This window comes from Mycobacterium dioxanotrophicus, assembly GCF_002157835.1.
GTDB lineage: Bacteria > Actinomycetota > Actinomycetes > Mycobacteriales > Mycobacteriaceae > Mycobacterium > Mycobacterium dioxanotrophicus.
This window is the reverse complement of sequence record NZ_CP020809.1, coordinates 5192035-5249705: the sequence shown is the minus strand read 5'-3', so window position 1 is coordinate 5249705 and position 57671 is coordinate 5192035. Positions and strand designations below refer to the sequence as shown.

52 protein-coding genes, 1 tRNA gene and 1 pseudogene (2 of these 54 only partly in view) are annotated in these 57671 nt (G+C 67.0%); 29 read left to right on the top strand and 25 right to left on the bottom strand.

All coding sequences use genetic code 11. The annotated features are described in order from the left end of the window. Together BTO20_RS25570 and BTO20_RS25565 are read right to left on the bottom strand one after the other, a co-directional pair. Positions 1-487, bottom strand: the 5' portion of a protein-coding gene (locus BTO20_RS25570; RefSeq protein WP_198344065.1) for an isochorismate synthase. 617 nt of this gene lie to the left of the window's left edge; the window shows 487 of its 1104 coding nt (coding positions 1-487); the start codon lies at positions 485-487; its stop codon lies off the left edge, out of view. Beyond that, a complete protein-coding gene (locus BTO20_RS25565; protein ID WP_087078829.1) occupies positions 469-1083 on the bottom strand; it encodes an acid phosphatase in 615 nt (204 codons plus the stop codon). Before BTO20_RS25565 ends, BTO20_RS25570 begins: the two co-directional genes overlap by 19 nt. Before the next feature lie 49 nt (positions 1084-1132). On the opposite strand from BTO20_RS25565, the gene BTO20_RS25560 reads away from it, so the two are divergent. Next, positions 1133-1939: a ParA family protein gene (locus tag BTO20_RS25560; RefSeq protein ID WP_198344064.1), complete on the top strand. Its 807-nt coding sequence runs from the start codon at positions 1133-1135 to the stop codon at positions 1937-1939. Between the two features lie 9 nt (positions 1940-1948). Then, positions 1949-2650 (top strand): PP2C family protein-serine/threonine phosphatase, encoded by a 702-nt coding sequence (locus BTO20_RS25555; protein ID WP_087078828.1) that lies wholly within the window; start codon positions 1949-1951, stop codon positions 2648-2650. 15 nt (positions 2651-2665) lie between these two features. Here BTO20_RS25555 and BTO20_RS25550 read toward each other — a convergent pair whose 3' ends face one another. Together BTO20_RS25550 and BTO20_RS25545 are read right to left on the bottom strand one after the other, a co-directional pair. Beyond that, on the bottom strand, positions 2666-3883 hold the full coding sequence (locus tag BTO20_RS25550; protein ID WP_087078827.1) for an Rv3212 family protein: 1218 nt from the start codon (positions 3881-3883) through the stop codon (positions 2666-2668). A gap of 16 nt (positions 3884-3899) precedes the next feature. Next, positions 3900-5429 carry a DEAD/DEAH box helicase gene (locus BTO20_RS25545; RefSeq protein WP_087078826.1) on the bottom strand — a complete coding sequence of 510 codons (1530 nt, stop codon included), beginning with the start codon at positions 5427-5429 and terminating at the stop codon, positions 3900-3902. A 297-nt stretch (positions 5430-5726) separates the two neighbouring features. Between BTO20_RS25545 and BTO20_RS25540 the strand changes: the two genes are divergently transcribed. Continuing rightward, entirely contained in the window at positions 5727-6425 is a 699-nt protein-coding gene (locus BTO20_RS25540) for a ferritin-like fold-containing protein (RefSeq protein ID WP_087078825.1), read from the top strand. 6 nt (positions 6426-6431) lie between these two features. Here BTO20_RS25540 and BTO20_RS25535 read toward each other — a convergent pair whose 3' ends face one another. Next, on the bottom strand, positions 6432-7247 hold the full coding sequence (locus BTO20_RS25535) for an MmpS family transport accessory protein (protein ID WP_087078824.1): 816 nt from the start codon (positions 7245-7247) through the stop codon (positions 6432-6434). Between the two features lie 267 nt (positions 7248-7514). Between BTO20_RS25535 and BTO20_RS25530 the strand changes: the two genes are divergently transcribed. Continuing rightward, on the top strand, positions 7515-7754 hold the full coding sequence (locus tag BTO20_RS25530) for a DUF3107 domain-containing protein (RefSeq protein WP_029373584.1): 240 nt from the start codon (positions 7515-7517) through the stop codon (positions 7752-7754). An 11-nt stretch (positions 7755-7765) separates the two neighbouring features. Here the strand turns inward: BTO20_RS25530 and BTO20_RS25525 are convergent, their stop codons facing one another. After that, the gene (locus tag BTO20_RS25525) at positions 7766-8416 is read right to left on the bottom strand and encodes a TetR/AcrR family transcriptional regulator (protein ID WP_087082656.1); all 651 of its coding nucleotides are present in this window, start codon (positions 8414-8416) and stop codon (positions 7766-7768) included. A 184-nt stretch (positions 8417-8600) separates the two neighbouring features. Between BTO20_RS25525 and BTO20_RS25520 the strand changes: the two genes are divergently transcribed. The 3 genes from BTO20_RS25520 to BTO20_RS25510 all read left to right on the top strand — a co-directional run bounded on the left by BTO20_RS25520 (position 8601) and on the right by BTO20_RS25510 (position 11840). Beyond that, on the top strand, positions 8601-9635 hold the full coding sequence (locus tag BTO20_RS25520; protein ID WP_087078823.1) for a DUF3152 domain-containing protein: 1035 nt from the start codon (positions 8601-8603) through the stop codon (positions 9633-9635). A gap of 120 nt (positions 9636-9755) precedes the next feature. Further along, a complete protein-coding gene (moeZ, locus tag BTO20_RS25515; protein WP_198344569.1) occupies positions 9756-10949 on the top strand; it encodes an adenylyltransferase/sulfurtransferase MoeZ in 1194 nt (397 codons plus the stop codon). 36 nt (positions 10950-10985) lie between these two features. Then, a complete protein-coding gene (locus BTO20_RS25510) occupies positions 10986-11840 on the top strand; it encodes a TIGR02569 family protein (protein WP_087078821.1) in 855 nt (284 codons plus the stop codon). Positions 11841-11934: 94 nt separating this feature from the next. Here BTO20_RS25510 and BTO20_RS25505 read toward each other — a convergent pair whose 3' ends face one another. After that, entirely contained in the window at positions 11935-12231 is a 297-nt protein-coding gene (locus BTO20_RS25505; protein ID WP_087078820.1) for an MGMT family protein, read from the bottom strand. Between the two features lie 2 nt (positions 12232-12233). Continuing rightward, complete coding sequence (locus BTO20_RS25500; RefSeq protein ID WP_087078819.1) at positions 12234-13004, bottom strand: alpha/beta fold hydrolase; 771 nt, start codon at positions 13002-13004, stop codon at positions 12234-12236. Positions 13005-13169: 165 nt separating this feature from the next. On the opposite strand from BTO20_RS25500, the gene BTO20_RS25495 reads away from it, so the two are divergent. Together BTO20_RS25495 and BTO20_RS25490 are read left to right on the top strand one after the other, a co-directional pair. Then, a complete protein-coding gene (locus BTO20_RS25495; protein ID WP_087078818.1) occupies positions 13170-16331 on the top strand; it encodes an ATP-dependent helicase in 3162 nt (1053 codons plus the stop codon). 8 nt (positions 16332-16339) lie between these two features. Beyond that, on the top strand, positions 16340-19612 hold the full coding sequence (locus BTO20_RS25490) for an ATP-dependent helicase (RefSeq protein ID WP_087082654.1): 3273 nt from the start codon (positions 16340-16342) through the stop codon (positions 19610-19612). On the opposite strand, the gene BTO20_RS25485 is transcribed toward BTO20_RS25490, so the two are convergent. The 3 genes from BTO20_RS25485 to BTO20_RS25475 form a co-directional block, all read right to left on the bottom strand. Then, complete coding sequence (locus tag BTO20_RS25485) at positions 19609-20100, bottom strand: DUF2231 domain-containing protein (protein ID WP_087078817.1); 492 nt, start codon at positions 20098-20100, stop codon at positions 19609-19611. The two genes, BTO20_RS25490 and BTO20_RS25485, sit on opposite strands and share 4 nt — an antisense overlap. Before the next feature lie 31 nt (positions 20101-20131). After that, positions 20132-20845 carry a VIT1/CCC1 transporter family protein gene (locus tag BTO20_RS25480; RefSeq protein ID WP_087078816.1) on the bottom strand — a complete coding sequence of 238 codons (714 nt, stop codon included), beginning with the start codon at positions 20843-20845 and terminating at the stop codon, positions 20132-20134. A 73-nt stretch (positions 20846-20918) separates the two neighbouring features. Next, on the bottom strand, positions 20919-21308 hold the full coding sequence (locus tag BTO20_RS25475) for a DoxX family protein (RefSeq protein ID WP_087082652.1): 390 nt from the start codon (positions 21306-21308) through the stop codon (positions 20919-20921). A gap of 53 nt (positions 21309-21361) precedes the next feature. On the opposite strand from BTO20_RS25475, the gene BTO20_RS25470 reads away from it, so the two are divergent. The 3 genes from BTO20_RS25470 (at position 21362) to BTO20_RS25460 (ending at position 24646) form a co-directional block, all read left to right on the top strand. Next, positions 21362-22456: a potassium channel family protein gene (locus BTO20_RS25470; protein WP_087078815.1), complete on the top strand. Its 1095-nt coding sequence runs from the start codon at positions 21362-21364 to the stop codon at positions 22454-22456. Between the two features lie 61 nt (positions 22457-22517). Beyond that, on the top strand, positions 22518-23444 hold the full coding sequence (nudC, locus tag BTO20_RS25465) for an NAD(+) diphosphatase (RefSeq protein WP_087078814.1): 927 nt from the start codon (positions 22518-22520) through the stop codon (positions 23442-23444). 212 nt (positions 23445-23656) lie between these two features. Continuing rightward, the gene (locus BTO20_RS25460) at positions 23657-24646 is read left to right on the top strand and encodes an IS481 family transposase (RefSeq protein WP_087078813.1); all 990 of its coding nucleotides are present in this window, start codon (positions 23657-23659) and stop codon (positions 24644-24646) included. Here BTO20_RS25460 and mrx1 read toward each other — a convergent pair. Next, positions 24643-24891, bottom strand: coding sequence for a mycoredoxin Mrx1 (gene mrx1, locus BTO20_RS25455; protein ID WP_087078812.1), 249 nt, complete (start codon positions 24889-24891; stop codon positions 24643-24645). The genes BTO20_RS25460 and mrx1 overlap by 4 nt on opposite strands. Before the next feature lie 106 nt (positions 24892-24997). Here mrx1 and BTO20_RS25450 point away from each other — a divergent pair, with 106 nt between their 5' ends. From BTO20_RS25450 to BTO20_RS25425, 6 genes are all read left to right on the top strand, one after another. Then, positions 24998-26161: an acyl-CoA dehydrogenase family protein gene (locus BTO20_RS25450; protein WP_087078811.1), complete on the top strand. Its 1164-nt coding sequence runs from the start codon at positions 24998-25000 to the stop codon at positions 26159-26161. 23 nt (positions 26162-26184) lie between these two features. Next, positions 26185-27231: an acyl-CoA dehydrogenase family protein gene (locus tag BTO20_RS25445; protein WP_087082650.1), complete on the top strand. Its 1047-nt coding sequence runs from the start codon at positions 26185-26187 to the stop codon at positions 27229-27231. A gap of 1 nt (position 27232) precedes the next feature. After that, the gene (locus BTO20_RS25440) at positions 27233-28096 is read left to right on the top strand and encodes a MaoC/PaaZ C-terminal domain-containing protein (RefSeq protein ID WP_087078810.1); all 864 of its coding nucleotides are present in this window, start codon (positions 27233-27235) and stop codon (positions 28094-28096) included. 87 nt (positions 28097-28183) lie between these two features. Then, complete coding sequence (locus BTO20_RS25435) at positions 28184-30298, top strand: ATP-dependent DNA helicase UvrD2 (RefSeq protein WP_198344063.1); 2115 nt, start codon at positions 28184-28186, stop codon at positions 30296-30298. A 107-nt stretch (positions 30299-30405) separates the two neighbouring features. Beyond that, positions 30406-30711 (top strand): hypothetical protein, encoded by a 306-nt coding sequence (locus tag BTO20_RS25430; protein ID WP_157680323.1) that lies wholly within the window; start codon positions 30406-30408, stop codon positions 30709-30711. A 146-nt stretch (positions 30712-30857) separates the two neighbouring features. Beyond that, the gene (locus tag BTO20_RS25425) at positions 30858-31175 is read left to right on the top strand and encodes a WhiB family transcriptional regulator (RefSeq protein ID WP_083166667.1); all 318 of its coding nucleotides are present in this window, start codon (positions 30858-30860) and stop codon (positions 31173-31175) included. A gap of 84 nt (positions 31176-31259) precedes the next feature. Here BTO20_RS25425 and BTO20_RS25420 read toward each other — a convergent pair whose 3' ends face one another. From BTO20_RS25420 to BTO20_RS25410, 3 genes are read right to left on the bottom strand one after another with little or no spacing between them, the layout of a single operon-like run. After that, on the bottom strand, positions 31260-32594 hold the full coding sequence (locus BTO20_RS25420; RefSeq protein ID WP_198344062.1) for a macrolide-binding ATPase MABP-1: 1335 nt from the start codon (positions 32592-32594) through the stop codon (positions 31260-31262). A 42-nt stretch (positions 32595-32636) separates the two neighbouring features. Continuing rightward, the gene (locus BTO20_RS25415) at positions 32637-33479 is read right to left on the bottom strand and encodes a cyclodehydratase (protein WP_087078807.1); all 843 of its coding nucleotides are present in this window, start codon (positions 33477-33479) and stop codon (positions 32637-32639) included. A gap of 52 nt (positions 33480-33531) precedes the next feature. After that, positions 33532-34944 carry a zinc-dependent metalloprotease gene (locus BTO20_RS25410; RefSeq protein ID WP_408632127.1) on the bottom strand — a complete coding sequence of 471 codons (1413 nt, stop codon included), beginning with the start codon at positions 34942-34944 and terminating at the stop codon, positions 33532-33534. Between the two features lie 73 nt (positions 34945-35017). Here BTO20_RS25410 and BTO20_RS25405 point away from each other — a divergent pair, with 73 nt between their 5' ends. The 4 genes from BTO20_RS25405 to BTO20_RS25390 all read left to right on the top strand — a co-directional run bounded on the left by BTO20_RS25405 (position 35018) and on the right by BTO20_RS25390 (position 40881). Further along, positions 35018-36046 (top strand): YlbL family protein, encoded by a 1029-nt coding sequence (locus tag BTO20_RS25405; RefSeq protein ID WP_087078805.1) that lies wholly within the window; start codon positions 35018-35020, stop codon positions 36044-36046. Between the two features lie 96 nt (positions 36047-36142). Next, positions 36143-39130, top strand: a complete 2988-nt coding sequence (locus BTO20_RS25400) for a UPF0182 family protein (protein ID WP_087078804.1) — start codon at positions 36143-36145, stop codon at positions 39128-39130. Positions 39131-39326: 196 nt separating this feature from the next. Continuing rightward, positions 39327-40721, top strand: a complete 1395-nt coding sequence (locus tag BTO20_RS25395; RefSeq protein ID WP_087078803.1) for an FAD-binding oxidoreductase — start codon at positions 39327-39329, stop codon at positions 40719-40721. A gap of 86 nt (positions 40722-40807) precedes the next feature. Then, positions 40808-40881 (top strand) — tRNA-Met (locus BTO20_RS25390). Between the two features lie 119 nt (positions 40882-41000). On the opposite strand, the gene BTO20_RS25385 is transcribed toward BTO20_RS25390, so the two are convergent. The 3 genes from BTO20_RS25385 to BTO20_RS25375 are packed head-to-tail and all read right to left on the bottom strand — an operon-like array spanning position 41001 to position 44498. Continuing rightward, the gene (locus BTO20_RS25385; protein ID WP_157680322.1) at positions 41001-42404 is read right to left on the bottom strand and encodes an MFS transporter; all 1404 of its coding nucleotides are present in this window, start codon (positions 42402-42404) and stop codon (positions 41001-41003) included. A 46-nt stretch (positions 42405-42450) separates the two neighbouring features. Beyond that, positions 42451-43749 carry a flavin-containing monooxygenase gene (locus tag BTO20_RS25380; protein ID WP_087078801.1) on the bottom strand — a complete coding sequence of 433 codons (1299 nt, stop codon included), beginning with the start codon at positions 43747-43749 and terminating at the stop codon, positions 42451-42453. A 35-nt stretch (positions 43750-43784) separates the two neighbouring features. Continuing rightward, positions 43785-44498, bottom strand: coding sequence for an SDR family NAD(P)-dependent oxidoreductase (locus tag BTO20_RS25375; protein ID WP_087078800.1), 714 nt, complete (start codon positions 44496-44498; stop codon positions 43785-43787). Positions 44499-44694: 196 nt separating this feature from the next. On the opposite strand from BTO20_RS25375, the gene BTO20_RS25370 reads away from it, so the two are divergent. Together BTO20_RS25370 and BTO20_RS25365 are read left to right on the top strand one after the other, a co-directional pair. Beyond that, positions 44695-45744, top strand: coding sequence for a LysR family transcriptional regulator (locus BTO20_RS25370; protein WP_087078799.1), 1050 nt, complete (start codon positions 44695-44697; stop codon positions 45742-45744). A 377-nt stretch (positions 45745-46121) separates the two neighbouring features. Continuing rightward, positions 46122-46382, top strand: coding sequence for a hypothetical protein (locus tag BTO20_RS25365; RefSeq protein WP_087078798.1), 261 nt, complete (start codon positions 46122-46124; stop codon positions 46380-46382). Between the two features lie 57 nt (positions 46383-46439). On the opposite strand, the gene BTO20_RS25360 is transcribed toward BTO20_RS25365, so the two are convergent. The 5 genes and pseudogenes from BTO20_RS25360 to BTO20_RS25340 form a co-directional block, all read right to left on the bottom strand. Beyond that, complete coding sequence (locus BTO20_RS25360; protein ID WP_087078797.1) at positions 46440-47525, bottom strand: IS630 family transposase; 1086 nt, start codon at positions 47523-47525, stop codon at positions 46440-46442. A 59-nt stretch (positions 47526-47584) separates the two neighbouring features. Further along, positions 47585-47992: a cupin domain-containing protein gene (locus BTO20_RS25355; RefSeq protein ID WP_232490848.1), complete on the bottom strand. Its 408-nt coding sequence runs from the start codon at positions 47990-47992 to the stop codon at positions 47585-47587. A gap of 370 nt (positions 47993-48362) precedes the next feature. Then, positions 48363-49846, bottom strand: a pseudogene (locus BTO20_RS25350) (NAD(P)-binding domain-containing protein). 193 nt (positions 49847-50039) lie between these two features. Further along, positions 50040-50339 (bottom strand): cupin domain-containing protein, encoded by a 300-nt coding sequence (locus BTO20_RS25345; RefSeq protein ID WP_232490847.1) that lies wholly within the window; start codon positions 50337-50339, stop codon positions 50040-50042. Positions 50340-50975: 636 nt separating this feature from the next. After that, positions 50976-51509: an Lrp/AsnC family transcriptional regulator gene (locus BTO20_RS25340; protein ID WP_157680321.1), complete on the bottom strand. Its 534-nt coding sequence runs from the start codon at positions 51507-51509 to the stop codon at positions 50976-50978. A gap of 230 nt (positions 51510-51739) precedes the next feature. Here BTO20_RS25340 and BTO20_RS25335 point away from each other — a divergent pair, with 230 nt between their 5' ends. The 4 genes from BTO20_RS25335 (at position 51740) to BTO20_RS25320 (ending at position 56445) form a co-directional block, all read left to right on the top strand. Continuing rightward, entirely contained in the window at positions 51740-52852 is a 1113-nt protein-coding gene (locus BTO20_RS25335) for an aromatic ring-hydroxylating oxygenase subunit alpha (protein ID WP_198344061.1), read from the top strand. Between the two features lie 39 nt (positions 52853-52891). Next, positions 52892-53836 (top strand): PDR/VanB family oxidoreductase, encoded by a 945-nt coding sequence (locus BTO20_RS25330; protein WP_232490846.1) that lies wholly within the window; start codon positions 52892-52894, stop codon positions 53834-53836. A gap of 440 nt (positions 53837-54276) precedes the next feature. Beyond that, positions 54277-55881, top strand: a complete 1605-nt coding sequence (locus BTO20_RS25325; protein ID WP_087078792.1) for an APC family permease — start codon at positions 54277-54279, stop codon at positions 55879-55881. A 282-nt stretch (positions 55882-56163) separates the two neighbouring features. Further along, positions 56164-56445, top strand: a complete 282-nt coding sequence (locus BTO20_RS25320) for a hypothetical protein (RefSeq protein ID WP_087078791.1) — start codon at positions 56164-56166, stop codon at positions 56443-56445. 42 nt (positions 56446-56487) lie between these two features. Here the strand turns inward: BTO20_RS25320 and BTO20_RS25315 are convergent, their stop codons facing one another. Then, positions 56488-56718, bottom strand: coding sequence for a deoxyribodipyrimidine photolyase (locus BTO20_RS25315; protein ID WP_087078790.1), 231 nt, complete (start codon positions 56716-56718; stop codon positions 56488-56490). A gap of 256 nt (positions 56719-56974) precedes the next feature. Between BTO20_RS25315 and BTO20_RS25310 the strand changes: the two genes are divergently transcribed. After that, entirely contained in the window at positions 56975-57232 is a 258-nt protein-coding gene (locus BTO20_RS25310; protein WP_087078789.1) for a hypothetical protein, read from the top strand. Position 57233: 1 nt separating this feature from the next. Here the strand turns inward: BTO20_RS25310 and BTO20_RS25305 are convergent, their stop codons facing one another. Continuing rightward, positions 57234-57671 carry the final stretch of an SGNH/GDSL hydrolase family protein gene (locus tag BTO20_RS25305; RefSeq protein ID WP_087078788.1) on the bottom strand. The gene runs 957 nt beyond the window's last position, so 438 of the gene's 1395 nt are visible here — the last part of the coding sequence; its start codon lies off the right edge, out of view; the stop codon is at positions 57234-57236.

Genomic DNA, 57671 nt, shown 5'->3' with positions numbered 1-57671 from the left:
TTCCGGTGTATCGCGGGCCGGCGGGCGACAGGTCCGCGAGGTACACCGTGGCGGCCGGATCGGCGTCGGCCAACCTGCGCAGCACGGCGCGCGGGTCCCATGCGCCGTCCGCGGTGAGCCGCAGCGCCCGGGCCAGCACCACCTTGTCCAGCGCAGTGTCCGGATCCCGCAGGCGCGCCACCGCCTCGGCCACCCGGTCGCGGTGCACCCCACTGGCGGGCAGGGTCTCGCGCGACGTCACCGAAGGCGTCGGCCCGGCCGGCCAGTCGGGCAGTGCCTCGGCGCGGTGGACCGTCATCGGTTCCTGCAGAGCGGCCGGTTGTGTGGTGTCAAAGGGCAACGCGCCCACAATGATTGACGCCGCACCGGAGCGCAGTGCCGATTGCGCGTCGGGAATCCGCGAATAACCGGTCCGCACGCCCTCGGTGACCAGCGCCCCCGACGGCCCGGCCAGCACGAACCCCGGGTTCAGTGCGACGGCAGGCACGGATTGGTGCGGCCGCTGAGACCGAGCGCATTGAGCTGCCGCCTACCGTCTTTGAAACCGCATACCGCGACCGAGGCCGTGTCCATCATGAAGCGGATACCCTCGGCTATCGGCAGCTCGACCCAGCGGACCAGCACCGACCGGGAGAAATGACCGTGCCCGACGAAGACGACGTCCCGGGTTTCGAGGTATCCCAACGCCAGCTCGATCGCCTGGTCCGCGCGGGCAGTGACGTCGGCCGGGCTTTCCCCACCGGGGCCGCCATGCGTCCACACCGTCCAGTCCGGCACCATCGCATGGATCTGCTGCGGAGTCAGGCCCTCGTACTCGCCGTAATCCCATTCGGCGAGCAGTCCAGACACCTCGTCGATGGTCAGGCCGGCCAATTCGGCCGTCTCCAGCGCGCGACGCCGCGGGCTGCAGATCACGACCGGGTCCTGCAACTGCAGATCGGCCAGCACCGCGGCTGCCGACTTGGCCTGCTCTCGTCCGGTATCGGTGAGATCGAGATCGGTGCGGCCGGTGTGTTGACCTGATTTGGACCATTCGGTCTCGCCGTGACGGAGCAGCATAAGTCGGTGCTGTGGGGCGGTCATACGGCGATTCTGCCGCACGTCCGACGGCACCCGCCGGGAGCGTGCTTGGATGGAAGGCGTGACGCGGGTACTAGCGGTCGCCAATCAAAAGGGTGGGGTAGCGAAGACGACGACGGTGGCGTCGTTGGGAGCGGCGATGGTCGAACTCGGTCAGCGCGTGCTGCTGGTCGACCTGGACCCGCAGGGATGTTTGACGTTCTCGCTTGGCCAGGATCCCGACAAGCTTCCGGTGTCGGTGCACGAGGTGCTGCTCGGGGAGGTCGAGCCGGACGCGGCGCTGGTGCAGACCGACGAAGGCATGACGCTGTTGCCCGCCAACATCGACCTGGCGGGCGCCGAGGCCATGCTGTTGATGCGAGCCGGCCGCGAATATGCGCTCAAACGGGCCCTGGCCAAGGTGGCCGAGCAGTTTGATGTGGTGATCATCGACTGCCCGCCGTCGCTGGGCGTGCTGACCCTCAACGGGCTGACCGCTGCCGACGAGGTGATCGTTCCGCTGCAGTGCGAGACGCTGGCGCACCGCGGTGTCGGGCAGTTCCTGCGCACCATCACCGATGTCCAGCAGATCACCAACTCCGATCTGACCCTGCTGGGCGCCCTGCCCACGCTCTACGATTCGCGCACCACCCACAGCCGCGACGTGCTCCTCGACGTGGCCGACCGCTACCAGTTGCCGGTACTGGCGCCGCCGATTCCGCGCACCGTGCGGTTCGCCGAGGCGACCGCGTCGGGTGCCTCAGTGCTGGCCGGCCGTAAGAACAAGGGCGCCGAGGCCTATCGGGAGTTGGCCGAGGCGCTGCGCAAGTACTGGAAGTCCGGGAAAGCGATGGCCACCTTCACTCCCGAGGTGGTGTAGCCGGTCCTCATGGCGAGAGTGCTCGCGGCCGCGACGGCCACCGATCAGGGCCCGGTCCGGGTCAGTAACCAGGACGCGGTGCTGGTCGAGGGAGCGCTCTACGCGATCGCCGACGGCTTCGGCGTGGTCGGCGACCAGGCCAGCAGGCTGGCCCTCGACACCCTGCGGGCCGGTTTCCTGGCCGCACCCCACCGCGACGGGCTGCTGGCCGCGGTGCGCCGGGCCAACGAGCAGGTGTGCACGCATGTCACGTCGGACGGTGCCAGCTCGGGATGCACGCTGACCGCGGTCGCGATGTTCGACGACGAACAGGGCGGACCGATGGTCGTCAACATCGGCGACTCACCGCTGTACCGCATCCGCGACGGCCGCATGGAACAGCTCACAGCCGATCACAGTGTGGCCGGTGAGTTGGTGCAGGCCGGGGAGATCACCCGCGAGGAAGCCCGGTTCCACCCTCAGCGCCATCTGCTGACCCGTGCGCTGGGCATCGGGTCGGTGATCCGCGTCGACGTCGCCGACCTCGATTGCCGGCCCGGCGATCGCCTGCTGATCAGCAGTGACGGGCTGTTCGCCGCGGCGGACGAGTCCGCCATCGCCGATGCGGCCACCGCGACGGAGCCCGAGACGGCGGTCCGGCAGCTGATCGAGGTGGCCAACAACGCCGGGGGCAGCGACAACACCAGCGTCATCGTCATCGACCTCGGTTGACCGGCGGCCGCTTCGTTACGCCGGGCCGAGCGCGACGAGTTCGTCGCCGCGCTGCTCCAGCAAGGTCGACCCGGCCACCGCGGGTACCACCGGCAGGGGACTCGGTTGGCGGACCAGCGCGATGTGTCGTTCCCCGGCACCGGTGACGGGATCGAAGACGTCGTAACCGTCGCTGACCGGGACCAGCAGGCGCCCGGCCATCTCCGTGGCAGGTCCGACCGGGTTGGCTGCGCCCGCGGGGCTGACGGTGTATTTGTAGCGCAGCCCGTTGGCGTCGAACACCAACACCGAATTGCCCGTCCACCAGGTGACCAGGTCCCCGGTGCGACTGGCGGTGGCCTGCGGGCTCGGCGGGCCGGGGAGCAGCGTGCTGGCGATCGTGGCGCCGTTGCGGTCGACGATGTTGACGGTCGGCTTCGGCGTCGGCACGTAGATCGCCGTGGTGGTGTCCGCCACGGCGATCACCTGGGCACCCGAATCGTCGGCGACGCCCGGCAGCTCCACGTTCCTGATGTCGGGCTGGTCCTCCTCGTCGGCGGGCCGCAGCAGCGTCAGCCGCAGATCGGCCCGCTTGGGGCAGGATTCGAGCACCGACACCGCCGATGAACTGGCCGCCGCCGACACCAACCGGCATACCGGCGACGCGGGCACATCGGGTTTGATGCGGGCGTCGAGCGACCCGTAGGACAACATCCGGACCATGTCCGAGCGCCACATCTCCAGACGGCTGTCCCCGGCCGAGAGCACCGTGGTGCCGTCGGAGGACAGGCGCACCTCGGGATCGGAGTAGCTGCTGCGGGCGGGTCCACGGCGGCCGGTCTTGCCGTCGATGGTGCTGACCTGCCCGCAGCCGCGGCTGTCCGGGTATACGGCGACCGCGTACTGATACACCGAGGTCACGCCGCACAGTTCGAGGTCACGGGCGTAGCTCCACAGCGTTGCGCCGCTGACCGGGTCACGCCCGGTGACGGTGTGCCCGTCCCCGGTCACCACAGACCCGCCGGCGATCACCGGCACCGTGGTCTTGGGACTCGGCGCGGTCCACAGCTGCTGCAGCCCGGCCGGTACCTCGCGGGCCGAGGTGAGATAGGGGACCGGCGATGCGGCGGGACGACTGACCGTCGCCCGCTCGTCGCTGGTCCACCAGATCAGGGCGGCGACGACGGCGATGACCGCAACGATTGCGGCAGCCGCCACCATGTCGCCACGAGTGCGACGTTCCGGTTTGACCATAGGTGGCGCGTGTCAGCTAGCCGGCGCTGGCGGCTTCGGTCTTGCGGGGGCGACGCCGGCGGCGACGCCGTGCGGCAGCCGGGGCATCGCCGTTGTCGGATTCCGACACCGGCGCGTCGGCCTCGGCCGTCTCGGCCGCGGTGGTCACCCCCTCGGGATGCCCGGTCGCCGGCTTACCGGCGCGGGTCCGGCGCCGGGTGCGGGTCCTGGCGGGCCGCTCCGAGGTGGAGTCGGCCGACGAGATGCGCTTCTCCGACTTGTCGGCCTTCTCGCCCTTGTCGCCGCGCTTGGCGGCCGAGCGCCGCGGGCTGCCGACCGTGCCGGTGGCATCGGTCGGGATGCCCAGTTCCTCATAGATGTGCGGCGAGCTGGAATAGGTCTCGGCAGGATCGGGGCAGCCCAGGTTCAGCGCCTTGTCGATCATTCCCCAGCGCTCCAGCTCGTCCCAGTCCACCAGCGTGATCGCGACACCGGTTTTGCCTGCGCGGCCGGTGCGCCCGATGCGGTGCACGTAGGCCTGCTCGTCCTCGGGGCACTGGTAGTTGATGACGTGGGTGACGTCGTCGATGTCGATCCCGCGCGCTGCCACGTCGGTGGCCACCAGCACGTCGACGGCGCCGGTGCGGAACGACTTCAGGGCCTTCTCCCGCGCGCCCTGGCCCAGGTCGCCGTGCACGGCGTCGACCTTGAACCCACGCTCGGCGAGTTCGTCGGACACCTTCTGCGCGGTGCGCTTGGTGCGGGTGAAGATCATCGTCGCGCCGCGGCCTGCGGACTGCAGGATGCGGCTGACCAGTTCCGACTTGTCCAGGGCGTGCGCCCGGTAGGCGAACTGTTCGGTGGTGTCGTGCGTTGCCGCCGAATGCGGGGCCTCGGCACGGATGTGGGTCGGCTGGTTCATGAACGTGCGGGCCAGCGTGATGATCGGATCAGGCATGGTCGCCGAGAACAGCATCGACTGGCGATCGTCGGGCGTCAGCCGCAGAATGCGCTCGATGTCGGGCAGGAAGCCCAGGTCGAGCATTTCGTCGGCCTCGTCGAGGACCAGCACCGACAGGCCGCCGAGCTGCAGGTGACCCTGCTGAGCCAGGTCGAGCAGCCGGCCCGGCGTGCCGACGACCACGTCGACGCCCTTGCGCAGCGCCTCGATCTGCGGTTCGTAGGGACGCCCGCCGTAGATGGACGTCACGGAGAACGGGCGCTCGGAGGCCGTCCCGGTATCCGCGGTCAAGTACTTCGACGCGGCGGCCAGGTCGTCGTAGACCTGCAGGCACAGCTCGCGGGTGGGCACGACGACCAGGGCGCGCGGCGCGCCGGTCAGCGGGCGGCTCTCGTCGCCCGCCACCCGGTGCAGCAGCGGCACGCCGAACGCGAACGTCTTGCCCATGCCGGTACGGGCCTGGCCGATCAGATCGCTGCCTGCGAGCGCCAGCGGCAGGGTGAGTTCCTGGATGGCAAACGGATGAACGATGCCGTTCTCGGCGAGAGCGCGCACGATTTCGTCGCGCACGCCGAGTTCGGCAAATGTTTTATTGAGATGCGTCATGGTTGGTGGAGGTAGCCTTTCGCTGTCAAACCTCATGGGGCGTCCACGCGCGCACGAGTTTCGACAATGACACGGCCGGTTCGCCCGATACAGGCGGCGGTGCCGATCCGCGGGGCCCAGCGCTACGGGGCGGGCCAACTGCGTGCACGCACATTTCTTCGGTAGCGGCCTGGGCGGCTCGCAAGCGGGCTCGAAGCCGCTGCAGATCCTGTTACCAGAAGCCATTGTAGCTGGTCGGAGTCGCAGGGCCGATTTGCCGGGAAGTCGGCAGGCCCGGCGGAGTCTAAAGTTGGCCCCATGACATCGCCGCAACCCGCCGCAGAACAGATCGCCGAACCGGCCGCCCCTGCCGTGTCGGCCGACCATCCAGGGGTCGATGAACTGTTCGCGGTGCTGGCCTACGGCGAGGTCGCCGCGTTCTACCGGCTCACCGAAGAGGCGCGGATGGCACCCGATCTGCGTGGCCGCATCAACATGGCCAGCATGGCCGCCGCGGAGATGGGGCACTACGAAACCCTGCGGGATGCGTTGGAGCGCAGGGGAGTTGACGTTGTCGCGGCGATGACGAAGTACGCCTCGGCGCTGGAGAACTACCACCGCATGACCACACCGAGCACCTGGCTGGAAGCTCTGGTGAAGACCTATATCGGCGATGCGCTCGCCGCCGACTTCTACCTGGAGATCGCCCATTCGCTACCGGAGGAGATCGCCTCGGTCGTGCGTTCGGTGCTCTCGGAGACCGGGCACTCGCAGTTCGTCGTCGCCGAGGTGCGGGCCGCGGTGACGGCCAGCGTTCGGCAGCGGCACCGGCTCGCGCTGTGGGCGCGTCGGCTGCTGGGTGAGGCCGTCACCCAGGCCCAGTTCGTGCTGGCCGACCACGACGAGCTGGTCGACCTGGTGATGTCCAGCGGGGAAGGCCTGACCCAGCTCGCCGAGTTCTTCAACCGGCTGCAGCACACGCATCACTCCCGCATGCAGGAGCTGGGCCTGGCCTGACCGCCGCTACTGCGTGCAGGTCGAGATCATCGTGTTGTTGGCCTGCTGGACCAGCACGGCGCCGTTGGCATCGGTGATCGTGCAGTTGAGCTGACCGGTCAGGCTGGTCGCCGTCACCGACTTGAGCTCGACCCCTGGGTTGAGCGTCACGGTCTTGTTCCACGGCAGCGCCACGTTGAATTCGGTCTGCAGGGCGCCCTGCTGGTCGGTGTAGACGATGGTGACCAGGTCGAGCAACGGCCGGGTGCCGGTCACCGTGTAGGTGACGGTGCGGGGGCTGACTTCTGCTGCCGGCGGGGCGGCCTCGGCCGGTGCTGGTTCGGCAGTCGGCTCGGCGGTCGCCCGCGGGCTCGGCGTCACGGTCGTCACCGTCTCGGGCGACATGGCCGTGGGCGGCGGGACCTTGGGCTTTGCCGTCGCGTCCTGTGCCGGGGTGGTCGGGGACTGGCTGGTCGTGGGCGCCGCCGGGGAGGTCGTGGTGACCGAAACCGAGCCGCTGTCGCCGCCTCCCAGGATGATCACCGTGCAGATGACGGCCACCAGCAGGATCACGCCCGCTACCGAGGCGACCCACATCCACCGCTTGTCGACGGGTTCGTAGTACTCGTAGATGTCGTCGTCGGAGTCGTCGTGGCTGTCGCCGACGTAGGCGTCGTAGTCCTCGTAGGCCGCGCCTTCGTCACCGCTGCGATAGCTGCTGTCGTAGCTCGTGCGGTAGCGGCTGCGGAAACTGCTGTCCGGATCGTATTGCCCGGGCTGCGGCGAATCGTCACCGAAGCGCTCGGCGGACTTCGTGTCATACGGCGAATAAGGCCTGGTCATGCGGCTTCCCAGTCGTCTCGTCCAATGTCGCTGCTGATGCTATCGAGGCAGCTGTGACTGGTGAGGTTCGATGGTCAGCGTGTCGGTCACGGTCCGGACTCGGTTCGGTCGCCGAAGATCTCCGCGCATCGGGTGACTGCTCTTCGGCGTCGTCCGCACGCTTCGCGCACGGCGAACTCACAATGGCCGACGCTGGCGGCGTCGGCGCCACGATGTCCACTAGCCTGCTGAGGGACACGGACAGTAGCGAAAGAAAAGGGGTCCAGCGTGGAGGTCAAGATCGGCGTCACGGACAGTCCGCGGGAGCTGAGTTTCAACAGCGCGCAGACGCCAAGTGAGGTGGAGCAGCAGGTCACCGACGCGCTCAGCAAGGACTCGGGCGTGCTGGCGCTGACCGACGAGAAGGGTCGCCGGTTCCTGGTGCAGAACAGCAAGATCGCCTACGTCGAGATCGGCGCCGCCGATGTGCGCCGCGTCGGCTTCGGCGTCGGGGCCGAGTCCGCCTGAGTGCAGGTCGGTCAGATGCGGGTGAGTGGCACGTGTGACAGTCCGCCCCAGGCGAACTGCACCGTGCCCTCCACCGCGGAGTCCTTGTCGATCGGCCGCTCGTTGTTGAGCCAGTAGCGCGCCGAGTCGACGCTGATCGCGACCAGGCCGACCGCGATCATCCTGGCGCGATGCGCCTCAAGGCCCGAATCGCGGCTGATCAAGTCGAACACCGCGTCGGTGCACGCCTCGGTGGCGACCTTCACCTGGGCCGCCACCTGCGGCTCGGTGACGTAGTCGTTCTCGAAGATCAGCCGGTAGCCCTGACCGTCGTGTTCGATGAAGTCGAAGAACGCCTCCACCGCGGCCCGCAACCGCTGGCGGTTGTCGGTGGTGGTGCGCAGCGCCTGACGGACGCCGGACACCAGATTGTCGACGTGGCGCTGCAACACCGCGAGATACAGCTCCAGCTTCGACGAGAAGTGTTGGTAGAGAACCGGTTTACTGACACCGGCGCGTTCGGCGATCTCGTCCATGCCCGCGGCGTGATATCCGCGGTCGACAAAAACCTCGCTGGCGGCTGCCATGAGCTGACCCCGTCGCTCGTCGCGCGGCATGCGGTTTCCCCGTCGACCGGTTGTCCGCTTGTCGGCTCTCCTCTCGGTGTTGGCGACGTCGCTCATGCAGTCCTCAATCTGGATTCCTCTGGCGCGCTTGGTCATGGTCGGCCAAGCTGCTCATCGCACGACAGTACTACCGACGCCGTACCGGGTGCGAAACGTCCGAGGATTGCGAATTGGTGGCAGCGTGGTCACGGAGCAGACGCACGGGCGTCGTATTCACAGCGGCCTGTGCCATTCTGGATCGGTGACCTACGACCCGGGGCCCCGCGCGGGCAGCCGCGTCCCGGCACTGCGTGACGAATGGCGGGAGCCGCTGCGCGCCCAACGGGATCCGCTGGCGGTCGAAACGGGGCGGCCCCGGGTCAATCGGGACGAACGGAGCCAGTGGCGCAAGCAGACCTGGCTCGGCCGATTCGTCTCCACCTACGGCTGGCGGGCCTACGCGCTGCCGGTGCTCATTGTGCTGACCGTCGTGGTGCTGTACCAGACGGTGACCGGCACCACCAGCCCGCACAACGGGCACGCCGACGACGGACCGGTCCAGGGGTCACCGACCATCGACCATGCCGCCACCGCCATCATCGGCGCACCCCCCAAGGGCCTCACCGAGTTCGACGCCAACCTGCCCACCGGCATCCTGCCCGCGGGCGGGCAGTTCACCGAGGCCGGCGCCAAGACCTGGCACATCGTGCCCGGCACCACCGAGAAGGTCGGCAAGGGCACCACCAAGTCGTTCACCTACACCGTCGAGGTGGAGGACGGTGTGGACACCACCCCCTTCGGCGGCGACGACGGCTTCGCCCGCATGGTCAGCGAAACCCTCGCCAACCCCAAGAGCTGGACCCACGACGGGATGTTCGGGTTCACCCGCATCGACGCCGCCAGCGGAATCGAGCCGGACTTCCGGGTGTCGCTGACCTCTCCGATCACCGTGCGGGAGGGCTGCGGCTACGACATCCAGCTGGAAGCGTCCTGCTACAACCCGTCCTACGACGGCCAGGCCCGGGTCTTCGTCAACGAGGCCCGCTGGGTGCGTGGCGCGGTGCCGTTCCAGGGCGACATCGGGTCATACCGGCAGTACCTGATCAACCACGAGGTCGGCCACGCCATCGGCTACCAGCGTCACGAGGCATGCCGCGATGACGGCGCCCTGGCGCCGATCATGATGCAGCAGACCTTCTCCACCGCCAACAACGACGACGCGAAGTTCGACCCGGAGACCGTCAAGGCGGACGGGAAAACCTGCCGGTTCAACCCTTGGCCGTATCCCATCGCCTAGTCAGCGGATCCGGTCCGGCCGCCGAATAGCGGCTACCGCGGCGCGGGAAGCATGTCCGTCGGATTACCGTTGTGCCTACGTACGGTCCATGACTTGAGGAGACATGCGGTGTCCGCGAATTTGGGTGTGACGTTACCGCCGCTGGTTGAACCGGCTGCCGAGCTCACCCGCGAAGAGGTGACGCGCTACAGCCGCCACCTGATCATCCCCGACGTGGGTGTGGTTGGGCAGAAACGGCTCAAGAACGCCAAGGTGCTGGTGCTCGGTGCCGGCGGGCTCGGTTCACCGACCCTGCTGTACCTGGCCGCGGCCGGAGTGGGAACCATCGGCATCGTGGAGTTCGACGTCGTCGACGAATCGAACCTGCAGCGCCAGATCATCCATGGCCAGGCCGACATCGGGAAGTCCAAGGCGCTCAGCGCCAAGGAATCGATCCTGGCGATCAACCCGCTGGTGACGGTCGACCTGCACGAGTTCCGGCTGGAACCCGACAACGCCGTCGAGCTCTTCAGCCAGTACGACCTGATCCTCGACGGCACGGACAACTTCGCCACCCGGTACCTGGTCAACGACGCCGCGGCGCTCGCGGGCAAGCCGTACGTCTGGGGTTCGATCTACCGGTTCGAGGGCCAGGTGTCGGTGTTCTGGGAGGACGCTCCCGACGGGCCCGACGGCGAGAAGCAGGGCCTGAACTACCGCGACCTGTACCCCGAGCCGCCACCACCGGGGATGGTGCCGTCGTGTGCCGAGGGCGGCGTGCTGGGCATCCTGTGCGCGTCCATCGCCGCGATCATGGGCACCGAGGCCATCAAGCTGATCACCGGTATCGGCGAGCCGCTGCTGGGCCGGCTGATGGTCTACGACGCGCTCGACATGACCTATCGGACCATCCGGATCCGCAAGGACCCGTCGACACCGAAGATCACCGAGCTCATCGACTACGAGGAATTCTGCGGCGCGGTCTCCGACGAGGCCACCGCGGCTGCACAGGGCTCCACCATCACCCCGCAGGAACTGCGGGAGCTGCTGGACTCCGGTAAGCCGTTGGCGCTCATCGATGTCCGCGAGCCGGTGGAATGGGAGATCAATCACATTCAGGGTGCCGAGCTGATCCCGAAGCCGACCTTCGAGTCGGGCGATGCCCTCGCCAAGCTCCAGGTGGACCGCACACCCGTTCTGTACTGCAAGACCGGGGTGCGCTCGGCCGAGGTGCTGGCCATCGTGAAGCAGGCTGGGTTCTCCGACGCGATGCATCTGCAGGGCGGCATTGTGGCGTGGGCACGCCAGCTCGATCCCGACATGGTGATGTACTGACGGCAAGTTTGCGGGTCCACACCTTAGGCTGAGGTTGTGACTGTCGAGCGGCCGCCGGAACATGTGCTGGCGGCGTTCGGGCTGTCCGGGGTCCGCCCCGTCCCACTGGGTTCGAGCTGGGAGGGTGGTTGGCGCTGCGGCGAAGTCGTGCTGTCCGTGGTCGCCGAACACGCCCGTGCGGCGTGGTCGGCCAAGGTGCGCGAGACACTGTTCGTCGACGGCGTTCGGCTGGCCCGCCCGGTGCGGTCGACCGACGGGCGCTACGTGGTGGCCGGCTGGCGCGCCGACACCTTCGTCGCAGGAACCCCGGAGCCCCGGCACGACGAGGTGGTCTCGGCGGCGGTGCGCCTACACGAGGCCACCGCGACGCTGGAGCGGCCCCGGTTTCTCACTCAACCGCCGGTCGCGCCGTGGGCCGATGTCGACGTGTTCATCGCCGCGGACCGCGCGGCCTGGGAGGACCGGCCACTGCATTCGCTCCCGACCGGGGCCAGGGTCGCGCCGGGTTCCACCGACGGGCAGCGTTCGGTCGAGCTGATCAACCAGCTGGCCACATTGCGCAAGCCGACGCGCAGCGCCAACCAGCTCGTGCACGGCGACCTCTACGGCACAGTGCTTTTCGCCGGCGCGGCGGCTCCCGGGATCACCGACATCACCCCGTACTGGCGTCCGGCGTCGTGGGCGGCCGGCGTCGTGGTGGTCGACGCGCTGTCGTGGGGCGACGCCGACGACGGCCTCATCGAGCGCTGGGACACCCTGCCCGAGTGGCCGCAGATGTTGTTGCGGGCGTTGATGTTCCGGCTGGCGGTACATGCCCTGCACCCGCGGTCCACCGCTGCGGCGTTCCCCGGCCTGGCCCGCACCGCCTCCCTGGTGCGCCTGGTCCTTTAGCTTTCACTCGCGAGCAGTCCCCCGCAAGCGGGCGGTGCCCCCAGCTGCGGTACCCCGACACGCCGGTGTTCCGGTGCGCAAGTGTCTGCTCGGCTCAGAACTCGTGGCGGCACTCCCGCAGCGCTATCCGGCCGTCGACGGAAAGCACGCCCTCGGCGCGCAACAGTTCCAGCTGGCGGGTGCTCAGATGGGGTGCGGGCCGGCCCGAGGCACGGATCACGCGGTGCCATGGCAGGTCCGATGAGTCGGTGCGCATGATCCATCCGACGATCCGCGGACTGGAAAGGCCTGCGGCATCGGCGATATCGCCATACGTCGACACCCGGCCCGCGGGAATGGCGGCGACCAGTGCGCGGACCTTCTCCACCTGCTCCTCGGTCACCGCCGCCATGGCTATCCCAGCCGTTCGGCGATCAACGCCGCAGTCTCGGCGGGCCGGGCCTGAGCGACCATGTGATTGCAATCCCAGTCCAGCAGCGTGAAATCGGATCCGAGCCGCTCGGCAAGCGCGTCGATCAGCTCATCCGTGGCATACGGCGGGCTGGTCTTGGTGGCCCGCACCAGTGTGGTCGGTGTTCCGGTGCGCGGTAAGGCAACTGGCCGGGCGAGCTCGCTCCAGTACGCCATCATCGCGGGCATGCAGACCCGCCACCCGTACCGGCCGTTGGATAGTTCGGTCAGGTGCTCGGCGAGCTCACGGTCCAGTTCCGCGGCGTCGACCTCACCCCAGGAACCCTTCATCTTCTCCGCGCGAGCTTCGGCCGCATCGGTGTAGTCCGGCGACGCCATCATGTTCTCGGCGATCTCCTGCATCCACTCACCGTCTAGACCCACCGCGGGGTCCAGCAACACCAGCTCAGACACCAGGTCCGGGTAGGTGGCAGCGAGGGTGAGGGCCACCGCGCCGCCGAACGAGTGCCCGACCACCAGCGTCGGGCCGTCCAGCAGCGCCGCCAGGGCGTCGACGTTGGCCGCCAGCGTCCACGGCGCTGCCCACGACGACCTGCCGTGCCCGAGCAGATCGGGCGCCAGAATCGACACCCCGGGCAGCTGCGAGGCCAGGGTCTGCCAGCGCTGACCGTGCCCGGTCACACCGTGGATCAACAGCAGCTCGGCCGGGGCCTGCGGGCCGTACCGGAGGACGTTCAAGATATCGGGGGACACCCCCGTGATGCTGCCAGGGCGCGGCCGGACAGATTGGGGGACCCCTCGCTCCAATCCGCTCCGCTACTTGTCGGGCTGCTCGCTCCAATCCGCTCCGCTACTTGTCGGGCTGCTCGCTCCAATCCGCTCCGCTACTTGTCGGTCCCTTCTGGTGTCATGCCTTCCATGACTGCACATGTCGAACCGGCACTGGCGGGTACCGAGCTGCTGGCCCCGGGGAGCACGGGCGTGGTGCGGCTGCTCGGGGGACCCGGAACCGGCAAGAGCTCGCTGCTGGTCAACACGGCCGTCGAGCACATCGCCGCGGGCACCGACCCCGAATCGGTTCTGCTGCTGACCGGTTCAGCGCGCCTGCGGGCGGCCGCCCGGGCCGCGGTCACCGCGCGGCTGCTGGGTGCGGGGGAGCGGCACGTCGTGCGTGAGCCACTGGTGCGAACGGTGCACTCGTATGCTTTCGCGGTGTTGCGGTTGGCCGCCCAGCGCAACGGTGACCCGCCGCCGCGGCTGATCACCAGCGCCGAACAGGACGGCATCATCCGTGAACTGCTTGCCGGCAACCTGGAGGACGGGCCCAACTCGGGTGTCTCCTGGCCCGAACAGTTGTGGCCGGCGTTGAGCACCGCGGGTTTCGCCAGTGAACTTCGCGACCTGATGGCGCGCTGCACCGAGCGTGGTGTGGATCCGCTTGCGTTGCAACGGCTCGGGCGGTCGGCGCGGCGTCCCGAGTGGCTGGCCGCCGGGCAGTTCGCGCAGGCCTACGAGCAGATCATGCTGCTGCGCTCGGCGGTGGGCATGGCCGCTCCGCAGGCCACTGTGCCCGCACTGGGAGCGGCCGAACTGGTCGGCGCGGCGTTGGAGGCTCTCGCGACCGACGCCGACCTGCTGGCCGCCGAACGCGGCCGGATCAGCTTGCTGCTGGTCGACGACGCACAGCACCTCGACCCGCAGGCCGCCCTGTTGGTGCGGGTGCTGGGGGCCGGCGCCGGATTGACCGTGATCGCCGGGGACCCTGACCAGGCGGTGTTCGGTTACCGCGGCGCCGATCCGGTGCTGTTGCGCGACGCGGGCGACGCCGACGACGCGACCATCGTGCTGACCGAGTCGCACCGGTGCGCCCCGGAGGTCGCGACCGCCCTCGCCGGTATCGGACGACGGCTTCCAGGCGTCGGCCCCACCCGCGAGATGCTGGGCAACGCCACGGCTGAGGGCGCCGTCACCATGCGGCTGGCCGCATCGACCCATGCCGAGTCCACGCTGATCGCCGACGCGTTGCGGCGTGCCCACCTCGTCGACGGGGTGCCGTGGTCGCAGATGGCCGTGATCGTCCGCTCGGTACCGCGGGCCGGGACCGCGTTGGCCCGGGCCCTGACCAGTGCCGGGGTACCGGTCGAGTCGGTCGGGGAGGTGCCACCAGTGGCCCAGCAGCCCGCAGTCGCCGCGCTGCTCACGGTGCTCGACGCCGCCGCCACCGGCCGCCTGACCGGCGAGAGTGTGCTGGCTCTGCTCACCGGGCCGATCGGACGCGTCGACCCGGTCAGCCTGCGGCAACTGCGGCGTGCGCTGCGCCGCGCCGACGGTTCGGCACCGCCACGGGAATTCGGCGATCTCGTCGTCGCGGCCGTGGACACCGAACCCCGAGGGCTGGCGGTCGAACAGCTGCGCCCGCTGCGGCGGCTGCGTGCGGTGCTGACCGCAGCTCACCGCAGTGTGGCCGCCGGAGCCGATCCGCGGCACACGCTGTGGGATGTTTGGCATGCCTGCGGGCTGCAGCGCCGGTGGCTGACGGCCAGCGAGCGCGGCGGAACCCTTGGTGCGCAGGCAGATCGGGACCTGGATGCGGTGACGACGCTGTTCGACATCGCCGACGGATACGTCAACCGGACGGCGGGTGCTTCGCTGCGCGGTCTCATCGATCACGTCATGGCGCTCGGGGCACCGGCCGCACCCACCGACCCGCGTCGGCAGCCCGACGCCGTCGCTGTCCTGAGCGCCCATGCCGCGCTGGGCCGGGAGTGGGAGTTCGTCGTCATCGCCGGTGTGCAGGAAGGCTTGTGGCCCAACACTGTTCCCCGCGGCGGCGTGCTCGGAACCCAGCATCTGGTGGACGTGCTCGACGGCGTCTCCGCGCCGGCCGACGCCGCGGTGTCGACCCGGGCGCCGCTGCTGGCCGAGGAACGCCGGCTGCTGATGGCCGCGATGGGCCGTGCCCGCACCCGGCTGCTGGTGACCGCGGTGGACAGCGATGCCGGTGACGGCTCACTGCTGCCGTCGCCGTTCTGCACCGAGCTCGCGGCCCTGGCCACCGACGCACCGGTGCTGCCGCCGCTGGCGGCACCCCGGGTGCTCGCCCCCTCGGCGCTGGTAGGTCGGCTGCGCGCGGTGGTGTGCGCTCCCGAGGGAGCGGTCGACGAGGAATCCCGTGCTTGTGCGGCAACGCAATTGGCCCGGCTGGCCGAAGCCGGGGTGCCAGGCGCCGATCCGGCAGACTGGTACGCCATGACCCCGCTGTCGACCGACGAACCGCTGTGGTCCGGCGCCGACCAGGCGGTGACGCTGTCCCCTTCGACGCTGCAGATGCTCAGCGACTGCCCACTGCGCTGGCTTTTGGAACGCCATGGCGGCGGCACGGGCCGCGATGTGCGCTCCACCGTCGGATCGCTGCTGCACGCCCTGGCCGCCGAGTCGGGACGCACCGAGAGTCAACTCGTCAATGAGCTCGAAAAGGTCTGGGACCAACTGCCTTTCGAGGCGAAATGGTATTCGGACAACGAGCTGGAACGGCACCGCGCGATGCTGGAGACGTTCACCCGGTGGCGGGCCGACACGCGCTGCCAGCTCACCGAGGTGGGCACCGAGGTCGATGTCGAGGGGGTCATCCGGCCCGCCGATCCCGACTCCGGGGATCAGGCGCCCGAGGTGCGGGTACGCGGCCGCCTCGACCGGCTGGAGCGTGACGAGGCCGGTCGCCTGGTGGTCGTCGACCTCAAGACCGGCAAGAGCCCGGTCACCAAAGAGAACGCAAAGAACCACGCCCAGCTGGCCATGTACCAGTTGGCCGTCGCCGCAGGCTTGTTGACCGACGGAGCTGACGGTGACCCGGACGAGCCCGGCGGAGGTCGGCTGGTTTACCTCGGCAAGGCCGGTGCGGCGGGTGCCACCGTGCGCGAACAGGATCCGATGACACCTCAGACCCGTGCCGATTGGTTGACGGCGGTCGGTGACGCGGCCGCTGCTACCGCGGGACCGCAATTCCTCGCAAGGGTCAACGACGGCTGCTCGAACTGCCCGGTGCGCTCGGCCTGCCCGGCACAGGCGCCGCGGTCATGACACCGGCCGTGACGGCCCGCTACAGCCCGGCCGAACTGTCCTCCGCCCTCGGCCTTTTCGCGCCGACCGACGAGCAGGCCGCGGTGATCGCCGCGCCACCCGGCCCGCTCGTCGTGATCGCAGGTGCGGGTGCGGGGAAGACCGAGACCATGGCCGCTCGGGTGGTGTGGCTGGTGGCCAATGGCTACGCCACACCCTCACAGGTGCTGGGGCTGACCTTCACCCGCAAGGCCGCCGGGCAGCTGCTGCGCCGGGTCCGCACCCGGCTGGCGCGGCTGGCCGGTGCGGGTCTCGCGCTGTCCCTGGGCGCCGACGAAGCCGCCACCGTCAGCACCTACCACGCATTCGCCGGCACACTGCTGCGCGAGCATGGCCTGTTGCTGCCCGTCGAGCCGGACACCCGGCTGCTCAGCGAAACCGAGCTGTGGCAGTTGGCTTTTGACGTGGTGTGCGCACACCCGGGCCGGCTCGACACCGACAAGACCCCGGCCGCGGTCACCGCGATGGTGCTGCGTCTCTCGGGGGCGCTCGCCGAGCATCTCGTCGACACCGATCAGCTGCGCGACACCCACACCGAACTCGAGCGGCTGGTCCACACCCTTCCGGCCGGGCCGTATCAGCGTGACCGCGGGCCGAGCCAATGGCTGCTGCGCATGCTGGCCACCCAGACCGAACGCACCGAGCTGGTGCCGCTGATCGATGCGCTGCATCACCGGCTGCGCACCGACAAGGTGATGGACTTCGGCATGCAGATGGCCGCCGCAGCCCGGTTGGCGGCCGGTTTCCCGCAGGTCGGTGAGCAGTTGCGGCAACGCTTCCGCGTCGTGCTGCTCGATGAATACCAGGACACCGGGCATTCCCAGCGGGTTGCGTTGTCGGCGTTGTTCGGTCGCGGAGCCGACGACGGGCTGGCGCTGACGGCCGTCGGTGATCCGATCCAGTCCATCTACGGCTGGCGGGGCGCCTCGGCCACCAACCTGCCGCGGTTCACCACCGATTTCCCGTTGGCAGACGGCACGCCGGCGCCGAGCCTGGAGTTGCGGACCAGCTGGCGTAATCCGCCCAGCACCTTGCACGTCGCCAATGCCATCTCGGCTGAGGCGCGCCGCCGTTCGGTCTCGGTGCGCGAATTGCTGCCCCGGCCCGGTGCCGATCCGGGCACCATCCGCTGTGCACTGTTGACCGATGTTGCGGCCGAACGGGCTTGGGTGGCCGATCAGATAGCCGGCAGGTACCACGGGGCTCGCGAAGGCGGGACGACGGCACCGACGGCTGCGGTTCTGGTCCGGCGCAACGCCGATGCCGCTCCGATGGCCGAAGCGCTGGAGGCCCGCGGGGTCCCGGTCGAGGTGGTGGGAGTGGCGGGGCTGCTGGCGGTGCCCGAGGTGGCCGATCTGGTGGCGATGCTGCGGCTGGTCGCCGACCCCACCGCCGGGCCTGCGGTCATGCGCATCCTCACCGGGCCGCGGTGGCGGTTCGGCGCCAGCGACCTCGCGGCGTTGTGGCGCCGAGCGGTCGAGCTGGACGACCGCCCGCACGGGGAGCCCGGACCGGCCGACATCGTCGCTGCGGCAGCTCCCGACGCCGACGCCGCGTGCCTGGCCGACGCCATCTGCGATCCCGGTGCGGCCGAGCACTATTCGGCCGCTGGCTACCAGCGGATCGTGGCGTTGGGCCGGGAACTGACGATGCTGCGGGCCCATCTGAGCCACCCGCTGCCCGAGCTGGTCGCCGAGGTCCGGCGGGTGGCAGGCCTGGACGCCGAGGCGCGGGCAGCCCGGCCCGTGACCTCGGGCTGGGCCGGCACCGAGCACCTCGACGCGTTCTGCGACCTGGTGGCCGACTACGCCGGCCGCTCGGGTGCGGACCACGTCGGGCGCCCCGGCTCCATGGTCGAGGGATTGCTGGCCTACCTCGACGCCGCGACAGTGGTCGAAAACGGGCTGGCTCCTGCCGAATTGGCGGTCTCACACGACCGGGTGCAGATCCTCACCGTGCACGCCGCCAAGGGCCTGGAATGGCAGGTCGTCGCGGTTCCGCATCTGAGTGCGCGGGTGTTCCCGTCGACGGCGTCGGCGCGTACCTGGCTCACCGACGCCGCGGACCTGCCGCCGCTGCTGCGCGGTGACCGCGCCACCGTGTCCGAGATCGGCGTGCCGGTGTTGGACACCTCGGATGTCAACGATCGAAAGATCCTGTCGGACAAGATTGCCGACCACAAGAGCAAACTTGAGCAGCGGCGGGTCGACGAGGAACGCCGGTTGCTCTACGTCGCCGTCACCCGCGCCGAGGACACCTTGCTGATCTCCGGCCATCACTGGGGTGCCACCGAGAGCAAGCCGCGGGGGCCGTCGGAATTCCTGTGTGAAATCAAGGCCATCCTGGAGGACGCCGCGGCCCAGGGGCGTCCGTGCGGCGACACCGAGCAGTGGGCACCCGAGCCCGCCGCAGGTGAGCAGAACCCGTTGCGGAACAAGGCAGTCGAAGCCATCTGGCCCGCCGAGGCCGGTGCGGACGGCGATGTACTCCGCGGTGCCGAGCTCATCGGCCGGGCGATGGCAGGCAAGCTCGACGCGGGGACCGACACCGACGGCTGGGCCGCTGACGTGGACGCGCTGCTGGCCGAACGCAACCGAGAGCCGCAGGCGGCTCCGGCCGAACTGCCCGGACAGGTATCGGTCAGCACGCTCGTCGAACTCAGCCGGGATCCGCGAGCCGCGCTGCAACGGCTGCATCGCCGACTACCGCAACGTCCGGATCCACATGCCCTGCTGGGCACCGCATTCCACGAGTGGGTGCAGCGGTTCTTTCACGCCGAGCGGTTGTTCGACCTGGACGATCTGCCGGGCGCGGTGGACAGTGAAGTCGGCCGGGGCTGCGCCGAGGAACTGGCCGAGCTGCAGGACGCGTTCGTGATGTCGCCGTGGGCCGCCCGCACGCCGATCGAAGTGGAAGTGCCCTTCGACATGGTGATCGGCAAAACCGTTGTGCGCGGCCGCATCGACGCGGTGTTCGCCGACACCGACGGCACCACCACGGTCGTGGACTGGAAGACCGGTGAGCCGCCGGACACTCCGGAGGCCAAGGAGCAGGCCGCGATCCAGCTCGCGGTTTACCGGCTGGCCTGGGCGGCGCTGCGCGGCTGCCCGCCGGAATCGGTCAGCGCGGCCTTTCACTACGTGCGGTCGGGGCACACGGTCAGGCCGGAAATCCTGCCCGGCGCCGAAGAACTGGCTGCGCTGCTGGCCGGCCCAGGGCCAGACCCAGACCCAGACGCCTAGCGTTGATTGGCCGAGGTGAGATGCGCGATCTCTTTGCTCCACACCGACTGGGCCCCGGCGTCCCCGATGCGATAGACCTGCACGATCGACGCGACACCGACCAGGATCGCCACCACCGCGACGATGGCGTTGTACAACACCCGGCGGGTGTCGTCGCGCCGCTCGGCGTACCGCAGCGCCACCAGGGCCAGCGCCACCACCAGCAACGCGACCGAGAAATAGATCATGGTGTCGCCCAGCTCGGCGTGCTCCTGCAGGACGGCGTCGGGGCTGCGGCGCAGGTCGTAGAGCCAGTTGCCGGCCTGGATCGTGATGGGCGTCAAAACCGTTGTGATCACGGCAAGAACGAGGGTGACCCACACCAGCTGACCCCTGCGGGCGCCCGCCCACAACGCGCAGATGATCTCCAGCACCGCGGTAAGCGGTGCGAGGATCACGATGGCGTGCACGAACAGCACGTGCGCCGGCAGGCCGTTGATAACTGTCATGGGACTCCTTGGCTGATGGGAGATATCGGGCTCAGGTGATCGCGGCGCCGACCAGATGGCCGATCGCATAGGTGATCGCCAACGCCAGGCCGCCACCGATCACGTTGCGCAACACCGCACGGCCTTTGGGTGCGCCGCCCAGGCCCGCCGACACGACGCCGGTGAGCATCAAGGCCAGCAGCACAGCGACCACGGTGACGGGGATGCGCCACGTCGTCGGGGGCAGCAGGATCGCGAGCAACGGCAGCAGCGCGCCGACGGTGAACGACAGCGCTGAGGACAGCGCCGCTTCCCAGGGATTGGTGAGTTCGTCGGGGTCGATGCCCAACTCGACTTCGGCGTGCGCGGCGAAGGCGTCGTGGTCTGTCAGCTCCTCGGCCACGGTCCGTGCCGTCGCCGCCGACAGTCCTTTGGCCTCGTAGAGGCTGGCGAGTTCGTCCAATTCGGCTGCGGGGTCTGCCCGTAGCTCGCGGCGTTCCTTGGTGAGCAGCGCCTGTTCGGTGTCGCGTTGCGTGCTCACCGAGACGTATTCGCCCAGCGCCATCGACACCGCGCCCGCGGCAAGGCCCGCGATGCCTGCGGTCAGGATCGGCCCGCGTTCCACGGTGGCGGCGGCCACACCGACGACGATGCCTGCGGTGGAGACGATTCCGTCATTGGCGCCCAGCACACCGGCGCGCAGCCAGTTCAGCTTCGACGAGAGGGACCCCACGTGAGGTTCGGCCGGGTGGGTGGGACTCGACACGGCTGCGACGATATACGCCGAAACTGTGTGCTGCCAGCAACGATAGCCTTGCCAAACTCGTTCGGCGGCGTGACTAGGAGTTGCGGTACACCTTCAGCGCCGTGGTGACCATCGGGACCTGTAGCGGCAGGCGGGCTATCGCGACGATCCGCATGGGCCACGGCTTGTCCCACCACAGTCGCACCATGTTGAGGTTGCCGGGGAACACCGCGACGAACAGCGCCACGGCCGCGAGCGCGCCCAGCCGCCGGGTGCGCGGGGCGGCGAGCATCGCGCCGGTCGCCAACTCGCCGACACCTGAGGCATAGGTGTAGAAGCGGGGCGTGCCGGGCAGCTCCGCGGGGATGATCGTGTCGAACGGTTTGGGGGCGACGAAATGCAATGTGCCCATGCCGAGCAGCATGACGGCGAGTCGCCGGGCGGTGCGGGCGGCGGCGGTTCGCTGAGGTGTGGCCGTGGTCATGGTTTCATTGTGGCGTGCGTCCGCTCCGATCGATCCCCGCATGACCGGTACTCGTGGCTAAAGGCAGACTGCGGCGCAGGCTCGCCGCCATTGACGAGAACCTGACCTCGCGGCCGGATGCCGCGCTCGTCGACGTGCTGCGGATCCCGGAGCCGTTCGTCAGCCCGGGCCGCAAGATCGCCATGCGCGTGGTGTACGCGTTGGCCGCCCTGATGGCGGCGGTACTCATCGTCTACGCCGATCGGTACGGCTACCGTGACGTGGACAGCCTTCCGGATCCGAACCATCCGCTGTCCTTCCTGGATTGCCTGTACTACGCGACGGTGTCGCTGTCGACGACGGGCTACGGCGACATCACGCCTTATACGGATTCGGCGCGGCTGGTCAACGTCCTGGTCATCACGCCGCTGCGGGTGGCGTTCCTGATCGTTCTCATCGGTACCACCGTGGAAACCCTGACCACGCAGTCCCGGCAGGCGCTGAAGATTCAGCGATGGAGGAGCAGAGTGCGTAACCACACCGTCGTGATCGGATACGGCACCAAGGGCCGCACGGCCGTGGCGGCCATGGTGGGTGACGAGGTTGCCCCGGCCGACATCGTCGTCGTCGACGAGAACGCCACCGCGTTGGAACGCGCGAAGAGCGCCGGGCTGGTGACCGTCCATGGCGACGCCACCAAGTCCGACATTCTGCGGCTGGCCAGCGCGCATCACGCCAAATCGATTGTCGTTGCGACCGACAACGACGCCAGCGCGGTGCTGGTGACCCTGACGGCGCGCGAGCTGGCCCCCAACGCCAAGATCATCGCGGCCGCGCGGGAAGCCGAGAACCAGCATCTGCTGCGCCAATCCGGCGCGGACTCGACGGTGGTGTCCGCGGAGACCGCGGGCCGGCTGTTGGGTATCGCCACGCAGACCCCCAGCGTGGTGGAGATGGTCGAAGATCTGCTGACGCCTGACGCGGGCTTCGCGATCGCCGAGCGGGAAGTCGAACCCAAGGAGGAGGGCGGCTCGCCGCGGCACCTGCACGACATCGTGCTCGGCGTGGTGCGCGGCGGCCGCCTCGTGCGCGTCGACGACCCCGAGGTGGACGCGTTGGAGTCCGGCGACCGGCTGCTGTACATCCGCAGCGCGGACGCCGAGCGATGACCAACGCGAGCGAAGCGACGCGGAACAATCAGCGGGGCGGGCGCCGCGGCGGGGGAAGTTGATGAACTTCGAACTACGCAACATCCCTCTGCTGTCCCGGGTCGGTGCCGACCGTGCCGACATGGTGCGCACCGACATCGACGCCGCGATCGCCGGCTGGGCCGACGCCCTGCTGCTGCGGGTCGACCGCCGCAACCAGGTGCTGATCTCCCAGGGCAAGGTGGTGCTCGGCAAGGCCTCGGCGATCGGGGACAGACCCCCGGACAACGCCGTGTTCCTGGGGCGCCTCTATGACGGCAGGCATGTGTGGGCGGTGCGGGGCGCGCTCGAGGGACCCGAGGATCCCGATGCCGAAACCGAGGTGCTGGACCTGCGCCGGGCCGGTTCGGTGTTCGACGACACCAGCGCGCAACTGGTGGCCACCGCGACGGCGCTGCTGAACTGGCATGACCAGGCGAGGTTCAGCGCGATCGACGGGGCGGCGACCAAATCGGTCAAGGCGGGCTGGGCTCGGGTCAACGCGGCCAACGGTCACGAGGAGTACCCCCGCATCGACCCGGCGGTGATCTGCCTGGTGCACGACGGCCACGACCGGGCCGTGCTGGCCCGGCAGGCGGTGTGGCCCGAGCGGTTGTTCTCGATCCTCGCCGGGTTCGTCGAAGCGGGGGAGTCCTTCGAGAGTTGCGTGGTGCGCGAGATCGCCGAGGAGGTCGGGCTGACCGTCACCAACGTGCAGTACCTGGGCAGCCAACCCTGGCCGTTCCCGCGGTCGCTGATGGTCGGCTTCCACGCGATCGGCGATCCCGAGCAGCCGTTCGCGTTCAACGACGGCGAGATCGCCGAGGCCGCTTGGTTCACCCGGGCCGAGATCCGGCACGCGCTCGAGCACGGCGACTGGAGTTCGGTCGAATCGTCGTCGCGGCTGCTGCTGCCGGGTTCGATCTCCATCGCGCGCGAGATCATCGAATCCTGGGCCGCGCTCGACTGACCTTCTCACCGCGAACAGACATCGCGGTACCGGAAAACCGGCGTGTCGCGGACCGCACTGTCTGCTCGCGTGGAGTGGTGACAGCTCGCGGGGAGTGGTGACTAGCTGTACTGACCACGGACGTTAGGTACGGCGTGGCGTGGTGACATGAAGAAGACCTCCGAGTGAAGTGCGAGCTGTCTAGGAACGCACCAACCCTCTCGGAGGTCTTCGTGTCACACCGTAATGCCCCGCTGTCAGAAACTGGTCGTCTGCGCTTGGCCCGTTGTGTCGTCGATGACGGCTGGTCGCTGCGCCGCGCGGCCGAGCGATTCCAGGTCGCGGTTACCACAGCGGCACGCTGGGCAGGCCGCTACCGCGAGCAGGGTGAGGCCGGCATGGTCGACCGCAGCTCACGCCCACGCCACAGCCCCAACCGCACGCCCACTCGTATCGAGCGGCGGATCATCAAAGTTCGCGTACTGCGTCGCTGGGGACCTGCACGCATCGCATACCTGTTAGGACTCAACGTTTCCACGGTGCACCGGGTCTTGACTCGTTACGGCCTGGCCAAATTGCGTTGGCTCGACCGCCCCACGGGACGGGTCATCCGCCGGATGGAATCGGCTGCCTGCGGCGACATGGTCCACGTTGACGTCAAGAAACTGGGCAAGATCCCCGCCGGCGGCGGCTGGCGGATGCTGGGAAAGTCAGTCGGCAAACGCAACAAACAAGCCGATAAGAGTTCGGGGCAGCAGACCAAGCACCACAATCCAGTGCGCGGCTATCACTTCCTGCACAGCGCGATCGACGCGCATTCGCGTTTGGCCTACTCCGAGCTGCTCTCTGATGAGCGCAAGGACACCGCCGCCGCTTTCTGGCTGCGAGCCAACGCCTGGTTCACCCGGCACGGCATCACCGTACGAAAAGTATTGACCGACAACGGTTCCTGCTACCGATCACACGCATTCGGCGAGGCACTGGGCGGCATCGAGCATCGCCGCACTCGGCCGTATCGACCGCAGACTAACGGCAAAGTGGAGCGTTTCCACCGCACTCTGGCTGACGAGTGGGCCTACGCGCGTCTCTACACCAGCGACGCCGAACGCTGCGCCGAATATCCCCGCTGGCTGCACACCTACAATCACCACCGCGGCCACACCGCACTCGGCGGCCAACCACCCGCCAGCCGCGTACCTAACCTCTCAGGTCAGTACAACTAGCCCAGCTTGGCTTTGATCTGCTTGACGCTCGGGTTGGTCAGCGTCGACCCGTCGGCGAACTTCACCGTCGGCACCACATGGTTGCCGCCGTTGACCGAACCCACGAACTCTGCTGCGGCGGGGTCGCCCTCGATGTCGACCTCGGTCCAGCCGATGCCTTCGGCGCGCAGGGCTGTCTTCAGCCGCCGGCAATAGCCGCACCAGCTGGTCGTGTACATGGTCAGACCGGAGGACGTAGCAGTCATAGTTCACACAACGTAGCCGACCCGCCGCGACATACCCGCAGTGACGTGGGTCTCCGCCGGGGCGGTTTCCCGCTCAGCGGTAAGTTGCAAACCGCATGGGACGGAGTTGAACATGACCAGGTTGGTGCCGCCGGTGGCAGGCGACCCGCATGGGCTCGACGACGTGCGGTTACAGGTCCGGCAGTTCGTCGCCGAACAGCAGCAGGCGGGCCGGATCGGACGGTCCGCCGACTGCTGGTTGACGGGCTGGGACGAGGACTTCACCCGGGCGTTGGCGGCCAGAGGCTGGCTCGGGATGACGGTTCCCGTCGAATACGGCGGGCACGGCCGCAGCCATCAGGAACGGTTCGTGGTCACCGAGGAATTGTTGGCCGCAGGCGCGCCCGTCGGAGCCCACTGGATCGCCGACCGCCAGATCGTGCCGTCACTGCTGAAGTACGGCACCGAGTCGCAGAAGCGAAAGTTCTTGCCTGCCATCGCCAAAGGGGAGTGCTACTTCGCGATCGGCATGAGCGAGCCGGACTCCGGCTCGGATTTGGCCAGCGTGCGGACCAAGGCCGAACCCGTCGACGGCGGTTGGCGCATCACCGGAGCAAAGGTGTGGACGTCGGGCGCTCATCTCGCGCACGCCTTCATCTGTCTGGCCCGTACCGCCCCGCTCGATCCGGCGCACCGGCATGACGGCCTGAGCCAGTTCATCGTCGATCTGCGCACACCCGGTGTCGACATTCGGCCGATCATCTCGATGAACGGCAAGCACCATTTCAACGAGGTCATCCTCGACGAGGTGTTCGTGCCGGACGGCCCCGACGGCATGGTGTTCGGAACCATCGGCGCAGGCTGGCAACAGGTGACCTCCGAGCTGAGCTTCGAACGCAGTGGCCCCGAACGGTTTCTGTCCACCTTCCCGCTCTTGGCTGACGTCGCCGGACACATGAGCGCTCGGACGCTGCCTCGGCACACCGACCTCGGTCGCTACGTCGCCCGCATCGCCGGGCTGCACCAGATGTCGACCGCGGTCGCGGGCGCGCTGCAACGCCATGAACCGGCCGACACGGCGGCCGCGGTAGTCAAGGTGCTGGGCACCACGACCGAGGGCGATATCGCCGACTTCGCCGATGTGCTCGGCATTCCCGACGAGATCGATGACGACGACCCGTACCGCACCATGCTCGCGGACGCCGTGGTGCAGCGCGCCGGATTCACCTTGCGCGGCGGCACCAACGAGGTGCTGCGCGGTGTCATCGCCCGGGGATTGGGGATGCGGTGAGCGCCGACCCTGATCTGGTCGAGATGATGTCGGCGGTGTTCGCCGCGCACCGCGAACATCACGGCCCCACCGAGGGGCTGGACGAATTGTGGTCCCAGCTCGGCGAACTCGGCCTCGTGCGGCTCACCGGCTCCGAGACGTCCGGCGGCAGCGGGGCGGGCTGGGCCGAAGCAGCCGAACTGCTGCGTGCCGCGGCCTGGCACGCGACGAGTGTGCCTGTGGCAGAACATGATCTGCTCGCCTGCTGGCTGCTGGAGGCCGCCGGGCTCGAGGTGGGCGACACCCGGCGCACCGCCGCGTTGCTCGACGAGTCCGGTACCGCCCGGGCGGTGCCGTGGGCCGCGACGTCGGAGCGCATCGTCGTCCTCTGGCCCGACGGCCCGGCTTTCCGAGTGGCCGACATCGATGCGACGTCTGTAAGACTGACTGCGGGCCGCAACGGCGCCGGCGAACCACGTGACACGGTCGTCGTCGACACCGGCACGCTGACCGGAACGCCGGTACCCGCCACCCTCGTCGCGCAGTGGCGGCGCCGCGCCGCCCTCATTCGTGCCATCCAGGTGTGCGCCGCGCTCGACCGCATCCTGGCACTGACGGTGACGCACGCCCGCGAACGTATCCAGTTCGGCAGGCCGCTGGCCAAATTCCAGGCGGTGCAACACCTTGTGGCCGATATCGCCGCCGAAGCGGCTCTGGCCCGCGCCGCCACCGACGGCGCGCTGGCCGAGGTGATGAGCACGGACTGGGCCGCGGAGCCAATTTTGTCCTCCTCGCGTGCGGAGCCAATTTTGTCCTCCTCACGTGCGGGCCGCCTGGATTTCCTTGTCGCCGTGGCACGTTCGTGTGCCGGGCACGCCGCGTCCGTGGTGGTCCGTAACGCCCACCAGGTGCACGGCGCCATCGGCACCACCCGCGAGCACCGCCTGCACGAGTTCACCGCCCGCGCGCTGGCCTGGCGTTCGGAATACGGCTCGGTGCAGGCGTGGGACGACGCGCTGACCGATCACGCCATCACAGCGGGCACCCGCGGGTTGTGGGCATTGATCACCACGACAGATTCGAGGACATGACATGCCCGAGACCGCAGACACCTTGGCGCGCCACATCGCCGACTGGGCTCCCGAACCGGTCGAATCGTCGGATCCGTTGATCCCGCAGTGCGCGACGGACCTGGCCGCAACGCTCGACCTCGACGCGACGTTCTCCGCAGGCTCCGCGCTGCCGCCGCTGTGGCAGTGGATCTACTTCGCCGAATGGCCGCGAACAGCCGAACTCGGAGCCGACGGGCATCCCCGCGACGGCCACTTCCTGCCGCCGATCCCGAACCGCAGACGCATGTTCGCCGGGGGCCGTATGACGATCAGCTCGCCGTTGGTGCTCGGGGAACCTGCCGTGCGTCGCTCCGAGATCGCCGGGACCACCGTCAAGCACGGCAGGACCGGTGAACTGTTGTTCGTCACCGTGCGCAGCACCTACCGCCAGGGTGAGAACCTGAGGCTGGTCGAGGAGCAGGATCTGGTCTACCGCAGTGACGACGGCACTGCCACGGCGTTCACCCGCGCGACCGAACCGCTTGCCGCGCAATCGACTCCGTGGTCGGCAGAACCGACTACCAACCCTGCGTTGCTGTTCCGGTTCAGCGCACTGACGGCCAACGCGCATCGCATCCACTACGACGAGGCGTACACCACCGGCACCGAGGGTTTCCCGGCGCTGGTCGTCCACGGTCCGCTGCTGGCGATCTACATGGCCGAGCTGTTGCGTGCGCAGGATCCCCAGCACCGCGTCGCACGGTTCGATTTCCGGCTGCGGCGCCCGGTGTTCCTGGGTGACCGGGTCCGGGTGCAGGGTGAACCGGCCGACGACGCGGTGAACCTTAGCGTGGTGTCGGGCTCCGGTGTCACCCACGCCACCGCCACGGCGACCTATGGATAGCTGATTCGCGCTGGTCCTGCGCCGAAATGTCCCGTGCCGGGGACCGGATCCCCGACGGTGTCACCGGGGGCTGCCATCATGGACCCCATGTCGTCGCAGGCCCCCGTCGCAGCCCTGGACGATCTCGACGATGAGCAGCGCGAGGCCGTGCTCGCCGCCCGCGGCCCGGTGTGCGTGCTCGCCGGTGCGGGCACGGGCAAGACCCGCACCATCACCCGCCGGATCGCGCATCTGGTGGCGGCCGGGCATGTCGCGGCCAGCCAGGTGCTCGCGGTGACGTTCACCGCACGGGCCGCGGGGGAGATGCGCGGCCGGTTGCGGGCGCTGGGCAACGAGTCAGGTGTGCCCACGGGCGCGGTGCAGGCGGTGACCTTCCACGCGGCGGCGCGTCGGCAGCTGCAGTACTTCTGGCCCCGTCTGGTGGGTACCACCGGCTGGGAACTGCTCGACAGCAAGTTCTCCGTGGTGGCCCAGGCCGCCAGCCGGTCGGGCATGCAGACCAGCACTGACGACGTGCGCGACCTTGCCGGTGAAATCGAGTGGGCCAAGGCGTCTTTGATCACGCCGGAGGCCTATCCGGCGGCGGTGGCACAGGTCGGTCGGGACATCCCGTTCGACGCGGCGAAGGTGGCCGCGGTCTACGCAGGCTATGAGTCGCTCAAGGCCCGCCGCGACGACACCACGCTGCTGGACTTCGACGATCTGCTGCTGCACACGGCCGCGGCCATCGAGAACGACGCGGCCGTCGCTCAGGAGTTCCGCGACCGCTACCGCTGCTTCGTCGTCGACGAGTACCAGGACGTCACCCCCCTGCAGCAGCGCGTGCTCGACGCCTGGCTCGGCGATCGCGACGATCTCACCGTGGTCGGAGACGCCAACCAGACCATCTACTCGTTCACCGGCGCCACCCCGCGGTACCTGCTCGACTTCTCCCGGCGGTTTCCCGACGCCGCGGTGGTCCGGCTGGAACGCGACTACCGCTCCACCCCGCAGGTGGTGTCGCTGGCCAACCGGGTGATCGCCGCGGCGCGCGGGCGCATGGCGGGCAGCAAGTTGCATCTGGTCGGCCAGCGCGATCCCGGCCCGGCACCGACGTTCTCCGAACACCCCGACGAGGTCGCCGAGGCGGCCGCGGTGGCCCGCTCCATCAAGAAGCTCATCGAATCCGGCACGGCGCCGGCCGAAATCGCGGTGCTGTACCGCATCAACGCCCAGTCCGAGGTCTACGAGGAGGCGCTGACCGAGGCAGGCATCGCGTTCCAGGTGCGCGGCGGGGAAGGCTTCTTCAGCCGTCAGGAGATCCGCCAGGCACTCGTGGCTCTGCAGCGCAGTGCCGAACGCGGCGCGGAGACCGACGATCTGGCCGCAGCGGTGCGCGAGCTGCTCGAGCCGCTGGGGCTGACGGCCGAACCGCCCGCGGGCACCCGGGCCCGTGAGCGCTGGGAAGCGCTCGGTGCGCTGGCCGAACTGGTCGACGAGGAGGTCGCGCTGCGCCCCGACCTCGACCTGCGGGCCCTGGTCACCGAACTGCGCCAACGCGCCGACGCCCGGCACCCACCGGTCGTGCAGGGCGTGACGCTGGCCTCGCTGCACGCGGCCAAGGGACTGGAATGGGATGCGGTGTTCCTGGTCGGCCTGGCGGACGGCACGCTGCCCATCTCGCATGCCCTGACGCACGGCCCTGACAGTGAGCCGGTCGAAGAGGAACGCCGGCTGCTCTACGTCGGGGTGACGCGGGCGCGCGTGCACCTGGCGCTGAGCTGGGCCCTGGCCCGGACGCCGGGCGGGCGGCAGGGGCGACGGCCGTCGCGCTTCCTCACCGGCATCGCGCCTCAGCTCTCGGGTGCCAAGGCTGCCGCACCGGACCGTAACCGCCGTCAACGCGGCCCCACCCCCCGCTGCCGCGTGTGCAACGCGACACTCACCACATCCGCGGCGATCATGCTGCGACGCTGTGAAACCTGTCCGGCCAACCTCGACGAGGACCTGCTGGCCGAGCTCAAAGATTGGCGGCTGCGCATCTCCAAGGAGATGAAGGTGCCGGCCTACGTCGTGTTCACCGACAACACGTTGATCGCCATCGCCGAGACCCAGCCGACCGACGATGCGGCGCTGGTGGCCATTCCCGGCATCGGGGCGCGCAAGCTCGAGCAGTACGGCGCCGATGTGGTGGCATTGGTCAAAGCCCGCCAGAAATCGTAAAGATCATGCCAAAACCGCAGGTAGAAAATAGGTTGTGCGATTTGACTGCTAGGCTTTAATCTCAAGATCAACAACTCTGGCGACGAGACGGAAGGAGGGTGCCCGAAATGATTAGCAACATCAAACTCAGCGGTGTCGCGGTCGAAAGCATGCCCTCGTCCTTCCGTGCCGGCTACCTCTTGAGCGCCCGTGCCGGGCAAGCCGTACCTGCCCGTGCCGCTGTGGCCGCTGCCGCCCGTGCTGGGTGGGCGGCCGCTGCTGGCGTTGCTGCGGTCGCCGTTGCTGCAGCCCCCGCCGGGCGGCATCAGCTCGTCGCCAATGCCGTGTGGCCGCCCGTCGCAGGTTTTGCCCCGCAGCACAAGCGCCGCACCGCCGCCACGCCCCGCGTGTCCGTGGATTGGAGCCCCACCTAGGTAGAGCTCTCACCACCGCCGAATGGCCACGGACCCGCAGTCAAACCGGATCCGTGGCCATATTTGTCGGTACCCCCGAGAAATCTGGTCGCAGATCCATCGAGAGACAGATAGATCGCCGAAACAACGACCAGGAAGCAGGGGATATGCACATGTCCATTGCGATGAACGCTCCGGGGATGAGCTTCACGCCGGTGACATGCGAGAAGCGACTGCCGGCGGTGCCGTGCCACATCGAGGACCCCGATCTGTGGTTCGCCGAGAGCCCCGTCGACCTCGAGCGCGCCAAGGCGCTGTGCGCGGATTGCCCGATCCGCAACGAGTGCCTGGCCGCGGCCCTGGAGCGGCAGGAGCCGTGGGGTGTGTGGGGCGGCGAAATCCTCGACCGCGGCAGCATCGTGGCCCGTAAGCGGCCGCGTGGCCGTCCGCGTAAGGACGCCGGGAGCAATCCGGCCGCGGCGTGATGCCGCGGCCGGGTCTTCCCGCACACGTCTGGTATTCGTGCTGGAGTGACGTCTGAAGGGTCGGCGTCACTCCAGCCTTCGGGTTCAGGCGGCTTCTTCGGCGAATCCTGGAACCAGTGCCGTGGCAATCGATTTCACCGGCACGTGGGCATCGAGCTGACAGCAGATGGCGATGGTCGAGGCGATCACCCGCAGCGGGATGGCGAGGTTGGCCGGCAGATCGAGTTGGCGGGCCATCTTGATCTGGGCGACCGAGTTGTCCATCTGCCCCGCGGCCATCCGCTGAATCCAGCGACGGGTGTAGTGGAACACGTCGACCTCGATGGGTTCGACGTACTGGCGCAACATGTCGTCGACTTCCTGCACCGAAACCTGTTGGCCCTTCTGGATGAAGCCGGCTTCCTCCATGGCGGGCAGCAGCTGATCGTAGTTCTGGTCACGGGCCAGCCGGATGGTGCGGCCCAGCGAGGGCGGGAAACCACCGGGCATCGGTGCGACAGCACCGAAGTCGATGACCCCCATGCGGCCGTCGGGCAGCAGCATGAAGTTGCCGGGGTGCGCGTCGCCGTGCATCATCTCCAGCCGCGCGGGCGCGTCGAAGGTGAGTTCACTGAGCCGGGTGCCCATGAGGTCGCGTTGTTCGGGGGTGCCCTCACGGATGATCACCGACATCGGGATGCCGTCCATCCATTCGGCGATAACGACTTTGGGGGCGCTGGCCACCACGGCGGGCACCGCGAAGTGTGGATCGTTGCGGTACGCCTTGGCGAACGCCCGCTGGTTCTCGGCTTCCAGCCGGTAGTCCAGTTCCATCTCGGTGCGTTCGGTCAGCTCGTCGACGATGCCCTGGATGTCGGCGCCGGGGGCGAGCTGTTTGAAGACACTCACGAGCCGCTGGATGGTCTTCAGATCGGCGCGCAGTGCTTCGTCGGCGCCCGGGTACTGGATCTTCACGGCCACCTCGCGGCCGTCGGACCAGATGCCCTTGTGCACCTGACCGATGCTCGCCGAGGCGACCGGGGTGTCGTCGAACGAGGCGAACCGGTCCCGCCACTTGGTGCCCAGCTGGCCGTCGAGCACCCGGTGCACCTTGGCCGCAGGCAGCGGGGGAGCGTCCTTCTGCAGTTTGGTCAACGCCTCGCGATACGGTTTGCCGTACTGCTCGGGGATGGCGGCCTCCATCACCGAAAGCGCCTGCCCGACCTTCATCGCGCCGCCCTTGAGCTCGCCCAGCACGGTGAACAATTGCTGTGCGGCCTTGTCCATCAACTCGGCGGTGACCTCGTCCTTGGACTTGCCGGTCAGGCGTTTGCCGAAGCCGAGTGCCGCGCGGCCGGCCATGCCGCCCGCCAAGCCAGCGAGCTTGGCGTTGCGCGCGACGCTTCCCCGTTTGATGTCAGACACGAGTCCATCATCCATGACGGTTCTGAACGGGCCACAACTTAGTGGCAACATTCGTTTTCAACATGGGCACTCGGGGTGGCGTGACCAGCGCCGGGCGCTGATCGAGTAGCCGTCGGCGTCGAGTTCGAGCGTGGTGTCCAGCGTCGGTGGCGGCTCCGGCGCACGGCGCGGGTCACCGGCCTCCCGCACGGCCTGGATCACCAGATCGATCTGACGTAGCGCCAGCGCCGCGGTGGCCAGGATGGTTGCCCGCCCGGCGGTGCCGACGGTACCGCGCAACTGCGCGGCCAGCGCGGGCCAGGCTGCGTCCCGGTCGCTGCGGTGCAGGTCGGCGCACTGCAGACAGCTGGTCAGGCCGGGGATGACGAGCGGGCCGACCAGTCCGGCGCCGTCGCGCAGCCGTACCGGCAGATGCGCCACCGCGGCTTCGTGCAGCTCGCGCAACACCCGCGGTTCGGTGACCTGGTAGTCGGCGAGCACGACGAGGTCGGTGGGATCGGGTACCGCCGACGCATGCGGGCGGCTGGTGTGCCGCACCAGCGCCCCCGAGCAGCGCAACGCGCTGGTGAGCAGTTCCGAGAGCGGTCCGCGTCCGTGGATGCGCACCGACGGGGTCCGCGACGGATAGGGCGTCGCGACGGTGACGACGCCCGCGTCGGTGAGCGCGGCGATCAGCTCGTCGACGGCCTCGGCGGCATCGAATTCTTTTGCCGCCGTAGTGAGTTCGTCTCGGGACGCGCCGCCCTGCAGGGTGTGCAGCAGGTCGGCGAGCTGCGCCTGGGTGATCGATCCCGGTGGGCGGACGAGGACCGCTCGGCGGGGATCCCAGCCCACCTGAACGGCTCCGTCGGGCCTCAGCAGCACGGGGCGGCCGGGTGCCAACACGTACCGCGTCGTCATGGCATGACTCTGCCACGACGCGCGGCACCGCCCCGTCAGTTATCCACAGGCCTCAAGACTCGTCGGGCCGCTCGGTGTCGCCGCCCTGCTCCTTCTGTTCCTTTTGCAGATCGGCGATGGCCTGCTCGAAGGCGCTGTCGATCCCGCTGGTGTCGCCGCCGATCATGCGATCGATGAAACCGGCGGGCTCGTCGAGATCGGACGCGTCGGGCAACAGGTCGGGGTGCTGCCACACGCCATCGCGGGCGTCGGAACCGACCGCCTCGGTCAGCCGCTCCCAGAGGGCGGCCGCCTCGCGCATCTTGCGCGGCCGCAGTTCCAGGCCGACGAGCGTGGCGAAGGTCCGCTCGGCCGGGCCACCGGTGGCTCGGCGCCGGCGCAGGGTCTCCGAGAACGCCTCGGTGCCGGGAATCCGATCACCCAGTGCCGCGGAGACCACGGTCTGCACCCAGCCCTCGATCAGCGCGAGCAGGGTTTCCAGCCGTTCCAGGGCGGCTTCCTGCTCGGGTGTGGCCTTGGGCTCGAACATGCCCTGGCTGAGCAGCTGTTCCATCTCGGACGGGTCGGTCAGCGAGGCCGGGTTGAAGCCCTTGGCCATGTCCTCGATGCCGGACATGTCGACCTTCATGCCTTTGGCGAAGGCCTCGACCGCGCCCAGCAGCTGGCTGGACAGCCACGGCACGTGGCTGAACAGCCGATGGTGCGCGGCTTCGCGGGCAGCCAGGAACGTCAGGATCTCGCTGCGGGGCCGCTCCAGGCCCTCGGAGAGCGATTCGATGGCCTCGGGCATCAGGGCCGCAACCCCTTTGGGGCCCAGCGGCAATCCGATGTCGGTCGAGGTGAGCACCTCCCGGGACAGCTGGCCCAGGGCCTGGCCGAGCTGGGAACCGAAGGCCATGCCGCCCATCTGCGACATCATCGCCAGCAGCGGGCCCGCCATGCTCTGGGCTTCCTCGGGCAACGCCGAGGCCCACACCGTCGAGATCTGCTCGGCGACCGGGTTGCACAGCCGCTTCCAGGTCTCCAGGGTGTTGTCCAGCCAATCGCTCGGCGTCCACGCCACCGTCCGGGTGGTTCCGGCGGGTAGCGGCGTGACCCCGTCGAGCCAGGTCTCGGCGAGCCGGACCGCGTCGGTGACGGCGCCCTTGGTCTGGTCGGGAACCGGGGCGACGAAGCCGATCGAGTTGGACGCCAGCTGCCGCGCGAGGTCGTAGTTGACCGGGCCGGACTGGCCGCCGCCGGCCATCGCAGTGCCTGCCCCGCTGAACATTTCGCCGAGCTTGGTGAAGATCTGGCCCAAGTCGCCCATGTCGAAACCGGCGCCGCCAGCGCCGAGCCCGAATGGATCGGCGCCGGGCCCGGAGCCGGAGCCGGAATCTGGGTCTTTCTTGCGCTTGTCACGCTCGGGGTCATCCCCGGCGGAGAAGCCGAAGGGCAGGTCAGCCATAGCCCCAACGGTACTCACCACAGGGTCTCTTCGTGACGCTGTGGGTCACGCTGTCAGTGAACCTCGTGTGGCAGGCTTTACTGTTGGCGGCGTGAACAGGCGGATTTTGACGCTGCTGGTGGCTCTGGTGCCGATTCTGGTGTTCGGTGTGCTGCTATCCGTGGTGACGGTGCCCTACGTGTCTCTGGGTCCGGGTCCGACCTTCAACACGCTCGGTGAGGTGCAGGGCAAACAGGTCGTCGACATCGAGGGTCCTGATGCGAAGGTGCATCCGACATCCGGGCACCTCAACATGACGACGGTGTCGCAGCGCGACGGGCTGACCCTGGGGCAGGCCCTGACACTGTGGATGTCGGGCCGTGAGCAGCTGGTGCCGCGGGACCTGGTGTACCCGCCGGACAAGTCCAAGGACGAGATCGACCAGGCCAACACCAGCGACTTCAAGCGGTCCGAGGACAACGCGGAGTACGCCGCGCTGTCGTTCCTGAAGTACCCGATGGCGGTGACGGTGCAGACCGTGACCGATCCCGGTCCCTCGGCGGGCAAGCTGAAGCCCGGCGACGCGATCGACGCCGTCAACGGCAAGCCGGTGGCCAAGCTCGACGAGTTCCAGGCGCTGCTCAAGGCGACCAAGCCGGGGGACACCATCGTCCTGGACTACCGCCGCAAGAACTCTCCGGCGGGCACCGCCACCATCACCCTGGGCCATAACCCCGACCGGGATTACGGCTTCCTGGGGGTGGGAGTGCTCGACGCGCCGTGGGCGCCGTTCGACATCAGCTTCAACCTGGCGAACATCGGCGGCCCGTCGGCGGGCCTGATGTTCAGCCTTGCCGTGGTGGACAAGTTGACGACCGGGGACCTCAACGACGGCAAGTTCATCGCAGGCACCGGGACCATCACCGGCGACGGCAAGGTGGGTTCGATCGGGGGCATCACCCACAAGATGCTTGCGGCGCACGAAGCCGGCGCGACGGTGTTCCTGGTACCCGCCGAGAACTGTGCCGAGGCCCGTTCGGCACCGCAGGACGGTATGGAACTGGTGAAAGTCGACACGCTCACCGGGGCCGTCGACGCGCTGCATGCGCTTTCTGCCGGTGGCGAACCTCCGCGCTGCTGAACCGCCCGCCGGGGGCGACTGGCTAGAGTTGGGGGAAATCCGGCAGGCCGGACACGGCAGGCCAGCAATCCGGGAACCCGAGACTGGAGTTGACGAGTGGGTATGCGGCCCGCGGCGAGGATGCCGAAGCTGACGCGACGAAGCCGGATTTTGATCGGGCTGGCGCTGGTGGTGGTCCTGCTGTTGCTGATCGGGCCGCGGTTCGTCGACACCTATGTCGACTGGCTGTGGTTCGGCGAACTGGGATACCGATCGGTGTTCACCACGGTGCTGGTCACGCGACTCATCGTGTTCCTCGTCGCGGGCGTGGTGCTGGGCGCGATCGTGTTCGCCGGGCTGGCGCTGGCCTACCGCACGCGTCCGGTGTTCGTCCCGGCTGCGGGGCCCAATGACCCGGTGGCCAGGTACCGCACCACGGTGCTGGCCCGCCTGCGGTTGTTCGGCATCGGGCTTCCGGTGTTCATCGGTCTGCTGGCCGGGATCGTCGCGCAGACCTATTGGGTGCGCATCCAGCTGTTCCTGCACGGCGGTGAATTCGGGATCACCGACCCGCAGTTCGGGCGCGATCTCGGCTTCTACGCCTTCGATCTGCCGTTCTACCGGCTGATCCTGACCTTCCTCTTCGTCGCGACGTTCCTGGCGTTCATCGCAAACCTGTTGGGCCACTACCTGTTCGGTGGTATCCGGCTGGCCGGGCGCACGGGTGCGCTGAGCCGCTCGGCCCGCATCCAGCTGATCAGCCTGGTCGGTTTCCTGATCCTGCTCAAGGCGGTCGCCTACTGGCTCGACCGCTATGAACTGCTCAGCGTCACCCGTTCGGCCAAACCGTTCACCGGTGCCGGCTACACCGACATCAACGCGGTGCTGCCCGCCAAGCTCATCCTGTTGGCCATCGCGGTGATCTGCGCGGTGGCGGTGTTTTCCGCGATCGTCTTGCGGGACTTGCGCATTCCCGTCATCGGCGTGGTGCTGTTGCTGCTGAGCTCGCTGGTGGTCGGGGCCGGCTGGCCGCTGATCGTCGAGCAGTTCAGCGTCAAGCCCAACGCCGCGCAGAAGGAAAGCGAGTACATCAGCCGGAGCATCACGGCGACCAGGCAGGCCTACGGGCTCACCAGTGACACCGTGACCTACCGCAACTACGAGAGCAACGGGCAGACGACGGCAGCCCAGGTCGCCGCGGATCGGGCCACCACGTCCAACATCCGGCTGCTCGACCCGACCATCGTCAGCCCGGCGTTCACTCAGTTCCAGCAGGGCAAGAACTTCTACTACTTCCCGGATCAGCTGTCCATCGACCGTTACGCCGGTCCGGACGGCAACCTGCGGGACTATGTGGTGGCCGCCCGTGAACTCAACCCGGACCGACTGATCGACAACCAGCGGGACTGGATCAACCGGCACTCGGTGTACACCCACGGCAACGGCTTCATCGCCTCGCCCGCCAACACCGTGCGCGGTATCGCCAACGACCCCAACCAGAACGGCGGCTACCCGGAGTTCCTGGCCAGTGTTGTCGGCGCCAACGGCGGTGTGGTGTCGCCAGGACCGGCCCCGCTTGATCAGCCGCGGGTGTACTTCGGCCCGGTGATCGCCAACACGCCCGCCGACTACGCGATTGTCGGCAGCAACGGTGCCGACCGTGAATACGACTACGAGACCAACACCGAGACCAAGAACTACACCTATGAGGGCAAGGGTGGCGTTCCGATCGGCAGCTGGTTGTCGCGCAGCGTGTTCGCCGCCAAGTTCGCCGAGCGGAACTTCCTGTTCTCCAACGTGATCGGCGAGAACAGCAGAATCCTGTTCAACCGTGACCCGGCCAAACGAGTCGAGGCGGTGGCGCCCTGGCTGACCACCGACACCAGCGTGTACCCGGCGATCGTCAACCGGCGCATGGTGTGGATCGTCGACGGCTACACCACACTCGACAACTACCCGTATTCGGAGCTGACGACGCTGTCCAGCGCCACCGCCGATTCCAACGAGGTGGCGGTCAACCGGTTGGCCCCGGACAAGCAGGTGTCCTACATCCGCAACTCGGTGAAGGCCACGGTCGACGCGTACGACGGCACCGTGACCCTTTACGCGCAGGACGAGTCGGATCCGGTGCTGCAGGCGTGGGAGAAGGTGTTCCCGGGCACCGTCAAGCCCAAGAGTGACATCTCCCCGGAACTGCAGGCGCACCTGCGGTATCCGGAGGATCTGTTCAAGGTGCAGCGAGCCCTGCTGGCGCGCTACCACGTGGACAACCCGATCACGTTCTTCTCGGCCCAGGACTTCTGGGACGTGCCGCTCGACCCGAACCCGACGGCCAGCAGCTACCAGCCGCCGTACTACATCGTCGCCAAGGACATTGCGAACAACAGCAGTTCGTCGTCGTTCCAGTTGACCAGCGCGATGAACCGGTTCCAGCGTGACTTCCTGGCCGCGTATGTCAGTGCCAGTTCGGATCCGTCGAACTACGGCAAGATCACGGTGCTGACCATTCCCGGTCAGGTCAACGGTCCCAAACTGGCGTTCAACGCGATCAGTACCGACACCGCGGTCAGCCAGGACCTCGGTGTGATCGGGCGGGACAACCAGAACCGCATCCGCTGGGGCAATCTGCTGACCCTGCCCGTGGGTGAGGGTGGATTGCTCTATGTCGCACCGGTTTACGCCTCGCCGGGCACCAGCGACGCGGCATCGTCGTACCCACGTCTGATCCGGGTGGCGATGCTCTACAACGACAAGGTCGGCTACGGGCCGACGGTCAGTGACGCGTTGACGGAGTTGTTCGGTCCCGGGGCCGGGGCGACGGCGACCAACGTCGCACCTACCGACGCCAAACCGCCGGTGCCCGGTCAAGCGCCTGCCGCGCCGCCACCGGCGGCCGATCAGGCCAACCGCGCACCGGAGGTGTCGGTGCCCATCCCCGGTCAGCCGCCCGTGCAGTTGTCGCCGGCAAAGGCCGCTGCGCTGCAGGAGATCGACGCGGCGGTGGCGGCGGCCCAGGAGGCCCAGCGCAGCGGTGATTTCGCCAAGTACGGGCAGGCGCTGCAGGGCCTGGCCGACGCGATGAAGAAGTACGACGCCACCAAGTAGCCTCGTAGCCTCACCTTTCCCGCGCGAGCACCTTTCCCGCGCGAGCAGACACTCAGGTCCCCCGACACGCCGATGTCGGGGGACCTAGGTGTCTGCTGGCCGTGTCCAGCGGGCCTTAGCTGGACGACAAGTGAACGCCAAGTCCTCGTGGCGATGCTGTGCGCGCAGATTCGCACTGACATCCGAGAGGACCCTGATGACCCTGACCGATCTTCCGTACGACGGCTTGGCCGACGCCCTGACGGGCCTGCGCGCCCACGTCGCCGCGCCCGTGGCGCTCCCGGGAGAGGCCGGCTACGAGCAGGCTGCACCGTGGAATCTGGCGGCCACTGTGGAGCCTGCCGCGGTCGTGCTGGCGACATCGGCCTACGACGTCGCCAACACGGTGGGTTTCGCTGGGCGCCGCGGATTTCGGGTCGCCGTGCAGGCCACCGGCCACGGTGCGCTGAGCGTCGCCTCCGACACCATCCTGGTGGTGACCGCGGGGATGACCGGTTGCACCGTCGACCCTGCCACCCGCACCGCGCGGGTGGCGGCTGGGGCCACCTGGCAGCACGTACTGGATGCGGCGGCCCCGCACGGGCTGGCCGCGTTGTGCGGCTCGTCACCCAATGTCGGTGTGGTCGGGTTCCTCACAGGTGGCGGAGTGGGACCGCTGGTGCGCACGGTCGGCCTGTCGTCGGATTACGTGCGGTCCTTCGAACTGGTCACCGGGACAGGGCAGGTGCTGCGCGCGACGCCTGAGGAGAACCCAGATCTGTTCTGGGGCTTGCGGGGTGGCAAGTCGACGTTGGGTATCGTCACAGCTGCCGAGATCGATCTGCTGCCGATCGCTGAATTCTACGGCGGAGCAGTATATTTCGATGGCGCCGACGCCACGACGGTGGTGCGGGAGTGGGCGCGGTGGTGCGTGGAGTTACCCGAGCGTATCTCCACCTCGATTGCGCTGCTGCGGCTTCCCGAGATGCCGGGTGTTCCCGAGCCGTTGGCCGGCAAGTTCACCGTGGCCGTGCGCTACGTCGCCGTCGACGAGTTCGACGACGCAGAGCGACGATTGGCTCCGCTACGGGCAGTCGCGACTCCAATCGTGGACACCGTCGGCGTGCTGCCCTATGCGGCCATCGGTGCCGTGCATGCCGACCCGGTCGATCCGATGCCCGTATCCGAAAATCACACGCTGCTGCGCGAATTCACCACCGAGACCGTCGACGTCATCCTGGCCGCCGCCGGGCCGAACTCGGGTTCGGTGCAGACGATCGTCGACGTCAGGATGCTGGGCGGGGCGCTGGCTCGCGAAGGAGCGCACCGCAGTGCGTTCTGCCACCGCGATGCCGCCTACGCAGTGACGGTCATCGGGGTGCCGGCACCGCCTGTGGCGGAGGCGGTGCGGTCGCAGGCCGATGCGCTAGTGGCCGAGTTGACGCCGTGGTCCACCGGTGGGCAGCTGCCGAACTTCGCACCCTCGGACGACGCCGGCCGGGCAGCGCGGGTCTACGACGAGGACACCCGGCACTGGCTGGCGGATCTGGCGGAACGGTACGACCCCGCCGGGGTGTTCCGGTGCGGTCAAGTGGTGCGTTTCGTGGGCTGATTTCGGTGGCTGATTCCGCCAAAAACCCCCTTTGACCATACGATTTGGAGCTGCGCCAACCACTTCGGTAACCTTGAGTTCACCAACGCGGGGTGGAGCAGCTCGGTAGCTCGCTGGGCTCATAACCCAGAGGTCGCAGGTTCGAATCCTGTCCCCGCTACTAGCGAGAATGGCCCTCGGAGATCTTCTCCGAGGGCCATTCTCATGTCTGGGGGAAACCTTCGCAGAGCGACCGCCAGACTCTCAATGAACGACTATCGCGCAAGGCCGAATTGATGATCAGGCAGGGCTTTTGCGCGGGTCGCCGGTCAACGTGGGGTGCTCGTCACTACCGACCGGCTCCGTGCCGCCGGCCGTCGCGGTCAGTGACCTGTTCCTTGTTTCCTCGGCCCAGAAGAGGCTGATGACCAGCCCCAGCACAGTCAGGCCGACGCCGATGAGCATCGTGGGCCCGGTACCGATTCCGCTGAGTGACAACGGCACCAGGTAGGTGCCGATTGCCGCACCGAGCCGGCTGATCGCAGTGGCCACCCCTACCGCGGAGGCTCGGACCTGAGTCGGGAAGAGCTCATTGGGGTAGATGAAGACGAGGATGGTTCCTGCGCCGTTGATGAGAGTGAACAGGAAGAAGAAAGTGATGACGAACCAGCCCGGCGCGTCTGGCCATACCCCGAGCGGCAGTAGTGCCAAGGCTCCGAACAGGAAACTGCCGATCATCAGCGGACGTCTCCCGCGGGTCTCCACCCAGCGCAGGGCGGGGAGACTGCCGACGAGGAATCCCAGGTTCAAGATGATCTGGCCGAGTGTCTCCTCGGCCCCGCCGTCGCCGAAGCCAAACTGCGACAAGATGATCGGGCCGTATGTGAACAACGCGAACTGGGGGATGGCGATGCACATCCAGGTGAGGCCGCAGAACAGGACGCGGCGTAGGTAGTCACCGCGCGCGAGCTCGATCAGTGAGGTCGTCTGTTGCTGTGGCTCTTCGGAGTCCACCAGTGCGGTGACTTCCTGAGTCGTGACGTCGCGTCCGAGTACCGCAGCGATGTGCGTGCGGGCTTCTTCCACCCGGCCACGACAGATCAGCCAGCGCGGCGACTCATGAGCCCCCATGCGGAGGATGAGCACGATGACTCCGAATACCGCGCCGCTGGCCAGCATCCACCGCCACGCCTCTACCCCGTAGGCAGAGGTCAGTGCGTAGCCGACGAGGTAGGCCAGCACCGCACCGACCAGCCAGATAGTGGAGAGCAGTCCGATCACCGCACCCCGGTACTTCTTCGGCATCCACTCGGTGAGTAGTGAGGTGGCGATCGGATAGTCGGCGCCCACGGCGAGCCCGACGATCAAGCGCAATGCGATGAGCTGCCAGCCGGTGCCAATCCACAAGCATGCCAACGAAGCGACGATCATGAGTATCAGGTCGGCGGTGTACATGATGCGGCGTCCGATCCGGTCGGTGATGGGACCGAACACGAGGCTGCCGACGAACAGACCGATCAGCGATGCTGCGCCGGCGATGCCCATGGCGTTGGAGTCCAACGCCAGATCTTTACTGGCGCCGGTGAGTGCCACCCCGACGATGCTGAGCAGGTAGCCGTCCAGAAAGGGACCGCCGGAGCAGGCGATGATCAGCCGTTTGTGATACCGCGTCAGCGGGCTGTCATCGATCAGATGTGTGGACATGGGTGTGGTCTCGTTTCTGGATGCCATTGGCGCAGCGGCAGTGTCGTCAGTTGGCTGCATTGAGCAGCCGATCCTCGGTCGCGGCCTCCAGGGCGTCCAGGAGCCGGTTGGTGTCGGCAATCTGCTCGAGCCAGATATCGCGTGGGATGTCGATCCGGTCGTCAGGCTGCTGCAACCGGGCGAAGTAGGTGGCGATGCCGGCCCCGTGGCTACCGGCGTCCTGATGCAGGCGCATCATGCGTTCGGCGATCTTCGTCTGGACGCCGTAGATCGGAATCTGCGGACCGCGTGGGGCGGTCAGGCCGATGTAGTAGAGCTTTTCGAGCCCGGCTGGAACGATGCCGCCGGCATACCGGAGCGGCCGGCCGTTGCGCCTGGCGACCAGCTGATCGTCGAGGAACGGCAGCGTCGCATGGAATCCGGTTGCCCACAGGATGGTGTCGTAGTCCTTGGCGGTGCCGTCCGCGAAGTGCACGGTGTTGCCGTCGAAGCGTTCCACGCCGTGACCCTTCACCGTGATGCGGCCGTGGTGAATCCAGTACAGCAGGAGGTCGTTGACGACGGTGGCTCCGTCGGCCAGCGTGCGGTGCGGAGGTACGGGCAGCCCGGGATAGTCGGCGTTCTCGCCGATCGAGACGCGGGCCATCAGGCGGGCAATGAGATCTTGCTCGGCGGGCGAGAATTCGGCCAGGAATGGGACTTCCTGGCGTGGTCGGCCGAAGTACATCTTGGGCTGGAAGTAGGAGCCGTGCCGCACGACGATGTCGACGTCGAGGCGGTGCTGGGCTACGTCGACGGCCAGATCGCAGCCGGAGTTGCCGGCGCCGACCACGAGCACCCGGCGTCCCTGGATGTCGTCGGTGTTGCGGTACATGCCGGAGTGGATCTGCTTGCCGGTGAAGTGTCCGGGCACATCGGGAATCTTCGGATCCCACAGGTGGCCGTTGGCGACGAGCACACCGTCATACGTACCGGCGCCGGTGCTGGTGGTGACCGTCCACCCAGCACATCCCACCGCTCCGCGACCGTCGATGGGTGTGACCGACAGCACTTCGGTGTTGAAGGAGATTCGTTGGTGGTGTCCGCGGGTGGTGGCGAACGAGGCGATGTAGTCGCGTACCTGATCACGACGCGGGAAATGGGGGTAGTCCTGCGGCATCGGGAATCCCTCGAACGTGGTCATGTTCCGCGACGTGATGAGGTGCAGTGCGTCGTAGTCGGTGTTCCAGTGACCGGCGACGCGATCGCTTTTCTCGTAGCAGTCCACCTGGTGTCCGCGCGCGCTGAGGACATCGAGTGCCGAGAGGCCCGCGGCGCCGGCTCCGATGACGCAATAGTTTGCCATGGTTTTTCCTTCGCTGAAGATGTGTGGTTGTCGGGTCAGCGGATGACGTCGCCGCCCGAGAGCACGACTGTCTCGCCGGTCATGAACGCCGCGTCCGGACCGCCGAGAAGCAGTACCCAGCGGGCGATTTCATCCGGTTCGGCAACGCGGCCCAGGGGGATGGATGCGGCCGCGGCGGTCATTCGGCCGGTCGCTGCGTTGCCTGGGGTATTGACCCAGCCGGGAGCGATGGCGTTGACGCGAATGCCGCGCGGGGCCAGTTCCAGCGCCAGCTCTTTGGTCAGCATGACCACCGCAGCCTTGGATGCTCCGTACAGCAGCTGACCGGGCGACACGGTGAACGCGTCGACGGAGGCGAAATTGATGATCGAACTGCCGCTGCTCATGTGCGCGACGGACTCGGCGGTGACGTTGAGGACCCCGAGGACGTTTACGTCGAAGACGCTGCGGTAGAGCTCCTCGGTGAAGTTGTCCAGTGTGCTCGGCGGGTAGATACCCGCGACATTGGCGACGAGATCTAGGGGCCGCTGCACCAGAAAGTCGGTCAAGGCGCGCCGCACTTCGTCGCGGCGGGTGACATCGGCCTGCACGGTGCGGACGGTCTCGCCGGCGACCGAGTATTCGATGACGTCGCGGTCCAAGGCGAGGACATCCCAGCCTTGCTTGATCAGGGCGGTGACCGTTGAACGGCCCATCCCGCTGGCCGCCCCGGTGACTACAGCCGTCGGATGGGGTTGTCCATTGTCCATTGATGACTCCTTGGGGTGATTTTCGTCGCTGTTGCGCTGACCAGTCGTTTCCTAGTTTGCGAGGTGATCTTGGCACCGTCTACGGGCGATATGGAGCGCCAGATCAAGGTTTTTCCTATAGATTGCCGGTCATGTTCAGCACGCGATACACGGTTGTTCCGGCAGCGTTTCGCACGGCCGGAGCAGGCGACTAGCCGTGGCCGAAGGGCCCACGCTGCGGCAGTTGCGTTACTTCCTGCGCGCCGTCGAGGCGGGGTCGTTCTCGGCCGCCGCGGCCGCCGAGTACATCGCGCAACCGAGCCTTTCGGTGCAAATCCGCAGACTTGAGCACATCCTCGGCGCGCAACTGTTCACCCGAACCAGCCGGACGCTTGCGCTCACCGACGTCGGGCGCCTGATCGTGCCTTTGGCCGAGCAGACGCTGCGCAGCGCCGACGACCTGACCGCCACCGCGCGCGTCGCGCGCACCCTCACTGGCGGCGAGGTATCCTTTGGCACCTTCAGCAGCGCTCACCGCTATCTCCTGGCACCGCTCGTCGCGGAGTTCCGCACCTTGCACCCGCGGGTCCGGGTCCGCATTGTCGGCCTGAACTCGTCGGAAGTTGCCGACGCGGTGCGTTCCGGAGACTTGGAAGCCGGACTGGTGCAGCTGCCGATCGACGATCAACGTCTGACCGTGAGCCCGCCGGTGCTGGTCGACGAGGTCGTCTACGTCAGTGCTGACCCGGCCCGGACCGCGCGGCCGGTCACCATCGCGGATTTGGCGGACGCCACCCTCATCCTCTCGGAAGCTCACTGGCAGACCGAAGATCCGCTGCGGCGTGGTATTGCCGAACGTGCCCGCGAACTCGGCGTGACCATCACTCCCGACATCGAGGTCGAGTTCCAGTCAGCTGCACTCGAATTGGCGGCTGAAGGCATCGGCGACACCGTCGTGTCGCGGTTCACCGTGCTGCGTTACGAGCATTCGAATCGCATCGGTTGGGTGTCACTGGACCCGGCTTACCACGAGAGCTTCTCCTTCATCACCCGAGCCGGGGGAGCGATTTCCCCCGCCACACGAAGGTTCATGTCTCTGGCCTACCGTCACATGGCCGCTCTGGACAAACGGATGTCAGCGCGCATGGGCGAGCACGTATCCAGCACTCTGCTCGGCGCTCCCTACGACAGTCCGGCGGTAGCTACGCCCGACCAGCCGGAGCCGGGTTTCTTGGGCTCGCCACCTATCTCGAATCCGCCGGACTGAGTTGCGACAAGTGCCTCGACCGGCGCTCCAATCCTCCGGCTCACTATTACTCGCGTGGTTACGCACTCAGAAAGAATTCTGTTAATTACCTGTCAATTCGCTGAAAGGCTGGAAATCGCCCGGCTGTCAGTCTGTCGGCGGGGTCTAAAGACGTTGTGGCCCAGCGGCTTACGAGTACAGGGTCGGCCATCGCGTTTTGCTTGAATTCCACTGCTGATTACTCCGCAGTAGGACGAGGGGCCATTCGTAAACCATTGACATCTAAATGGGGCGGTACTACTGTTCACCGGACGAGTTAAGGCCAGGCAACAATGTCTCACCGGATTAAACTCTCGTCGGCCGCACTGGTGCGACCGTGATCCCAAGCAAAGGGGAGCATGGTGGAAAAGATCACCGACAAGAAAACCAACTACCCGTCGATGTTCGGTGTGCTGTTCGCGGCGATCCTGCTGTTTACGGCCGGCTGCGTGGCGTACTGGGTCATCGTGCACCAGACGGGTCACGGTGAGCTGTTCTGGAAGCTCAGCGGCGTGGCGGCCTTGACCGCGATTGGTGGCGCCTTCGGTGGGCTCGCCCTTCGGAAGCCGATCAGCGCGTCTGTGCGCGCGTACCGGTCGGTGTCCAGTGGGCGCCGCTAGACCGCTCGGTTGGTGAGTCTGCGCATTGCGTCTGGATCGACGCGGTGCTGAACCTGTTTAGTGCGCAGCGCCCGGAATCCGTTGAAGATATGGCGCAAGGCGTTCGAGGATCTCGTCAGCAGACTTGGTCCAGTTGAACGGGCGCGGGTTGTTGTTTCTTGTGTTGATCCAACCGCGAATGTCATTCTCGAAGGCCTGAATTGAGCGGTGGACGCTGCGGCGGAGTTTCTGGTCGGTGAGCAGCCCGGACCAGCGTTCGACTTGATTGAGCCACGATGAATACGTCGGGGTGAAGTGCATATGGAATCGAGGATGAGCGGCAAGCCACCTCGTGATCGTCGGTGACTTGTGCGTCGAGTAGTTGTCGCAGATCACGTGGACGTCCAAGTCGGCGGGCACGGTGCTGTCCACCGTGGCCAGGAACTTCTTGAACTCGGCCGCTCGGTGCCGACGGTGAATTGACCCGTACAGCTCGCCCATCGCCAGGTCCAATGCTGCGAACACGGTGGTGATGCCGTGGTGGGCGTATTCGTGCGTGCGCCAAGGTATCCCGGGCGTCATCGGCAGCGCCGCCGCATTTCGCTCGGCCTCGATCTGCGCCTTCTCGTCGACACAGAGCACCAGGGCCTTCTCTGGCGGGTCCAGGTAGAAGCCCACGACATCGCGCACCTTTGCGATGAACTGCGGGTCGGTGCTGATTGTGAACGTGTCGTCCTGATGGGGATTGATCCCCAACGATTTCCAGATCCGCCCCACCGCGGACTGTGACAGCCCGGTCTCGGCGGCCATCGTCGACCGTGACCAGTGCGTGCCGTCTTTCGGTTGCCGCTCCAGGGTCGCGACGATCACATTTTCGACAGCCTCGTCGGTGATCGTGCGTGGCGCGCCCGGACGAGGTTTGTCAGCAAGCCCGTCGAGCCGCTTGTCGATGAACCGTTGGCGCCACTTGCAAACCATCTCCGGGGAAACGCCCAGCTCCTCGGCCACCTGCTTATTGGTATTGCCTGCCGCGCAACGCAGCACGATCCGGCACCGCTGCGCGAGGGCCTGTGAGTCGGCCCGCTGAATCCACCGCTGCAACGTCTCGGACTCGTCGTCCGTCAACACCAGTGGGGCAACCGGTCTACCTCTGCGTGCGACCACGGCAGCCTCCAATTTCAGATAACCCGCTAGTCAATCTGGCGCCAGCGGCGTTGCCGAACTCAGATTTCGAAGTATCGGAAAGAGTGGGATTCCCTACCGTCGGGATTGGGGCCGTAGGTAGTGACCATCCGCGCGTAGACGGGTGCCGAATAGCGTGCTGTGCGTCCGGGATTCACGCGGGCCGTGTCGCCGGGTCCCAGGATGACGGACTCACCGTCGCACTCGATGTGGAGCTCGCCTTCCACGACGAAGGCCGTCTCGGTGTGGGGGTGGAAATCCTCCCAGCCACATTTGTCCAACTCCCACTCCATGAGTATGAAGTCGTCCCACGCGCCTACCGGGTCAGCGGTGATGAATCTGCAGCGCATCCGGGGCCATTCGGCTTTCGTAGGCTTCATCGACTGTGCAGGCCAGGAGTCGATGGCTTTCCCCGTCAGAGTCGAGGCCGGGGGAGTGGATATTGTCATGTCGCCGTCCGTTTCTTCAGAGCAATCCGTGTTGCGGAATCTTTCGCTGAACGTGTCGTGATAAGGGAGGCAGGACATTTCACCTGCGCCCGACCCCTCGAAGAGCGCAGAGCCTGCCAAGCTGTTTCTGGTGCAGGGCTTTCAGCGGCTACACCGACCAGGAGCGGCAACCATCGTGAAACGAGGAGCGGTGATCGGTCGCTGTCGGGTCGGTCATCTAGCGGATGGCCGGTCCGTGGCGCCGATCACCGTTGTCCTCGTCGTTCGTCAGCGGGCACCCGCATAGCCAACCGTCCAGTCTCCTGCTGTCGGTGCCCGTAGGTCACTTGTGTGGCTGCAGGGCTGATTGCAGGAGACTGGAACATCGGGGTCAGCTATGGGTGGGTTGCGGGCGGGATTGCAGTACTTCGGTGTGGTGGACCAGGGATGGTCCGGCGCCGGCGCCGGTGGTGTTGTCTTGGCCGCCGCGGTGGCGGTCGGTCAACCCGGCCGGGGCGTGGATGTCGTCCTGGGAGGGCCCGTTGAGGTAGCGCTCCATGGAGTCGTCCAGGGCGTTGATCCAGCGGGTGTGATGCTTTTCCGAGAGGGTCCCGGTGATCACCGAGCGGTGCTGCGCGTCGCGGTATCCGAGGATGTCCACGTGCTTGTTGTGCATCCAGTCCTTGAACAACTGGCACACCGCATCCAGATCGAACGACGGGTAGTCGGTGGCTTCGTGCAGCTCACGCACGTAGTCGGTCTGGAACTCGGCCTCGGCGTCATGATCGGGCAATGCGGCCTGACGCTCCAACCACAGCTCGATGTCGGCCTCGCGCTTGTCGTAGTCGGGCAGTTCGATCACCCCGGTCATCACATCGCGGGCAAACCACGCCTGGGCGTCGAACATGTTGAACGTGTAGTACTGATCCTGGGCGCCCAGGTAGAACAGGTTGGTGTTCTGCTGCCACACCACACCCTTGTACAGGTTGGCCGGGTAGAGCACGTTGGGCGAGGACAGCGACAGCTCGCTGGGCAAGAACGGGTACTTGTGCTGATAGCCGGTGCACAGCACCACCGCGTCGAAATCGTCCTGGGTGCCGTCACTGAAGAACGCGGTGTTGCCCTCGAAGCGGGTGACCAGCGGGCGTTCCACGGTGTTCCACGGCCAGTCGTAGCCCATCGGGTTGGTGCGGTAGCTCATGGTGATCGACGCCGCCCCATCTTGTGGGCCTGCATCCCGATGTCCTCGGCCGAGTAGCTGCTGCCGATCATCAGCAGCCGCTTGCCGTAGAAGCGTTCCGCGCCGCGGAAATCGTGGGCGTGCAGCACCTCCCCGGGGAAGGTCTTGATGCCCTCGAATTCGGGCACCGCCGGCACGTGGAAGTGTCCGGTGGCCACCACCAGCTTGTCGAACACGTGGGTTTCGGTCTGGTGGGTCTTGAGGTTCTCCACGGTGACCGTGAATTCCTGGGTGTCGGCGTTGTAGCTGGTGTGCCGGGCCACGGTGTTGAACTTGACGTACTTGCGCACGTCGGACTTCTCCACCCGGCCCTTGATGTAGTCCACCAGCACCGCGCGCGGCGGGAAGGAGGAGATGGGACGGCCGAAGTGCTCATCGAAGGAGTAATCGGCGAACTCCAGGCACTCCTTGGGGCCGTTGGACCACAGGTGGCGGTACATGCTGGAATGCACCGGCTCGCCATCGGCGTCCAACCCGATGCGCCAGCCGTAGTTCCACTGACCGCCCCAATCCTCCTGCTTCTCAAAACAGGTGATCTGCGGGATCGCGATCCCCTTCTGCCGCGCCGACTCAAAAGCCCGCAACTGCGCCAAGCCACTGGGCCCAGCACCGATAATTCCGACTCGTAGGGTCATGTTACTTTCCTCTTTGTGATCTTAAAAGGATATTCAGGTACCGCCGGTAAGGCGGAATGGTGATAGGACAACCACGGCAGTGGTGCACATCTTGAGACAATTCAATTCAGAATCGACACTGTGTGTCGATGCGTAGAAAACATTCTGCGTTTCGCTGGGCGTTTACTCATCCCAACGAATCCAGCGCAGAGCCCTAGGGGGCGAAGGTGCGGTCGCCGGCGAAGAAGCCGAGGCCGTATTCGGGGGTCTCGAACTTGACGGTGGTGCCCTTGGGGAAGAACAGCACGTCGCGTTCCTTGGCGTGGGTGACCTCGCCGGTGTCCTGGTCGGTGAGGATGAACTCACCCTTGACGACGAGCTTCATCTCGTCGTAGGTGTACGTGTACACCAAGGGCTCCGACTTCTTCAGCTCGAAGAACCCCGAGCTCATGACGGTGCCCTCCGGGTTGTGCAGGGAATCACCGATGGCGGCGACGACACCGGGCTCGTTCATGCTCGGCAGCCCCTCGTAGCCCTTCTCCACCTTGTGGATGGCCCCGGCCTTGGTCAGGGTTCCGACGGTCGTGATTTCTGCGATGGTTACTCCAATTCATGTGGTGTGGAAATAGCCCGACTACTCAGCCGAACTGTCGATCTTCGGTGTGCCATTCCGGACCCGGAATTTGCACACCGATCACATGCGGGACTGCTTCCAAGACCGTCTCGAAAGCCGGGTCAGGCGTCCGAGGTGAATCGTCTGCAATCCGATGTTCTTGGTTCCTAGAGGGCCAACTGAATTCTGTCCTAGCTTGCCTGGTGTGATGCCAATCACGGGCGCTCGCCAGTGGAAAAACAATGACATGGACGGTTGTTCATGTCAACCGTTCAAGAAGGATTTTTTTGGCCGAGCCCGTGCGGCGGCCCGCCGAGCGACGGCTTCCCGGCGCGGTCGAGGCGTCTGTGATCGACCAAATCACCTGATGGCCGGGGCTTTCGCCATCCGGCCCGGTCTTCGAGCGGCCCCGCGCGCCAGGCCGGTAGCGCTACCCGCCGCCGCGAGCGCTGAGGTCGCAGGCTCTGTTCGAGCCGCTGGGCCGGCTCGTCGCGGAGCGTCGTGCCGAACTGCCCTGCGTGCCTGCGACGCCGTGCGTCAGTCGAGCACGGTGTAGAGGTACTCGGCTTTGTGGACCTTGACCTCTTGGAGCATTTCGATGTCGATGATGCCGTCGATCTCGCCCAAGCTGGCCGAGAGCACGTGGTAGAGACTCTCGGAGTCTTTGCAGAGCATCTGAACGTAGATGTTGGTGCGGCCCACCGTCGTGGATACCCAGGTGGTTTCCCGCCATGACGTCAGTTCCTCGACCGCGCGGGCGTGGGCCGTCGGCGTCACCTTGATGAGCAACACCATCATGCTGCCGTAGCCGAGTGCGCGCGGATCGACATAGCCGAGGATTTGCAGCACCCGGGCGTCCCGCAGTCGTTTGACCCGCCAGCGAACCGTCGCCTCTGAGATGTCGAGTTGGCGCGCGATGTCGCGAAATGCGCGGCGGCCGTCGTTCTGCAGTTCGAGCAGGATCTTGCGGTCGACGTCGTCGAGGGTGAACCCGTTCCCGTTCGGATTCCCTGATGGATCGGCGGGGGGCGGGGCGGGGTCATGCGACGAGGACACGAGCAATTTTCCCACACCCAGAGGCGGCGCCCGAGGTGTTCGGTCAGCTCAGAGCACGGTACTTAGGCGTGGTTTGCGAGGATAAAACGCGGAAGTGGTACGCGAATCAGCGAAATCACGCAGATTTATTGCGCAATGCGAGATTACGTGGTTATCTTGTGACGCACCCAACACCCGGCGAATGTGTGTGACACGGCCGACATGGGTCGCTCTTTGATCACGCAACCAACCTCATGGAGGACGGCATGACACTGCTGAACGTGGCCGATGAGGCCAAGCGCGGGGAGCTCGTTCCGAGCTATCCCGTGACCTGGTACACCGATCCCGCGATCTTGGACATCGAACGCAAGGAGATCTTCGCCAAGACCTGGCAGTACGTCGGCACGACGGAAAACCTCAGCAAGCCCGGTGACTACGTCACCGTCCAGATCGGCGACGTCCCTGTGGTGGTGACCCGCTCACAGGCTGGGCTCAACGCGCTGGTGAACGTTTGCCGGCACCGGTTCCACGAGGTCGCGCAGGGCAGCGGAAACGCCCGCCGGCTGGCCTGCCCGTACCACGCGTGGAGCTACGACATGGAGGGCAACCTCTGCAACGCTCCGCGGGAAGACAAGTTCGAGAACTTCGACAAGTCAGAGCTGCCGCTCGTCAAGCTTCCTGTCGCGCAGTGGGGCCAGCTGGTATTCGTCAATCTCGATCAGAACGCCGCGCCGTTGCAGGACTGGCTTGCCCCGCTGCAACAGATGTTCACCAGCATCAACCTCGATGTGACGAAGTTGGTGCATCGCAAACGCACCGAGATGACGATCATGGGCAACTGGAAGATTGTGGCCGAGAACTTCCTGGAGTGCTATCACTGCGCTCCTGCCCACCCCAGCTACAACAAAGCCTTCGAAGCGTCGCGCTCGGAGACCTACCCCTTCGATGTGAGCACCGAAGGGTGGATGACGGCTCGTACCTTTCCTCGCGACATCTGGCTCCAAGAGCCGGACAAGGCGCCCTACAACATGGTGGGCCCCATCGAGGTTCAGCAGAACGATGTGTTGTGGCCGAACTTTGCCACCTGGACGTTCCCGGGCGAGGGAAACCTGTTGGTCTACTCGTTCGCCCCGATCTCACCCGGCGAGACGGTCGCCTACTTCGACTACTTCTTCGATCCGGTGATCACCGAAGACGAGATCGCCAAGCTCACCGACTTCATCGATGAGGTCGGGCGCGAAGACATCGGCCTCATCGAATCCGCGCACCGCGGAGTCGTCGGCAACGCTGTTCCCGTGGGCCGGCTGGTACCCGACGAAGGCCAGGTCGTGGCGTTCCAGAACCTGGTCCGCAAGGCCATCGCGGTCGCCGCGGGCTGATCGGTCGGCTGCCTGACTGTCAGAAACGGAAGAACGAACATGGAACGGATGCCGATGCAGCTGCGGGTGGTCGCGATCAATGACGGTGCCCAAGGCGTCCGGGTCCTACGGCTGGCCAGATCTGACGGGGCAGACCTGCCAGAGTGGGAGCCCGGTGCGCACCTGGAAGTAACTCTGCCGGGTGGCCTGCGGCGGCACTACTCACTGTGCGGGTCCCGCGCTGACGGGCAGGAGTGGACCATCGGCGTGCTGCGCGAAGAGCGCAGCCGGGGCGGCTCGTCCTACCTCCACGATGGCGTGGAGGTAGGACGCGAGCTCACCGTGACTGGCGTGCGCAACCTGTTTCCTCTGGTCCCGGCCGACGAGTACGTCTTCATCGCCGGTGGCATCGGGATCACTCCGTTGCTGCCGATGATCGAAACTGCCGAGGCGGCCGGGTCCGACTGGCACCTGTTTTACGGCGGGCGACGGCGCGCGTCGATGGCCTTCCTGGAAAGGCTGGAGCCCTACGGTGAACGCGTCACGGTCGCACCTGCGGACGAATGCGGGCGGATCGACCTGGGGGCGGCCTTGGCGGCCGCGCCGCGGCGGGCACTGGTCTACGCGTGCGGACCGGGGCCGTTGCTCTCGTCGCTGGAGGAGGAAGCGACTGCGGCAGGGCTTGAGCTGCACGTGGAACGGTTCACCGCCGCACCGTTGCCGGCCTCGGTCCAGAACGCCACGTTCGAGGTCCAGCTCGCCCAGACCGGGGTCACCCTCGAGGTCCCTGCCGACCGGTCGATCGTGGAAGTGTTGGAAGACAACGGTATCGGGGTACCCAGCTCCTGTCAGGAAGGTGTCTGCGGAACCTGCGAAACCAAGGTCTTGCAGGGAACCCCCGATCATCGCGACAGCATCCTCAGTGACGAGGAGCGCCGTGCCGGGAACACCATGATGATATGTGTCGGCCGCAGTCGCTCGTCCCGGCTTGTCCTCGATCTGTGAGCACATAACCCAAGTGGCGCAACAGGTTCTGGGGATCTACGCGCGGGAATCCCGGTATCACCGGCCATGGAAACGATCGTCATCGGGTCGGAGCTCTACACGATCACCGCCCACCGAGAGGACGAACCTCACGATGATGCCTGACATCTGACACCTCACACCAGACACTTGACCTGCGGTCCGGGGGCCGCGTGTCTGAACAACAACCTCGGGCCGGTCCGACCGGTGCGAATCCCACCGCTGACTCACAGCCCACTCAGCCACTGGGCGCCGGGATATCTGATGAGTCGTCTGCCGGCATTGTGCTCCGAATTGCCAATGCCCCAAGCAGTTATCTGCATACGGCAGAAGCGTGCCCACGGCAGAAAGTATCTGCCGAAATAGCCAGATGGCCAACTTTGCAGCTGCGACGTGCAGCAGGCCTGAACGAAGGATCTCGTATGACCCTTGACCAACAAACTTCCCCGGATAAGAAAGCCGCTCCTGAAACGGCAGACGCTCCTGGCGACACCGGACTGGAGCACTTCGGGTACAAGCAGACGTTGGACCGAAGTATCGGGAAATTCGCCAGCTTCGCCGCCGGCGTCAGCTACATCTCCATCCTCACCGGTACGTTCCAGATGTTCTACTTCGGGTACGGTACCGCCGGCCCGGCCTACCTGTGGTCCATCCCCCTGGTGTTCGTGGGCCAGCTCATGATCGCGCTGTGTTTCATGGAGTTGGCCGCGAAGTATCCGATCGCAGGATCAGTCTACAACTGGTCAAAAGCGCTCGGCACGAAGGTGGTTGGCTGGTCGGCTGGATGGATGATCCTCACGGCCTCGATCGTCACCCTCGCCGCGGTGGTGCTCGCCATCGATGCCACCATGCCCCGGATCTGGAGCGGGTTCCGCATCATCGGCAGCCATAACCTACTGGAGGTGTCGCCCTCGAACGCCGTTCTGCTGGGAGCCATCCTGATCGTGCTCACCACGGTGATCAACGCTCTCGGTGTGCGGCTGATGACACTGATCAACAGCGTCGGCGTCTTCGTCGAACTCTGCGCCGCGGTCGTCATCATCATCGTGCTGGCCTGCAACATCAAGCGCACACCAGCATTGTTGTTTCACACCAACGGATACGGCGCGGGAGTACCCGGAGGGTTCCTGACCCTGTTCCTGATCGCGTCGATCGCTTCGGCATACATCATGTACGGGTTCGATACCGCCTCGTCATTGGGGGAGGAGACGAGAGAACCGCGAAAGACTGCGCCCACCGCGATCTTTCGTGCCGTGCTGTCGTCGTGTGTCCTCGGTGGCGGCATTCTGACATTGGCTGTTCTGGCCACGCCCGACCTGACCGACCCGGAGCTTGCCAACAAGGCGGGCGGCCTGCAGTACGTCATCGAGAGCGTGCTCAATGGCTCGTGGGGCAAGGTTTTCATGGTGACGCTGACCGTCGCCATCAGCGTCTGCGCTCTGTCGGTGCACACCGCGGCGATCCGGATTGCGTTCGCGATGGCCCGTGACAACGCGCTACCGTTCGGCGAGAAGCTGGCCTCGGTGCACCCCAAATACCAGACCCCCATCGTTCCGGCAGTGACCATCGGCGCGCTGGCCATCGCCATCCTGGTGATGAACGTCAACCAGCCGACCATCTTCACGATCGTGACATCGATCGCCGTCGTGATGATCTACATCTCCTACCTGCTGGTGACGGGCCCGATGCTGGTGCAGCGGTTCCGGGGCAACTGGCCTCCTGCCGATTTGAAGGCCGAGGGTTACTTCACCATGGGTAGGTGGGGATTCGTGGTCAACATCCTTGCGGTCGTATGGGGTATCGGCATGGGACTCAACGTCGCATGGCCGCGCCCTGAGGTCTACGGCGAAGGCTGGTACAACACCTGGGGTGCCTTCATCTACATCGGCATCATCGCCGGTGTCGGCTTGATCTGGTACTACACCGTCGGCCGTCGCAGCATCGGCACGCTGCGCTCACACGCGTCGGAGTCCGTCGAGCAGGCCGAACCGGATGCCATGGCCACCCCCGGACCTGAAGGCATCTGACCTCGCACCGGCGTTCGACATCCCGGCACCCAAACGCTCGGCGGGCTCCGCCACCGGTCGAGCGTTTGGGACGGTCAGTCTCTCAGCATCTTTCAAACTGGGCGGGCCCTGGCACCGGCCGACATCCGTCCGAGCGACTGCATTCAGGAAGCCGTACGGCCTCTCTCAATATTCAAACACTTGCACAAGTGTTGTGAATAGGTCAGCCTGGGAAGGGGGTGCATTCGGGATGACGGCCGAACGGCAGGGTCCAACTTCGACGGAAACCGAGGGGCTGAACACATGGGTGACGACAGGAAGATCAACGTCCGAACCGTATCGGCGGTCGCAGGCAGCGGCGCGGTCTTGGCTCTCTGCTGGCTCGGCGCGGGCATCGGTGGGCAGGGCACGCCGCTGGCGCTGCATTCGCCTCCACCACCGCCAACGGTGAACTCCGGGCCCATGACACTCGGGGCGACCACGACAACCGGGGTGGCGGCACCGGTCACCGCGGCCCCGATGAAAGCGCAACCGAAGATCACCGGCCCGGCGGCACTGCCGTCCGAGGAGGCGGGTCTGCCCTGAGCTCAGGGGGCGTGACGATGTGGTCGAGTCCTGGCGGCGCGGTCAGTCTTTCTTCGAGGGAATCACGATGACCACGATCAGGGTGATGATCGAAAAGAACAGGCCCAGGATTCCCCATCCGATGGCGCTACGCCCTTTGAACCCCGCGATGATCGCGCAGATAATCGCCGCGATGATGCTGCCGATCGCGACGAAGATGCCTTTGATCCCGCGCAGGATGAAACCTGCGGCCTCGGGCTGGGTTTGAGCAGCCAGTATCAGGTCGTGGATCATCGCGGCCTCCCAGGGTCGGTGCGATACGCGGGTGCGTCGCTAACCACCCTGATACCCGGCCGACCACGTCCTGAAACGCCCCGTTTTGTGTGCTGATGCCGTCGATGCGCTGGGGTGCAAGGGATCTGGGGCCCTACATCATTCGCCCCATACGCGCCTTGACGAGACGCATCTTTCGTCCGATGCCGAGCTGTTGCCCGCGCCCATAGCTTTGTCGGGACGCCGGGGAACCGGCACGACCGAAAGGGGTTCAGCAGTGAACATCAAGAAACTCGCCGCGGCGGCCGGCATCGCGGGAGCCGTGGGGATTGCCGCCTTCGGCCTCGACGCCGGCACCGCCGCAGCGGCACCCGCCCAACACTCGGGGACCTCGACAACCCACATCAACAAGCTGGGCACGACGTCTGGTTCGTCAAGCCATGCCAACGGTGCCCTGGGTAACGAGGAGAGCGGCGGTGGCGGGACGGCAGTGCCGCGCACCTTTTACCCCGAGATGCCCCACCAGGGCGGCTGATTCATGAACACGCTGGGTTGCGCAACTGATCCAGCGGGATGGCGTCACCCATGGCTTGGTAGCCCGCGAGGTTGAAATGCAGATGGTCTCCGCCGTCGTATTGCGGCGCGATGCGAGTCGGGTCGGCCGGGTCGCGGACGACCGCGTCGAAGTCGACGACGGCGTCCGCGGGGCTCTTGTCGCGGATCCAGGTGTTGACGGCCTGACGTTTGGCCTCGGCATCGGCGGGGACGCCCTCGGCGCCGCCCGCCGGCGTGATCGTGCCGAGCAGCACCCGCAGGCCGTGTGCGTGCATCCGCTCGATGAGCTGGCGGTACCCGCCGATCAACTCGTCGACTGTCGCGACGGGCGAGATGCTCAGGTCGTTGATTCCTTCGAGCAGGATCACCGTCGTGACGCCATCCTGGCTCAGCACGTCGGCGTCGAGGCGGCGGATCGC

Bases quoted from the DNA above. Each gene is read 5' to 3' on its own strand.
- BTO20_RS25565 (WP_087078829.1), bottom strand. From the start codon at position 1,083: ATGACCGCCCCACAGCACCGACTTATGCTGCTCCGTCACGGCGAGACC.
- BTO20_RS25560 (WP_198344064.1), top strand. From the start codon at position 1,133: ATGGAAGGCGTGACGCGGGTACTAGCGGTCGCCAATCAAAAGGGTGGG.
- BTO20_RS25555 (WP_087078828.1), top strand. From the start codon at position 1,949: ATGGCGAGAGTGCTCGCGGCCGCGACGGCCACCGATCAGGGCCCGGTC.
- BTO20_RS25550 (WP_087078827.1), bottom strand. From the start codon at position 3,883: ATGGTCAAACCGGAACGTCGCACTCGTGGCGACATGGTGGCGGCTGCC.
- BTO20_RS25545 (WP_087078826.1), bottom strand. From the start codon at position 5,429: ATGACGCATCTCAATAAAACATTTGCCGAACTCGGCGTGCGCGACGAA.
- BTO20_RS25540 (WP_087078825.1), top strand. From the start codon at position 5,727: ATGACATCGCCGCAACCCGCCGCAGAACAGATCGCCGAACCGGCCGCC.
- BTO20_RS25535 (WP_087078824.1), bottom strand. From the start codon at position 7,247: ATGACCAGGCCTTATTCGCCGTATGACACGAAGTCCGCCGAGCGCTTC.
- BTO20_RS25525 (WP_087082656.1), bottom strand. From the start codon at position 8,416: ATGAGCGACGTCGCCAACACCGAGAGGAGAGCCGACAAGCGGACAACC.
- BTO20_RS25505 (WP_087078820.1), bottom strand. From the start codon at position 12,231: ATGGCGGCGGTGACCGAGGAGCAGGTGGAGAAGGTCCGCGCACTGGTC.
- BTO20_RS25495 (WP_087078818.1), top strand. From the start codon at position 13,170: ATGACTGCACATGTCGAACCGGCACTGGCGGGTACCGAGCTGCTGGCC.
- BTO20_RS25485 (WP_087078817.1), bottom strand. From the start codon at position 20,100: ATGACAGTTATCAACGGCCTGCCGGCGCACGTGCTGTTCGTGCACGCC.
- BTO20_RS25475 (WP_087082652.1), bottom strand. From the start codon at position 21,308: ATGACCACGGCCACACCTCAGCGAACCGCCGCCGCCCGCACCGCCCGG.
- nudC (WP_087078814.1), top strand. From the start codon at position 22,518: ATGAACTTCGAACTACGCAACATCCCTCTGCTGTCCCGGGTCGGTGCC.
- mrx1 (WP_087078812.1), bottom strand. From the start codon at position 24,891: ATGACTGCTACGTCCTCCGGTCTGACCATGTACACGACCAGCTGGTGC.
- BTO20_RS25445 (WP_087082650.1), top strand. From the start codon at position 26,185: ATGATGTCGGCGGTGTTCGCCGCGCACCGCGAACATCACGGCCCCACC.
- BTO20_RS25440 (WP_087078810.1), top strand. From the start codon at position 27,233: ATGCCCGAGACCGCAGACACCTTGGCGCGCCACATCGCCGACTGGGCT.
- BTO20_RS25435 (WP_198344063.1), top strand. From the start codon at position 28,184: ATGTCGTCGCAGGCCCCCGTCGCAGCCCTGGACGATCTCGACGATGAG.
- BTO20_RS25430 (WP_157680323.1), top strand. From the start codon at position 30,406: ATGATTAGCAACATCAAACTCAGCGGTGTCGCGGTCGAAAGCATGCCC.
- BTO20_RS25425 (WP_083166667.1), top strand. From the start codon at position 30,858: ATGCACATGTCCATTGCGATGAACGCTCCGGGGATGAGCTTCACGCCG.
- BTO20_RS25420 (WP_198344062.1), bottom strand. From the start codon at position 32,594: ATGGATGATGGACTCGTGTCTGACATCAAACGGGGAAGCGTCGCGCGC.
- BTO20_RS25415 (WP_087078807.1), bottom strand. From the start codon at position 33,479: ATGACGACGCGGTACGTGTTGGCACCCGGCCGCCCCGTGCTGCTGAGG.
- BTO20_RS25395 (WP_087078803.1), top strand. From the start codon at position 39,327: ATGACCCTGACCGATCTTCCGTACGACGGCTTGGCCGACGCCCTGACG.
- BTO20_RS25385 (WP_157680322.1), bottom strand. From the start codon at position 42,404: ATGTCCACACATCTGATCGATGACAGCCCGCTGACGCGGTATCACAAA.
- BTO20_RS25380 (WP_087078801.1), bottom strand. From the start codon at position 43,749: ATGGCAAACTATTGCGTCATCGGAGCCGGCGCCGCGGGCCTCTCGGCA.
- BTO20_RS25375 (WP_087078800.1), bottom strand. From the start codon at position 44,498: ATGGACAATGGACAACCCCATCCGACGGCTGTAGTCACCGGGGCGGCC.
- BTO20_RS25365 (WP_087078798.1), top strand. From the start codon at position 46,122: ATGGTGGAAAAGATCACCGACAAGAAAACCAACTACCCGTCGATGTTC.
- BTO20_RS25355 (WP_232490848.1), bottom strand. From the start codon at position 47,992: ATGACAATATCCACTCCCCCGGCCTCGACTCTGACGGGGAAAGCCATC.
- BTO20_RS25345 (WP_232490847.1), bottom strand. From the start codon at position 50,339: ATGAACGAGCCCGGTGTCGTCGCCGCCATCGGTGATTCCCTGCACAAC.
- BTO20_RS25335 (WP_198344061.1), top strand. From the start codon at position 51,740: ATGACACTGCTGAACGTGGCCGATGAGGCCAAGCGCGGGGAGCTCGTT.
- BTO20_RS25330 (WP_232490846.1), top strand. From the start codon at position 52,892: ATGGAACGGATGCCGATGCAGCTGCGGGTGGTCGCGATCAATGACGGT.
- BTO20_RS25325 (WP_087078792.1), top strand. From the start codon at position 54,277: ATGACCCTTGACCAACAAACTTCCCCGGATAAGAAAGCCGCTCCTGAA.
- BTO20_RS25320 (WP_087078791.1), top strand. From the start codon at position 56,164: ATGGGTGACGACAGGAAGATCAACGTCCGAACCGTATCGGCGGTCGCA.
- BTO20_RS25315 (WP_087078790.1), bottom strand. From the start codon at position 56,718: ATGATCCACGACCTGATACTGGCTGCTCAAACCCAGCCCGAGGCCGCA.